This window comes from Cellulosimicrobium sp. EB106-03-01-XG111, assembly GCF_058792115.1.
In genome coordinates this window covers 111,600-162,052 of record NZ_JBYTEQ010000002.1, presented here as the reverse complement: position 1 = coordinate 162,052, position 50,453 = coordinate 111,600, and the positions used below count along the sequence as shown (strand labels likewise).

General features: G+C 72.8%; 55 protein-coding genes (1 of these 55 only partly in view). 14 read left to right on the top strand and 41 right to left on the bottom strand.

From position 1 onward, the window contains the following. Positions 1-120: 120 nt before the first annotated feature. Positions 121-279 (bottom strand): hypothetical protein, encoded by a 159-nt coding sequence (locus AC3WT4_RS02765; RefSeq protein ID WP_021483859.1) that lies wholly within the window; start codon positions 277-279, stop codon positions 121-123. A gap of 117 nt (positions 280-396) precedes the next feature. On the opposite strand from AC3WT4_RS02765, the gene dusB reads away from it, so the two are divergent. Then, positions 397-1,632, top strand: coding sequence for a tRNA dihydrouridine synthase DusB (gene dusB / locus AC3WT4_RS02760; RefSeq protein ID WP_492314651.1), 1,236 nt, complete (start codon positions 397-399; stop codon positions 1,630-1,632). Between the two features lie 138 nt (positions 1,633-1,770). Here the strand turns inward: dusB and AC3WT4_RS02755 are convergent, their stop codons facing one another. Further along, positions 1,771-3,624: a glycoside hydrolase family 13 protein gene (locus AC3WT4_RS02755; RefSeq protein WP_492314650.1), complete on the bottom strand. Its 1,854-nt coding sequence runs from the start codon at positions 3,622-3,624 to the stop codon at positions 1,771-1,773. 172 nt (positions 3,625-3,796) lie between these two features. Further along, on the bottom strand, positions 3,797-4,873 hold the full coding sequence (locus tag AC3WT4_RS02750) for a LacI family DNA-binding transcriptional regulator (protein ID WP_257418613.1): 1,077 nt from the start codon (positions 4,871-4,873) through the stop codon (positions 3,797-3,799). 264 nt (positions 4,874-5,137) lie between these two features. Here AC3WT4_RS02750 and AC3WT4_RS02745 point away from each other — a divergent pair, with 264 nt between their 5' ends. From AC3WT4_RS02745 to AC3WT4_RS02730, 4 genes are all read left to right on the top strand, one after another. Continuing rightward, positions 5,138-6,370 carry a sugar ABC transporter substrate-binding protein gene (locus AC3WT4_RS02745; RefSeq protein ID WP_074809726.1) on the top strand — a complete coding sequence of 411 codons (1,233 nt, stop codon included), beginning with the start codon at positions 5,138-5,140 and terminating at the stop codon, positions 6,368-6,370. A gap of 151 nt (positions 6,371-6,521) precedes the next feature. Next, positions 6,522-8,168 (top strand): ABC transporter permease subunit, encoded by a 1,647-nt coding sequence (locus AC3WT4_RS02740; protein WP_074809725.1) that lies wholly within the window; start codon positions 6,522-6,524, stop codon positions 8,166-8,168. 1 nt (position 8,169) lies between these two features. After that, positions 8,170-9,081: a sugar ABC transporter permease gene (locus AC3WT4_RS02735; RefSeq protein WP_074809724.1), complete on the top strand. Its 912-nt coding sequence runs from the start codon at positions 8,170-8,172 to the stop codon at positions 9,079-9,081. 4 nt (positions 9,082-9,085) lie between these two features. Continuing rightward, positions 9,086-10,927: a glycoside hydrolase family 13 protein gene (locus AC3WT4_RS02730; protein WP_492314649.1), complete on the top strand. Its 1,842-nt coding sequence runs from the start codon at positions 9,086-9,088 to the stop codon at positions 10,925-10,927. Here AC3WT4_RS02730 and AC3WT4_RS02725 read toward each other — a convergent pair. Further along, positions 10,924-11,355: a hypothetical protein gene (locus AC3WT4_RS02725; protein WP_074809723.1), complete on the bottom strand. Its 432-nt coding sequence runs from the start codon at positions 11,353-11,355 to the stop codon at positions 10,924-10,926. The genes AC3WT4_RS02730 and AC3WT4_RS02725 overlap by 4 nt on opposite strands. Before the next feature lie 113 nt (positions 11,356-11,468). On the opposite strand from AC3WT4_RS02725, the gene AC3WT4_RS02720 reads away from it, so the two are divergent. Then, the gene (locus AC3WT4_RS02720; RefSeq protein WP_074809906.1) at positions 11,469-12,758 is read left to right on the top strand and encodes a deoxyguanosinetriphosphate triphosphohydrolase; all 1,290 of its coding nucleotides are present in this window, start codon (positions 11,469-11,471) and stop codon (positions 12,756-12,758) included. Between the two features lie 21 nt (positions 12,759-12,779). Here the strand turns inward: AC3WT4_RS02720 and AC3WT4_RS02715 are convergent, their stop codons facing one another. Next, positions 12,780-13,232, bottom strand: a complete 453-nt coding sequence (locus AC3WT4_RS02715) for a VOC family protein (protein WP_492314648.1) — start codon at positions 13,230-13,232, stop codon at positions 12,780-12,782. Between the two features lie 96 nt (positions 13,233-13,328). Here AC3WT4_RS02715 and AC3WT4_RS02710 point away from each other — a divergent pair, with 96 nt between their 5' ends. The 8 genes from AC3WT4_RS02710 (at position 13,329) to AC3WT4_RS02675 (ending at position 21,118) form a co-directional block, all read left to right on the top strand. Further along, positions 13,329-14,291, top strand: coding sequence for an AraC family transcriptional regulator (locus AC3WT4_RS02710; RefSeq protein ID WP_492314647.1), 963 nt, complete (start codon positions 13,329-13,331; stop codon positions 14,289-14,291). A gap of 9 nt (positions 14,292-14,300) precedes the next feature. Further along, a complete protein-coding gene (gene dnaG, locus AC3WT4_RS02705) occupies positions 14,301-16,247 on the top strand; it encodes a DNA primase (RefSeq protein WP_492314646.1) in 1,947 nt (648 codons plus the stop codon). 335 nt (positions 16,248-16,582) lie between these two features. Next, a complete protein-coding gene (locus AC3WT4_RS02700) occupies positions 16,583-17,371 on the top strand; it encodes a tyrosine-type recombinase/integrase (RefSeq protein WP_257419180.1) in 789 nt (262 codons plus the stop codon). Between the two features lie 128 nt (positions 17,372-17,499). Further along, positions 17,500-18,093 carry a hypothetical protein gene (locus AC3WT4_RS02695; protein ID WP_492314645.1) on the top strand — a complete coding sequence of 198 codons (594 nt, stop codon included), beginning with the start codon at positions 17,500-17,502 and terminating at the stop codon, positions 18,091-18,093. Between the two features lie 23 nt (positions 18,094-18,116). Further along, positions 18,117-18,419, top strand: a complete 303-nt coding sequence (locus AC3WT4_RS02690) for a hypothetical protein (protein ID WP_492314644.1) — start codon at positions 18,117-18,119, stop codon at positions 18,417-18,419. Positions 18,420-18,450: 31 nt separating this feature from the next. Continuing rightward, positions 18,451-19,443, top strand: a complete 993-nt coding sequence (locus AC3WT4_RS02685; protein WP_492314643.1) for a DUF2637 domain-containing protein — start codon at positions 18,451-18,453, stop codon at positions 19,441-19,443. After that, positions 19,440-20,024: a hypothetical protein gene (locus AC3WT4_RS02680; protein WP_492314642.1), complete on the top strand. Its 585-nt coding sequence runs from the start codon at positions 19,440-19,442 to the stop codon at positions 20,022-20,024. The genes AC3WT4_RS02685 and AC3WT4_RS02680 overlap by 4 nt, the downstream gene beginning before the upstream one ends. A gap of 470 nt (positions 20,025-20,494) precedes the next feature. After that, positions 20,495-21,118 carry a hypothetical protein gene (locus AC3WT4_RS02675; protein ID WP_492314641.1) on the top strand — a complete coding sequence of 208 codons (624 nt, stop codon included), beginning with the start codon at positions 20,495-20,497 and terminating at the stop codon, positions 21,116-21,118. 53 nt (positions 21,119-21,171) lie between these two features. Here AC3WT4_RS02675 and AC3WT4_RS02670 read toward each other — a convergent pair whose 3' ends face one another. The 36 genes from AC3WT4_RS02670 to AC3WT4_RS02495 all read right to left on the bottom strand — a co-directional run. After that, positions 21,172-21,687 (bottom strand): hypothetical protein, encoded by a 516-nt coding sequence (locus tag AC3WT4_RS02670; RefSeq protein ID WP_492314640.1) that lies wholly within the window; start codon positions 21,685-21,687, stop codon positions 21,172-21,174. Further along, the gene (locus tag AC3WT4_RS02665) at positions 21,684-22,025 is read right to left on the bottom strand and encodes a type II toxin-antitoxin system HicB family antitoxin (protein WP_492314639.1); all 342 of its coding nucleotides are present in this window, start codon (positions 22,023-22,025) and stop codon (positions 21,684-21,686) included. Before AC3WT4_RS02665 ends, AC3WT4_RS02670 begins: the two co-directional genes overlap by 4 nt. A gap of 13 nt (positions 22,026-22,038) precedes the next feature. Then, a complete protein-coding gene (locus AC3WT4_RS02660) occupies positions 22,039-22,275 on the bottom strand; it encodes a type II toxin-antitoxin system HicA family toxin (RefSeq protein ID WP_492314638.1) in 237 nt (78 codons plus the stop codon). A gap of 60 nt (positions 22,276-22,335) precedes the next feature. Then, on the bottom strand, positions 22,336-24,303 hold the full coding sequence (locus AC3WT4_RS02655) for a metallophosphoesterase family protein (RefSeq protein WP_492314637.1): 1,968 nt from the start codon (positions 24,301-24,303) through the stop codon (positions 22,336-22,338). 1 nt (position 24,304) lies between these two features. After that, positions 24,305-25,462 carry a hypothetical protein gene (locus tag AC3WT4_RS02650; protein ID WP_492314636.1) on the bottom strand — a complete coding sequence of 386 codons (1,158 nt, stop codon included), beginning with the start codon at positions 25,460-25,462 and terminating at the stop codon, positions 24,305-24,307. Between the two features lie 53 nt (positions 25,463-25,515). After that, positions 25,516-26,007: a hypothetical protein gene (locus AC3WT4_RS02645; RefSeq protein ID WP_492314635.1), complete on the bottom strand. Its 492-nt coding sequence runs from the start codon at positions 26,005-26,007 to the stop codon at positions 25,516-25,518. After that, on the bottom strand, positions 26,004-26,177 hold the full coding sequence (locus tag AC3WT4_RS02640; protein WP_389303960.1) for a hypothetical protein: 174 nt from the start codon (positions 26,175-26,177) through the stop codon (positions 26,004-26,006). The genes AC3WT4_RS02645 and AC3WT4_RS02640 overlap by 4 nt, the downstream gene beginning before the upstream one ends. Beyond that, complete coding sequence (locus tag AC3WT4_RS02635; protein WP_492314634.1) at positions 26,174-27,052, bottom strand: peptidoglycan recognition protein family protein; 879 nt, start codon at positions 27,050-27,052, stop codon at positions 26,174-26,176. The genes AC3WT4_RS02640 and AC3WT4_RS02635 overlap by 4 nt, the downstream gene beginning before the upstream one ends. A gap of 68 nt (positions 27,053-27,120) precedes the next feature. Then, on the bottom strand, positions 27,121-27,360 hold the full coding sequence (locus AC3WT4_RS02630; RefSeq protein ID WP_389303964.1) for a hypothetical protein: 240 nt from the start codon (positions 27,358-27,360) through the stop codon (positions 27,121-27,123). Positions 27,361-27,370: 10 nt separating this feature from the next. Next, positions 27,371-27,823 (bottom strand): hypothetical protein, encoded by a 453-nt coding sequence (locus AC3WT4_RS02625; protein ID WP_492314633.1) that lies wholly within the window; start codon positions 27,821-27,823, stop codon positions 27,371-27,373. Positions 27,824-27,834: 11 nt separating this feature from the next. Further along, on the bottom strand, positions 27,835-28,884 hold the full coding sequence (locus AC3WT4_RS02620) for a hypothetical protein (RefSeq protein WP_492314632.1): 1,050 nt from the start codon (positions 28,882-28,884) through the stop codon (positions 27,835-27,837). Between the two features lies 1 nt (position 28,885). Next, on the bottom strand, positions 28,886-30,088 hold the full coding sequence (locus tag AC3WT4_RS02615; RefSeq protein WP_492314631.1) for a Gp37-like protein: 1,203 nt from the start codon (positions 30,086-30,088) through the stop codon (positions 28,886-28,888). After that, complete coding sequence (locus AC3WT4_RS02610; protein ID WP_492314630.1) at positions 30,085-31,047, bottom strand: phage tail family protein; 963 nt, start codon at positions 31,045-31,047, stop codon at positions 30,085-30,087. Before AC3WT4_RS02610 ends, AC3WT4_RS02615 begins: the two co-directional genes overlap by 4 nt. Positions 31,048-31,056: 9 nt before the next feature. Then, positions 31,057-34,965, bottom strand: a complete 3,909-nt coding sequence (locus tag AC3WT4_RS02605; protein ID WP_492314629.1) for a phage tail tape measure protein — start codon at positions 34,963-34,965, stop codon at positions 31,057-31,059. Between the two features lie 10 nt (positions 34,966-34,975). Further along, complete coding sequence (locus AC3WT4_RS02600) at positions 34,976-35,356, bottom strand: hypothetical protein (protein WP_492314628.1); 381 nt, start codon at positions 35,354-35,356, stop codon at positions 34,976-34,978. 44 nt (positions 35,357-35,400) lie between these two features. After that, positions 35,401-35,772 carry a hypothetical protein gene (locus AC3WT4_RS02595; RefSeq protein WP_492314627.1) on the bottom strand — a complete coding sequence of 124 codons (372 nt, stop codon included), beginning with the start codon at positions 35,770-35,772 and terminating at the stop codon, positions 35,401-35,403. An 88-nt stretch (positions 35,773-35,860) separates the two neighbouring features. Then, complete coding sequence (locus AC3WT4_RS02590; RefSeq protein ID WP_492314626.1) at positions 35,861-36,508, bottom strand: hypothetical protein; 648 nt, start codon at positions 36,506-36,508, stop codon at positions 35,861-35,863. Positions 36,509-36,567: 59 nt separating this feature from the next. Then, positions 36,568-37,020: a hypothetical protein gene (locus tag AC3WT4_RS02585; RefSeq protein WP_492314625.1), complete on the bottom strand. Its 453-nt coding sequence runs from the start codon at positions 37,018-37,020 to the stop codon at positions 36,568-36,570. Between the two features lie 11 nt (positions 37,021-37,031). Further along, entirely contained in the window at positions 37,032-37,343 is a 312-nt protein-coding gene (locus AC3WT4_RS02580; protein ID WP_257418847.1) for a hypothetical protein, read from the bottom strand. Continuing rightward, a complete protein-coding gene (locus AC3WT4_RS02575) occupies positions 37,343-37,714 on the bottom strand; it encodes a hypothetical protein (protein WP_492314624.1) in 372 nt (123 codons plus the stop codon). Before AC3WT4_RS02575 ends, AC3WT4_RS02580 begins: the two co-directional genes overlap by 1 nt. After that, positions 37,711-37,965, bottom strand: coding sequence for a hypothetical protein (locus tag AC3WT4_RS02570; RefSeq protein WP_492314623.1), 255 nt, complete (start codon positions 37,963-37,965; stop codon positions 37,711-37,713). Before AC3WT4_RS02570 ends, AC3WT4_RS02575 begins: the two co-directional genes overlap by 4 nt. Position 37,966: 1 nt before the next feature. Continuing rightward, positions 37,967-38,437, bottom strand: a complete 471-nt coding sequence (locus tag AC3WT4_RS02565; protein WP_492314622.1) for a hypothetical protein — start codon at positions 38,435-38,437, stop codon at positions 37,967-37,969. 16 nt (positions 38,438-38,453) lie between these two features. Next, positions 38,454-38,840 carry a hypothetical protein gene (locus AC3WT4_RS02560; RefSeq protein ID WP_492314621.1) on the bottom strand — a complete coding sequence of 129 codons (387 nt, stop codon included), beginning with the start codon at positions 38,838-38,840 and terminating at the stop codon, positions 38,454-38,456. 5 nt (positions 38,841-38,845) lie between these two features. Further along, a complete protein-coding gene (locus AC3WT4_RS02555) occupies positions 38,846-39,757 on the bottom strand; it encodes a phage major capsid protein (protein WP_459256430.1) in 912 nt (303 codons plus the stop codon). Positions 39,758-39,770: 13 nt separating this feature from the next. Further along, on the bottom strand, positions 39,771-40,130 hold the full coding sequence (locus tag AC3WT4_RS02550) for a capsid cement protein (RefSeq protein ID WP_492314620.1): 360 nt from the start codon (positions 40,128-40,130) through the stop codon (positions 39,771-39,773). Between the two features lie 3 nt (positions 40,131-40,133). Further along, on the bottom strand, positions 40,134-41,450 hold the full coding sequence (locus tag AC3WT4_RS02545; protein ID WP_492314619.1) for a head maturation protease, ClpP-related: 1,317 nt from the start codon (positions 41,448-41,450) through the stop codon (positions 40,134-40,136). Next, positions 41,447-42,892 carry a phage portal protein family protein gene (locus tag AC3WT4_RS02540; RefSeq protein WP_492314618.1) on the bottom strand — a complete coding sequence of 482 codons (1,446 nt, stop codon included), beginning with the start codon at positions 42,890-42,892 and terminating at the stop codon, positions 41,447-41,449. The genes AC3WT4_RS02545 and AC3WT4_RS02540 overlap by 4 nt, the downstream gene beginning before the upstream one ends. A gap of 17 nt (positions 42,893-42,909) precedes the next feature. Continuing rightward, a complete protein-coding gene (locus AC3WT4_RS02535) occupies positions 42,910-44,751 on the bottom strand; it encodes a terminase large subunit domain-containing protein (RefSeq protein ID WP_492314617.1) in 1,842 nt (613 codons plus the stop codon). Then, entirely contained in the window at positions 44,645-45,331 is a 687-nt protein-coding gene (locus tag AC3WT4_RS02530; protein ID WP_459256437.1) for a terminase small subunit, read from the bottom strand. Before AC3WT4_RS02530 ends, AC3WT4_RS02535 begins: the two co-directional genes overlap by 107 nt. Continuing rightward, positions 45,321-46,643 (bottom strand): DNA methyltransferase, encoded by a 1,323-nt coding sequence (locus AC3WT4_RS02525; RefSeq protein WP_492314616.1) that lies wholly within the window; start codon positions 46,641-46,643, stop codon positions 45,321-45,323. The genes AC3WT4_RS02530 and AC3WT4_RS02525 overlap by 11 nt, the downstream gene beginning before the upstream one ends. A 186-nt stretch (positions 46,644-46,829) precedes the next feature. After that, positions 46,830-47,204, bottom strand: coding sequence for a hypothetical protein (locus AC3WT4_RS02520; RefSeq protein WP_492314615.1), 375 nt, complete (start codon positions 47,202-47,204; stop codon positions 46,830-46,832). Between the two features lie 10 nt (positions 47,205-47,214). Further along, positions 47,215-47,556, bottom strand: coding sequence for an HNH endonuclease (locus AC3WT4_RS02515; protein ID WP_492314614.1), 342 nt, complete (start codon positions 47,554-47,556; stop codon positions 47,215-47,217). Then, on the bottom strand, positions 47,534-47,833 hold the full coding sequence (locus AC3WT4_RS02510; RefSeq protein WP_492314613.1) for a hypothetical protein: 300 nt from the start codon (positions 47,831-47,833) through the stop codon (positions 47,534-47,536). Before AC3WT4_RS02510 ends, AC3WT4_RS02515 begins: the two co-directional genes overlap by 23 nt. 310 nt (positions 47,834-48,143) lie before the next feature. Beyond that, a complete protein-coding gene (locus tag AC3WT4_RS02505; RefSeq protein WP_492314612.1) occupies positions 48,144-48,890 on the bottom strand; it encodes a DUF7341 domain-containing protein in 747 nt (248 codons plus the stop codon). Between the two features lie 11 nt (positions 48,891-48,901). Then, positions 48,902-50,104, bottom strand: a complete 1,203-nt coding sequence (locus AC3WT4_RS02500) for an HNH endonuclease (protein WP_492314611.1) — start codon at positions 50,102-50,104, stop codon at positions 48,902-48,904. A gap of 307 nt (positions 50,105-50,411) precedes the next feature. After that, positions 50,412-50,453, bottom strand: partial view of a hypothetical protein gene (locus AC3WT4_RS02495; RefSeq protein WP_492314610.1) — the 3' portion only. It continues 132 nt past the right edge of the window; only the last 42 of its 174 coding nucleotides appear in the window; its start codon lies beyond the right edge, outside the window — the gene reads right to left on this strand; it ends in the stop codon at positions 50,412-50,414.

The following is a 50,453-nucleotide window of genomic DNA, read 5'->3' as shown; positions in this document are numbered from 1 at the left end:
GCATCACGCCCCCCGACCGCCCCGACGCACCGGGGCGGGACACGAAGGGGGGGGGGGACCTCCTGGTCCCCCCCCTCCTGTCGCGTCTCGTCGGGACGCGTCGCCCCCTGCGGCCTCGCGCTAGCGGGCCGCCCCCTTAGCCCGGTTGAGCAGGCCGATCACCAGGCTCACGACGAGCACGATGATGCCGATCCAGATGAGGATCTTCGCGGCCTCGATGGCGACGCCGAGGATGAGGAGCACGGCGCCGACGATGACCAGGATGAGCCAGAGAGGCATGTCGTCCCTTTCGTCCGTGTCCGGCCTGTATTGCCGGACCTCCTCAACACTGCCACGACGGTCCGCTGCTCGCTCGTCGAAACGGGGCTCGCCGTGCAGCGCGAGCCGGGTGGGACAATGGAGCGCGTGACTGCACCCGCTCCTGCCCTCAGCACGACGACCGACCGCCCCGACCTGGGGACCGGTCCGCTCGTGGCGCCGCTGCGGATCGGCCCGATCGTCGTCCGGACCCCGGTGGTCCTCGCCCCGATGGCCGGCGTCACGAACCGCGCGTTCCGCACGCTGTGCCGCGAGGCCGGCGCGTCCGGCGGCGACGACCCCGGCCTCTACGTCGCCGAGATGGTCACGAGCCGCGCGCTCGTCGAGCGCAACCCCGAGGCGCTGCGCATCGTGACGTTCGGCGCCGACGAGACCCCTCGGTCCGCGCAGGTGTACGGCGTGGACCCGGCGACCGTCCGCGAGGCCGTGCGCATCATCGTCGCCGAGGACCGCGCCGACCACGTCGACCTGAACTTCGGCTGCCCGGTGCCCAAGGTCACGCGCAAGGGCGGGGGAGCGGCGCTGCCCTGGAAGCGCGACCTGTTCACCGCCATCGTGCAGGGCGCGGTCGAGGCCGCCCGCCCGTACGGGGTGCCCGTCACCGTGAAGATGCGCAAGGGCATCGACGACGACCACCTCACCTACCTCGAGGCGGGTCGCATCGCCGAGGGTCTGGGCGTCGCGGCGGTCGCGCTGCACGCCCGCACCGCCGCCGAGCACTACTCCGGCACGGCCGACTGGTCCGCGATCGCGCGTCTCAAGGAGGCCGTGACGAGCGTCCCGGTGCTCGGCAACGGCGACATCTGGTCGGCCGAGGACGCCGTCCGCATGGTCCGTGAGACCGGGTGCGACGGCGTCGTCGTCGGGCGCGGCTGCCAGGGCCGGCCCTGGCTGTTCGCCGACCTCGCCGCGGCGTTCGCGGGCCGCCCCGAGCGCGTGCGCCCGGGCCTGCGCGAGGTGGCGGGCACGATCTACCGCCACGGCGAGCTCATGATCGAGTACTTCGACGGCGACGAGGGCAAGGGCATGCGCGACCTGCGCAAGCACATGGCCTGGTACCTCAAGGGCTACGCCGTGGGCGGGGACGCGCGCCGCGCGCTCGCGATGGTCTCGACGCTCGCGGAGCTGCGCGCGCTGCTCGACGACCTCGACCAGGACGCCCCCTACCCCGGCGAGGCCGCCGAGGGCCAGCGCGGCCGGGCGGGTTCGCCCAAGACGCCGCACCTGCCCTACGGCTGGCTCGACTCGCGCGAGCTCGACGCCGAGCACGAGGAGCGGCTGCGTGAGGCCGAGCTGAGCGTCTCCGGCGGCTGACCGCAGCCTCCTCCGCCGGCTGAGCGCCGCCCCTCCGCCGACCACCCGAGCGCGGCCCTGCGCCGACGGGACGAGAAGCACGACGGCCGGGACCCCCGTGGGGGGTCCCGGCCGTCGTGGACGACGCGGCGGCGTCGGTCAGTGCGCGCGCAGCCAGACCGTCGTGTCCGACGGGACGCGGACCTGCGGGTCCGCGGAGCGGTCGGTCAGCACCGGGCCGGAGGCCACGAGGACCTCCGCGCCGTGCGGCAGCAGCACGGGCTCGGTGCCCAGGTTGGCCAGCACGACGACGTCGCGGTTGCGGAAGGCGACGACGTCCGCCGAGCCGGCGAACTCCTCGACCCACGCGAGCGTGCCCGCGCCGAGACGCTCCGCGCGACGCGTCGCGAGAGCCGTGCGGTACGTCTCGTACGTCGAGCCCTCGACGCCGCGCTGGACGTCCGCGGCGTAGCGGCCGTACGACTCCGGCTGGGGGAGCCACGTCTTCCCGGACGGCCCGAACCCGAAGCCCTCGGCGTCCGCGGTCCAGGGGAGCGGGATGCGGCAGCCGTCGCGACCCGCCTCGGCGCCCTGGGTGCGGAAGAAGGCCGGGTCCTCGCGGACGTCGTCGGGCAGGGCGGTGTGCTCGGGGAGGCCGAGCTCCTCGCCCTGATAGAGGTACGACGACCCCGGCAGGCCGAGCATGAGCAGCGACGCGGCACGGGCGCGGCCCAGGCCGAGCTCCTCGTCGGGCTGCGGGTCGTGGGCGAAGATGCCGTTGGGGCGCAGGCCCGGGTCGGCCAGGCCGAGGCGCGACGCGTGCCGCACGACGTCGTGGTTCGACAGGACCCACGTCGTGGGGGCGCCGACCTCGTCGTTCGCGTGCAGCGACGCCGCGATCACGGTGCGCAGCGGCGCGGCCGCCCACCCGGTGGTGAGGAACGAGAAGTTGAACGCCTGGTGCATCTCGTCTGGGCGGACGTAGCGCGCGAGGCGCGAGAGGGGCTCGACCCAGGCCTCGGCGACGAGGGCGCGGTCGCCGTCGTACTCGGCGAGCACGCGGTGCCACGCGCGGTAGATCTCGTGGACGCCGTCCTGGTCGAACATCGGGCCGGAGTTCCCGGCGCCCGTCGAGCCGTCCTCGGGGGCGCCCGGGTCGGTGCCCTCCTCGCCGGCCTCGGTGCCCTCGACCATCGAGACGGTGCCGTCCCAGTCGGGCAGCCCGTCGGCCTTGATCATGCCGTGCGCGACGTCGACGCGGAACCCGTCCACGCCCTTGTCGAGCCAGAAGCGCAGCACCTGCTCGAACTCCTCGCGCACCTCGGGGTTGTCCCACGCGAGGTCCGGCTGGGTCGAGTCGAAGAGGTGCAGGTACCACTGCCCGGGCGTCTCGCCCTCGGCGCCGGTCACGGGGCGCGCGTTCGCGCCGGCCGTCACGCGGGTCCACGCGGGGCCGCCGAAGATCGACTGCCAGTTGTTCGGGGGCAGCTCGCCGTGCTCGCCCTCGCCCTCGCGGAAGATGTAGCGCGCGCGCTCGGGGGAGCCCTCGGGCGACGCGAGCGCCGCCTGGAACCAGGCGTGCTGGTCCGACGTGTGGTTCGGGACGAGGTCGACGATGATGCGGATGCCGCGCGCGTGCGCCTGGGCGAGGAGCTCGTCGAAGTCGGCGAGCGTGCCGAACAGGGGGTCGACGTCGCGGTAGTCGGCGACGTCGTAGCCCGCGTCCTTCTGGGGCGAGCGGTAGAACGGGCTCAGCCAGACGGCGTCGACCCCGAGCTCGGCGAGGTGGTCGAGCTTCGAGGTGATGCCCGGCAGGTCGCCGACGCCGTCGCCGTCGCCGTCCGCGAAGGAGCGCGGGTAGACCTGGTAGATGACGGCGTCGCGCCACCACTCGGGGGCCTCGCCCGGCCCGGTGTGCACGAGCGCGCCCGTGCTGAAGGGTGCCGGGGCGGTGGCCGTGGCCAGTCCGGTGCTGGGCGCGGTGGCGGTCGGCGTCGAATCGATACGAGTCATCGAGCTGTCGGTCCTCACGTACGTGGTGCTGGGGTTTTCAGGGGATCTTCCGGTGATGATCACTCGGCTGGCGGAGCGGGGTGTCGCCGACCCTCCGTCGAGTGTAAGCGCTTGCGGTGCGGTGTCGACAAGGGCCGACGACCGCCCGCAGCGAGGTGGGTGGGTGCCGGTCTCAGGCGGTCGGCGAGCCCGCCGCGGCGACCGTGCTCGCGTCCGGGGCGGACGCCGCGCGGGCCGGTGCGGCCCCGGTCGAGTCGCGGACGATGAGCTCCGGCTGGAACAGGAGCTCCGTCCGCGGCGCCCGCTCGCCCGCGATCTCCGTGAGCAGCGCGCTCACGGCGGCGTGCGCCATGGCGCTCACGGGCTGGCGCACGGTGGTCAGCGGCGGGTCGGTGAAGGCGATGAGGGGCGAGTCGTCGTAGCCGAGCACCGAGACGTCCTGCGGCACGCGCAGGCCGCGCGAGCGCGCCGCGCGGATGGCGCCGAGCGCCATGAGGTCGGAGCCGCAGACGATCGCGGTGTGGCCCGAGTCGATGAGCTCGCCGCCCGCGGCCTGGCCGCCCTCGACCGTGTAGAGCGTCACGACGACGTGCTGCGCCGCCTCGGCCTCGTCGGCGACGAGCCCGTGCCGCACGAGCGACTCGGCGAAGCTCGCGAGCTTGCGCTGCGCCGGGACGAAGCGGTCCGGGCCGATCGCGAGGCCGACGCTGCGGTGCCCGAGGGAGACCAGGTGGCGCACGGACAGCTCGACGCTCGCGACGTCGTCGGGCGAGACGAACGGGGCGTCGATGCCCTCGGCGAAGCCGTTGACCAGGACGATCGGGATGCCCCGGCTGCGCAGGCGCTCGTAGCGCTCGTGGCTCGCCTGGGTGTCCGCGTGCAGGCCGGAGACGAAGACGATGCCGTCGACCGCGTGGTCCATGAGCATGTCGACGTAGTCGTCCTCCGTGGTCCCGCCCGGCGACTGCGTGCACAGCAGCGGCGTGTACCCGTGCTCGGACAGGAGCGACTCGATCGTCTGGGCGAACGCGGGGAAGACGGGGTTCGTCAGCTCCGGGACGACGAGGCCGACGAGGCCGGCGGAGCGGGTGCGCAGCGTCGACGGGCGCTCGTAGCCCAGCACGTCGAGCGCGGCGAGCACCGCCTGGCGGGTCTCGCTCGCGACGCCGGGCTTCCCGTTGAGGACGCGCGAGACCGTCGCCGTGGAGACGCCTGCCTGGGCGGCGAGATCACTGAGACGGGTGCGCACATGGGGCAGCGTAGGGGACACCGGACCTCCTCGTCCTGGTCGTCCGGTCGGCGAGCCGCGATCCTCCGGGCGGAGGCGCGCGGACCCGGCGACCGGAGGAGGCGGGTGGGCGCCGGTCGACGCCCTGTAAAGCGTTGCATGAAAGTTACCGCAACGACTTGCACCCGTGCCACCTCCCGCTCTACCGTCGTGCTCATCAGGGTCCGGCGCCGGTGCCAACGCCGGAGCGGGCCGCCCATCACGACACGCTTGGAGTGACCACTGATGCGACGGAGCATCCTTCTTGCCGCCGCGCTGACCACGACGCTGGCGCTGACCGCCTGCTCGTCCGGCGGCTCGGGCGACGAGACCACCGACGAGCCGAGCGCCGAGGGTTCGTCCGCCGGTGGCTCGCTGACCGTCTGGGTCGACGAGACCCGTCAGGACGCCGTGACCGCGGCGGCCGAGTCGTTCGAGACCGAGACGGGCACGACGGTCGACGTCGTGCTCAAGAACTTCGAGGACATCCGGGCGGACTTCCTCGCGCAGGTCCCGACGGGCGAGGGCCCCGACATCACCGTCGGCGCCCACGACTGGCTGGGCGAGCTCACGACGAACGGCGTCGTGGCGCCGCTCGAGCTCGGGGACAAGGCGGCCGAGTTCGAGGACGTCTCCATCGAGGCGTTCACGCAGGACGGCCAGGTCTACGGCCTGCCCTACGCGATCGAGAACATCGCCCTCATCCGCAACACCGCGCTCGCGCCGACCGCCCCCGCCACGTGGGACGAGGCCGTGGCCGCGGGCCAGGCCGCCGGGACGCAGTTCCCGATCCTGGTCCAGTCGGACGGCGACAAGGGTGACCCGTACACCCACTACCCGTTCCAGACGTCCTTCGGCGCTCCCGTCTTCGCGCAGAACGAGGACGGCAGCTACTCGTCCGAGCTCGCGATGGGCGGCCCCGAGGGCCAGGCGTTCGCGCAGTGGCTCGGCGCCCAGGGTGCGGCCGGCGTCCTCAGCCAGGACACCACCTACGACATCGCCGTCGAGGCGTTCAAGAACGGCCAGTCGCCGTTCATCGTGGGCGGTCCGTGGATGATCGACTCGTTCGAGGGCCTCGACCTGTCGATCGACCCGATCCCGACCGCGGGCGGCCAGCCCGCGCAGCCGTTCGTCGGCGTCCAGGGCTTCTACCTGAGCGCGGAGAGCGACAACGCGATCGTCGCGAACGACTTCCTCGTGAACTTCCTGTCCACCGAGGACGCGCAGCTCGCGCTGTACGAGGCGGGCAACCGTCCGCCGGCGCTGACCGCCGCCGCCGACACCGCGGCCGCCGACGACCCGATCGTCGCGGGCTTCCGCGCCGTGGGTGCCGAGGCCGTGCCGATGCCGTCGATCCCCGAGATGGCTTCCGTGTGGAGCTTCTGGGGCGTCACCGAGGCGGCGATCGTCGCCGGTGCCGACCCGGTCTCGAGCTGGGACAAGATGATCGCCGACATCCAGGGCGCGATCGACGCCTGATCCGGGTGCAGCCCGCCGCCGCGGTGCGCAGGGCTCCTGCGCACCGCGGCGGCGCGTCCCGCCCTCCGGCCCGGAACGGGCCGCGACGCAGCACGACGACACTCCAGAAGACGCAGCACCCCGCGCGTCCGACGACCTCGGAGGCCCCACGATGTCCGCCCCTCAGACCACGGCCGGCGACGAGCGCGTCGGCACCTCCGGAGCCGACGGCCCGCCGCCGCGGGACGCGCGCCGCCTGCGGGCCCGCGACGCGTCGCACGCGCGCGACTACGGGCCCGGGTTCTTCGTCAAGCTCGCCCTCATGGCGGTCGTGGACGCGCTCGGCGTGTACGTGGTCTGGTCCGCGTGGACGGCGGGCTCGTACGGCATCCTTGCCGCGACGCTCGCGATGCTCGTCGCGGCCAACTGGGTGTACTTCTCCAAGCGGTCCCTGCCGCTGAAGTACATCCTGCCCGGCCTGATCTTCCTGCTCGTCTACCAGATCTTCGTCGTCGGGTACACGGGCTACGTGGCGTTCACCAACTACGGCACGGGCCACAACTCGACGAAGGAGCAGGCGGTCTCCGCGCTGCTCATCCAGAACGAGCGCCGGGTCGAGGGCTCGGCGTCGTCCGCGCTGACCGTCGTCGAGGACGGCGACGCGCTCGGCTTCGCGGTCGTCACCGACGACGGCGAGGTCGAGGCCGGCACCGCCGAGCGGCCGCTGTCGGTCGTCGACGGCGCGACGGTCGAGGACGGCCGCGCGACCGAGGTCCCCGGCTACACGGTCCTGCCGCGCGACCAGGTGCTGCAGCGCCAGGCCGAGGTGACCGAGCTGCGCGTCCCCGTCTCGGACGACCCCGAGGACGGCTCGATCCGTACCACCGACGCGCGCACCGGCTACGTGTACACGTCCGCCCTCGAGTGGGACGCGGCGGCCGACACGATGACCGACACGACGACGGGCACGGTCTACACGCCGAACGACGAGGGCCAGTTCCAGGCGCCCGACGGCTCGACCCTCGCGGTCGGCTGGCGCGTCCCGGTCGGCCTCGACAACTTCGTCACCGCGTTCTCGGACGCCCGCTACGCCCAGCCGTTCGTCAAGATCCTGCTGTGGACGTTCGTGTTCGCGATCGGCTCGGTCGCCACGACGTTCCTGCTGGGCCTGTTCCTCGCGATCGTCTTCAACGACACGCGGATGCGCGGGCGCAAGGTCTACCGGACGCTGATGATCCTGCCGTACGCGATCCCCGGCTTCCTCGCGGCGCTGCTGTGGTCCGGGCTGCTCAACACGCGGTTCGGGTTCATCAACGAGGTGATCCTGGGCGGCGCGCACATCCCGTGGCTCACCGACCCCTGGCTGGCCAAGCTGTCCGTGCTCGGCGTGAACCTGTGGCTGGGCTTCCCGTACATGTTCCTCATCTGCACGGGCGCGCTGCAGTCGCTGCCGTCCGACGTCATGGAGGCCGCGAAGATCGACGGCGCCGGCCGCTGGACCACGTGGCGCGCGATCACGCTGCCGCTCCTGCTCATCTCGACGGCGCCGCTGCTCATCTCGTCGTTCGCCTTCAACTTCAACAACTTCACCCTGATCTACATGCTCACCGGGGGCGGGCCACGCTTCGCCGACGCGTCCGTACCGCTCGGCCACACGGACATCCTCATCTCGATGGTGTACTCGATCTCCGGCGTCGACGGCTCGGCGCAGAAGGACTTCGGGCTCGCGAGCGCCCTGTCGATCGTCATCTTCGTCATCGTGGGGACGATCTCGGCCATCGCCTTCCGCAGCACGCGCAAGTTCGAGGAGATCAGCTGACATGGCGACCACCCAGGCACCCCCCGTCGTCGGCGGCACGGCCGCCCCGGCGTCCCGGAACCGCATGCGCCCGGGGCGCTGGTTCTCCGAGCTGGGCTGGCGGCACGTCGTCGGCGTGATCGCCGTCGTCTACGCCGCGTTCCCGCTCGTGTACGTCCTGTCCGCGTCGCTGTCGGAGAACGGGACCCTCACCGGCTCCAACTCGCTCTTCTCCGACGTGAGCACCGCGAACTACGCCCAGCTCGGCACCACGATGTTCTGGACGTGGATGGGCAACACGCTCGTCATCGCGGTCGCGACGTCGGTCGGCACCGTGCTCATGGGCGCGGCGGCGGCGTACGCGTTCTCCCGGTTCCGCTTCAGCGGCCGGCGCGCCGGACTGACGTCCCTGCTGATCATCCAGATGTTCCCGCAGATGCTCGCGTTCGTCGCGATCTTCCTGCTGCTCATCTCGCTGGGGAACGTCGTGCCGGTCCTCGGCCTCAACAGCAAGATCGCGCTCGTCGCGGTGTACCTCGGCGGGGCCCTCGGCGTGAACACGTTCCTCATGTACGGGTTCTTCAACACCGTGCCGCGCGAGCTCGACGAGGCCGCGAAGATCGACGGTGCGACCCACACACAGATCTACTGGACGATCATCCTGCGCCTCGTCGCGCCGATCCTCGCCGTCGTCGCGCTGCTGTCGTTCATCAGCACGTTCGGCGAGTTCATCATCGCGCGCATCGTCCTGTCGTCCGAGAGCAACTGGACCCTCGCCGTCGGGCTGTACGGGTGGGTGTCGTCGCTCAAGGAGGCCAACTGGGGCCTCTTCACGGCCGGCGCCGTCATCTCGGCGCTGCCCGTGCTCGCCCTCTTCCTCTACCTGCAGAAGTACATCGTGGGCGGCCTCACGGCCGGCTCCGTGAAGGGCTGACCGCGTGCACGACGTCGTGACCCCCGTCCCGCACCACGACGGCTCGGCGCTGTACGTCCCCGAGGGCGTCCCCGCCCTCGGGGACACGGTCCCCGTCCGCGTGCGCGTGCCCCGGTCGGCCGGCGTGCGCGACGTGTGGCTGCGCACCGTGCGCGACGGCGAGCCGCGCCTCGCCCCGGCGCGCCTCGACCGCTCGGACGAGCACGAGCACTGGTACGTCGCCGAGGTGCTCGTGCACAACCCAGAGACCGGGTACCGGTTCTTCCTCGACGAGGGCGAGCGCGGCTACCGCTGGCTCAACGGCCGCGGGGTGTGGGACCGCGACGTGCCCGACGCCGCGGACTTCCGCCTCACCGTCCACGAGGGCGCGCCCGCGTGGATGCGCGACGGCGTCGTGTACCAGGTCTTCCCGGACCGGTTCGCGCGCTCGGCCGCGGCCGACGGGCGTCCGCTCCCCGAGTGGGCCGTCCCCGCGGCCTGGGACGAGGAGCCGCACGGCGCGGGGCCCGACGTCGGCACGCAGTACTACGGGGGCGACCTCGCCGGGGTCGAGGAGCGGCTCGACCACCTCGTGGCGCTCGGCGTCACGACCCTCTACACCACGCCTGTCTTCCCGGGGCGCTCCAACCACCGCTACGACGCGAGCACGTTCGACCACGTCGACCCGCTGCTCGGCGGCGACGCGGCGTACGCGTCGCTGATCCGCGCCGCGCACGCGCGCGGGCTGCGCGTCATGGGCGACCTCACGACGAACCACACGGGCGCCGGGCACGAGTGGTTCGCGCGGGCGCTCGCCGACCCGGGCGCGCCGGAGCGTGACTTCTACTACTGGACCGACGGCGAGCCCGGGTACGTGGGCTGGCTCGAGCACGCGTCGCTGCCGAAGCTGTCGTACGGGTCGGCCGAGCTCGGGGCGCGCATGATCGACGGGCCCGGGTCCGTCGTCGGGCGCTACCTGCGCGAGCCGTTCGGTCTCGACGGGTGGCGCATCGACGTCGCGAACATGACCGGCCGCTTCGGCGCCGAGGACCGCACGCTCGACGTCGCACGCCGCCTGCGCACGACGATGCGGAGCGTGAACCCGGAGGCCGCCCTCGTCGCCGAGCACTTCCACGACGCGTCCGGCGACCTCGCGGGCGACGGCTGGCACGCGAACATGAACTACTCGGCGTTCACGCGCCCGGCGTGGACCTGGCTGTCTCCCGCGCACTCGCCCGTGCCCTACCTCGGGCTGCCCGTGCGCACGCCGCGCCGGGCCGGACCGGCGGTCGTGGAGACGATGCGCGAGTTCGACGCCGTGCTGCCCTGGCGCGTGACCGCGTCGCAGTGGAACATGCTCGGCTCGCACGACACCCCGCGGCTGCGCTCGATCGTCGGCTCGCGCGAGATGGTCGAGGTCGCCGCGACGCTCCTGCTGACCTACCCCGGCACGCCCGTCGTCTTCGCGGGCGACGAGGTGGGGCTCACGGGCCTCAACGGGGAGCACGCGCGCGCGACGATGCCGTGGGACGACGCGGGCTCGGGCCACGGGCGCTGGGACGGCGCGACGTTCGACCTGTACCGGGCGCTGATCGCGGTGCGCCGCGGCTCCGACGCGCTGCGTCACGGCGGCCTGCGCTGGGTGCACGTCGCCGACGACGCCCTCGTCTACCTCCGGGAGACGCCCGAGGAGCGCGTCCTCGTCGCGCTCGCGCGCGCGCCGTGGGGCGGCGTCACGCTGCACCCCGCGCTCGTGGGGCGCGGGGAGCCCGAGCGGCTGCACGGCGCGCTGGACCTCGCCCCGCGCGACGGCGGCGCGCGGCTCTCGGGCGACGGCCCGGCCGTCGGGGTGTGGCGGCTGCCCTAGCCGAACAGGTGCGCGACCGCGCGCACCGCGTCGTCGTACTGCGCGCGGTCGAACGTGAACGGCCCGAGCGCGGAGTAGTCCCACTCGGGGCGGAACGGCTGCGTGAGGTCGCGCCACGTGACGGTGGTCGCGTCGGCGGACACGGCCACCTCGAACGGCCAGCAGCCCGCCTCGTGGCAGTCGCACGCGAGCACCCACGCCCGACCGCCCGCGGGCACGCGCCCGCGGCCGTACCACTGGTGCGCGGCGTCGCCGTAGCGGAAGAACGCGGGGACCAGCCCGCCGTACGCGCCCGCGGGGGAGTACCCGCGCGCCGACTCGAACCGTCCGACGACGTCCACGAGCGACCGGCCGTCCACGTACGGGACGACCTCGACCAGGCCGTCGACGGTGACGGCCCGCAGCTCGAGCGCACGCGCTGCACCCATACGCGGGAGGGTACGCCCGTGACGGCGCGCACGCCGTCCGCCACGTCGTGACCGGCGTCGTTACGCTGGGGCCCGTGCAGACGTTCGAGCAGCAGGCGTTCGACCCCGCGGTCGTGGGGACCGGCCCGCGCCCGGCGCGCGGCGAGGAGGGCACGGCGTCGTACTCCGACGCCGACACCGAGCGGTGGTTCGTCGAGTCCGCGAAGTCCCGGGCCCGCACACCGTTCGAGCGCGACCGCGCGCGCATCGTGCACTCGTCGGCGCTGCGCCGCCTCGGCGCCAAGACGCAGGTGCTCGGGCCGGGCAGCGACGACTTCGTCCGCACCCGGCTCACGCACACGCTCGAGGTCGCCCAGGTGGGCCGCGAGATCGGCAAGGCGCTCGGCTGCGACCCGGACATCGTCGACACAGCGTGCCTCGCGCACGACCTCGGGCACCCGCCGTTCGGGCACAACGGCGAGCGGGCGCTCGCGGACCTCGCGGTCGACGTCGGCGGGTTCGAGGGCAACGCGCAGACGCTGCGCCTCCTCACGCGGCTCGAGCCCAAGGTCGTGGAGGACGGCCGGTCGTACGGGCTCAACCTCACGCGCGCGAGCCTCGACGCGAGCGTCAAGTACCCGTGGGGCGCGGGGGAGGCGCCGCTGCGCGCGGACGGCCGGCCCACCCACAAGTTCGGCGTCTACGAGGACGACCGCCCGGTGTTCGACTGGCTGCGCGCCGGGGCGCCCGCCCAGGTGAAGTGCCTCGAGGCGCAGGTCATGGACCTCGCGGACGACGTGTCGTACTCCGTGCACGACGTCGAGGACGCCGTCGTCGGCGGGCGCATCGAGCTCGCCGTGCTCGACGACCCCGACGAGCGTGCGCGCGTCGTGCGCGCCGTCCACTCCTGGTACGGCACCGCGTACGACGAGGCGGCGCTCGACGCCGCGATCACGCGGCTCCAGGGCACCGGGCACCTGGTGACCGGGTTCGACGGGTCACGTCGCGCGCTCGCCGCGCTCAAGGACGCGACGAGCCAGCTCATCGGCCGGTTCACGGGCGCGGCCCAGGACGCGACGCGCGCGCTGTTCGGGGACGGCCCGCTCACGCGGTACGCGGCGCGGCTCGTCGTGCCGGACGAGACGGTCGCCGAGATCCTCGTGCTCAAGGGCGTCGCGGTCGCGTACGTCATGGCGCCGCGCGAGCAGGAGCCGCTCTACCAGCGCCAGCGCGAGGTGATCGCCGACCTGGTGCACGTCCTGGGCGAGCGCGCGCCCGTCGCGCTCGAGCCGTCGTTCGCGGCGGACTGGGAGGCGGCGCCCGACGACGCCGCCCGCCTGCGCGTGGTGATCGACCAGGTCGCGTCGCTCACCGACGTCTCCGCGATGCAGCTCCACGCGCGGCTCGTGCGCCCGCCCGCCTGACCGACGGGCGCACGGGCCGGGTCAGCCGCGCTCCGCGACCCACGCGTCGCTCGCGCGCTGCACGTCCTCGGCCGTGACGGAGTCCGCGACGGTCGCGAAGTACCAGCGGTGCCCGAACGGGTCGCGCACCGCCGCCTGGCGGAACCCCTCGAACCAGTCCGACGGCTCCGCGAGGCTCGACGCGCCGGCTGCGAGCGCCCGCGCGTACGCCGCGTCGGTGTCCTCGACCGGGACGGTGAACGACGCGTGCGTCGGTGCGCCGGGCTCCGGCGCGACCGAGTCCGGCGGGAACGCCTCCGCGACGGTGAACGTGCTGGTCCCCGCCGGGGAGACGAGCCGCAGGTCGGAGTGGATGACGGCGTCGCCCGCCGTGATCGTGTCGACCACCTCGGCGCCGAGCGCGGCCTCGTAGAACGCGATCGCCTCGCGCGCGCCGCTCACCGTGACGTTGGGGTGCAGTGCCGATATCTCCATGGTGTCCTCCTCCTCGTGGTTCCCCGCCCTCCGGGGACGGGCCGTCCCCCCATGCTGGTGTCGGCGGGCCGTGCCAGTCTTGGAGGAATGCGACAGGTGTTCGAACCCGCCGGTCCCGGTGCCCCCGTGGGGCCCCGGCGCCCGACGACGTCCGTCCGCGGTCTCGTCGACCCGGCAGCCGCGCGCCGCGGCTTCGAGCTCGTGCGCGTCGAGCCCGCCCCCGACCTCGCGGACCTGGTGGAGCGGCACTGGGTCGTGCGGTGGGACCTCCCGCCCGGCGCGGCGTTCACGCAGGTCCTCGTGCCCCACCCGGTCGCGAACGTCGTCGCCGAGGAGTCGGGGTACGTCGCGCACGGGATCCCACCCGGCCTGTTCGAGCGCACGCTGACCGGGTCGGGCGCCGTCGTCGGCACCAAGCTCCGGCCGGGCGCCTTCCGGGTGCTGCTCGGCCACCCGGACGCCGTGCGTCCCGGCGTGCAGGTCCCGGCCGCGGCGCTGCTCGGCCCGACGGCGGAGCGCACCGGCGCCGCGGGGCTCGCCCTCGCGGTCGCGGGCCGCGACGAGGAGGCCGCGCGGACGGTCGAGCCGCTGCTGCGCGCCCGGGCCGAGCGGGTCCGCACACCCCGTGCGACGCGCGACCTCGACCGGGTCGCGCAGGCGTTCGCCGCGCTCGTCGGCGGCGAGCTCGGGCCGGGGGCGGGCGTCGGGGACCTCGCGGACGTCGTCGTCACGTCCGCGCGCTCGCTCCAGCGTCTGTTCGCCGCGTCCGTCGGCGTGAGCCCCAAGTGGGTGCTCCAGCGGCACCGCGTGCACCTCGCCGCGGACCTCCTTGCGGCGGACCCGGGCCAGGACCTCGCGGCGCTCGCGACCGCCGTCGGCTACTACGACCAGGCCCACCTCGGGGCGGACTTCGCGCGTGCGACCGGTGTCACCCCGGGCGCGTACGCGCGCCGCTGCGCGGCGTCGCGCGCGGCCCTCGTGGGGGCGACGGCGGGGACCGGGACGGAGGTGACGGACGCCGCCGCCGGGGCACCCGCCGGGCCGGTCCGGGGCGCATAGACTCGCCTCGTGGCAGGCCTGATTCGACGCGAGGACGTGGAAGCCGTCCGCGACCGCGCGCGGATCGACGAGATCGTCTCCGCGCACGTCACGCTCAAGACCGCCGGCGTCGGCTCGCTCAAGGGTCTGTGCCCGTTCCACGACGAGCGCTCGCCGTCGTTCCACGTGCGCCCCGGTGTCGGGCGCTGGCACTGCTTCGGCTGCGGCGAGGGCGGCGACGTCATCTCGTTCGTGCAGAAGATCGACGGCCTGACCTTCGTCGAGGCCGTCGAGTACCTCGCGGACCGCATCGGCATCCAGCTGCGCTACGAGGACTCCGGCGGCCCGCAGCGCCCGCGCGAGGAGCCCGGCCGCCGCCAGAGGCTGCTGGAGGCGCACCGCGTCGCCGCCCAGTACTTCTCCGAGCAGCTCTTCGCCCCGGGCGCCCAGGCCGCGCGCGCGTTCCTCGCCGAGCGCAGCTTCGAGCGGGCCGACGCCGAGCACTTCGGCGTCGGGTACGCGCCCACCGGCTGGGACAACCTCCAGCGCCACCTCCAGGGCCGCGGCTTCACGCAGGCGGAGCTCGTCGCCTCCGGCCTCATGAGCCAGGGCCAGCGCGGCATCTACGACCGGTTCCGCGGCCGCCTCATGTGGCCCATCCGCGACGTGACGGGCGAGATCATCGGGTTCGGCGCCCGCCGCCTCTACGACGAGGACCAGGGCCCCAAGTACCTCAACACCCCCGAGACCACGCTCTACAAGAAGTCGCACGTGCTCTACGGCATCGACCTCGCCAAGCGCGAGATCGCGAAGCAGAAGCGCGTCGTCGTCGTCGAGGGGTACACGGACGTCATGGCCGCGCACCTGTCCGGCGTGACGACGGCCGTCGCGACGTGCGGCACGGCGTTCGGCTCGGACCACGCGCGCATCGTCCGGCGCCTCCTCGGCGACACGACCGCGGGCGGCGGCATGCAGCTCGCGTCGGGCGCGTCCGTCGGGGGAGAGGTCGTCTTCACGTTCGACGGCGACGCCGCGGGCCAGAAGGCGGCCGTGCGGGCGTTCGGCGAGGACCAGCGCTTCTACGCCCAGACGTTCGTCGCCGTCGAGCCGAGCGGCATGGACCCCTGCGAGCTGCGCATGGCGCGGGGGCCGGACGCGGTGCGCGCGCTCGTCGACGGCCGCCAGCCGCTCTTCGAGTTCGTCATCCGGACCACGCTCGCGTCGTTCGACCTCGACACGGCCGAGGGGCGCGTCGGCGCCCTGCGCGCCGCCGCGCCGGTCGTCGCCGGCATCCGCGACACCGCGCTGCGGCCCGAGTACGCGCGCATGCTCGCCGGCTGGATCGGCACCGACGCGGAGCGCGTCCGGCGCGAGGTCGCCGCGGCCGCCAAGCGCGGCAGCGCACCCGGGCCCGTCCGGACCACGCGGTCCGACGACGCCCGCCCCGGTGCGGAGTCCCGCGCACCCGAGCCCGAGGTCCCCGCGCTGCCCCTGCCCGACCCCCGCGACCCCGTCGCGCGCCGGGAACGTCTCGCGCTCGCCGCCGTCCTCCAGTACCCCCAGCACGTGCCGCCGATGTTCGACGACCTGGGCGAGGACGCGTTCGCCGTCCCGGCCTGGCGCGCGGTCCACGCTGCGATCCGCGCCGCGGGCGGCGTGCGCGAGGGCAGGTCGCTCGGCGCCGGGCACTGGGTCGAGGCCGTCGTCGAGCAGGCCGCCGAGCCCGTGCGCGGCCTCGTGACCGAGCTCGCCGTCGTACCCCTGCCCGAGGACCGGGAGAACGTCGTCGGCGGCTACGTCGCGGGGGTCGTGCGCGGCCTCGTCGACCTGGGCCTCACCCGCCGCGTCGCCGACGCCAAGAGCCGGCTCCAGCGCCTCGACCCGTCGGTCGACCTCGCCGCGTACCAGGAGGCGTTCGCCGCCCTCCTCGCCGTCGAGGCCGAGCGCCGCACGCTGCGCGAGGGCGAGATCGCCTGACCCGGCGGCCTCGGTCGGTCCGGGTCGGCCTCCGTGGACGGAGGCGTTCGGAGACGCCCGCCCCGCGCAAGCGGCGCGGACGCGGCGACGGGTGCTCGGAGAGGTCGGACGCTCCCGCGCCGGACGGAGTCCGTCCCGGAGACGCAAAAGGTTCGGCCCCGGACCGCTGTGCGATCCGGGGCCGAACCTGAGGGCTCCCGCGGTAGGACTTGAACCTACGACCGTCCGATTACACGTCTGCGCAGGTCATCACGGGTCCGTGGTGCTCGCACGAAGCGGCTGGTCAGGCGGCATGAGCGCGAGCGGTTGCCGCAGGCATCAGGTACATCCGTGCCATGAATGACACCTGGCGAGAGTTCACAACGGAGTACCTCACCTCGATGCGCGCGGCCGGCCGCCGTCCCAAGACCGTCCGCCTGCACCAGCACTACCTGCGCCGGTTGGCGACGTTCACGCCGTCGCCGCGCACCGTCACGCTGCAGGTGCTCGAGCGCGCCCTCGCTCGTCCGGACTGGGCTCCCGAGACCCGGAAGTCCGCCCGCTCCGTGTTCGTCGGCTTCTGCCGGTGGATGCACGGCATGGGCTACATCGAGCACGACCCGGCCCGCATGCTGCGCCCGGTCCGCGTGCCCGAGGGCGTGCCGAGGCCCATCCCCGAGGACGTGCTCGAGCGCGCGCTCGGCCGCGCCGACCGCCGCGAGCGCCTGATCCTCCTGCTCGGCGCGCACGGCGGTCTCCGCGCGGGCGAGATCGCGCTCGTGCACACCGAGGACCTGTCCGGCGACCTGCTCTACGTGACGGGCAAGGGCGGCAAGACGCGCATCGTCCCGCTGGTCGACGACGAGCTCGTCACGGCGATCCGAGCCGCGCGCGGCTGGCTGTTCCCGGGCCGCACCGACGGGCACCTCTCCTCCGGCCACGTCAGCGTGCTGATGTCCCGCCTTCTGCCCGACCACTGGACCACCCACACGCTCCGGCACCGGGCGGGCACGCGAGCCTACGGCGGCACGCGCGACATCCTCGCGGTCGGGAAGTTCCTCGGGCACTCCAAGCCCGAGACCACCATGCGCTACGTCCAGCTCCCGCCCGACGCCCTGCGTGCCGTCGCCCGAGCCGCCGCGTAGACCGAACCGCTCCACAACAGAATCGGCCCCGGCCGAGTGCTACCAACACTCGGCCGGGGCCTCACCACCGAGAGATTGGGCTCTCCATGGCTACCGGCCACGCTATCAGCGCACCCCCGACACCGGCGGTGCGGATCAACGCTCACGCGCCCCTGTGGCGCATCGTCGACGCCCTCGCCGCCTCCGGGTGGGGCGAGCTGCGCGACGCCCCCCAGTCCGTGAGGACGTACCTCCTCGCGCTCGCCCGCGTCGCCGACGCGCGCACCGGGATCGCGGAGACGACCGACGCCCAGACCGCCGAGCGCGCCGGCGTCTCCGTGCGCACCGTGGCCCGCGCACGCACGTGGCTGACCGAGCGCGGCATCGTCGTCCAGGTCCGCCGCGGCGCCCGCCAGGGCCTGCACGGCGTCGCGTCCCTCCTCGCGGTCACGAAGCGCGCCCTCGTCGACCTCCTGCCCCGCGCCCGCGCCGCGAAGGACGCGCGCACCCGGGCGCACGCCGCCCGCGAGGGAGGGGCCACTCGGCCCGCCCCCAACATGACACCACGACGCCCCTTCCCCTCCTTCAGGAGGAAGACGGGCGCACCCCGCTGGGGTGTGCGTCCCGCGCCGTCATCCGTGCAGCAGCAGCTGCGCGACGAGGCGGCGCACGCCGCCGCCTCCCCGCCGTCCTCGGCCTCGATCGCCGCCGTCCGGGCGGCCATCGCCCTCGCGCGCCGCTGAGCCACCCAGCGAAGGGAACCGTCATGACCACCCAGCCCCACCCCGACTTCGCCGCCCGCGCGGCCGAGCTCGACGACGAGCGCGAGGCCATCAACGCGGCCGTCGCCGCGAGCGCCCGCCAGATCGACTTCACGGACGGCGAGCAGATCGACGCGCTCATGCGGCGCATGGCCGAGCACGACGCCGCCGTCGAGGCGCTGCGCGACCGCTACTACCCCCGCGCGCACCGCCTCGTGATCGTCGATGGCAAGGCGATCACCGTCAGCCCCACCGGCCGCAGCCTGCGGACGGTCTGGACCCGCACCGCCGACACCGCCCGCGACTGACCCGTTCCTCATGAGCCACCAGGAGATTGTCATGACGACCACCACCCTCGCCGCGAGCGCCAAGCTCGCCGGTCCGACGGCGCCCGTGACGCGCGGCGCGCGCATCAACCCGGACACCGTCCCCGCGCTCGTGACCGCGATGCTCGCGACGACCGCGCTTGTCGGGTTCTCGTTCACGCTCTCGTTCGCCGGCCTGTCCGCGATCGCCCCGTGGGCCGCGGTCCCGGTCGCGCTCGCGCCGCTCGTGCCACTCTTCATCGACGGCGCGATCCTCGTCTACACCTACAGCGCGCTGGCGGCCCGGGCGCGGCACGAGAGCACCGTCCGGCCCTGGACCTGGGTCGCACTGTGGACGGCGGTGTCCGCGGCCGCGAACGGCGCGCACGCGTGGGCCTACGGCCCGGGCGGCTGGCAGGGCGTGGCCGGCGTCGTGCTCGCGGTGCTGTTCCCGATCGGGTCAGCGCTCGGCACGCACGAGATCGCCGACCGGATGATCGCCCGCCCGAACGCCGCGACGACGACGGACGCGGACACCACGACGGACGCCGCGAGCGCCGGACAGACGGGCACGGACGTCTCACTGGTCGTGCTCGCGGTCATGGACACCCCGGCCACGGACACCACCAGCCCGAGCGCGCTGCCCCCGGCCGTCGACGTCGAGACGCTCGCCGCGGTGCCCGGCGCCGTCACGGTCGTCCTCGCCACCGAGCGCACGTCCGAGCTGCACCACGCGGACACCGCGCCGACGGACGCCAGGACGGACAGCGGACGTCAGCACGCCGGGCGGACGACGCGGGCGGTGCCGCGTGGACGGGTCGCCGAGCGTCACGAGGAGATCGTCCGTCTCGCCCTGACGACGGACATGTCCGGACGGGAGATCGCCGCGACGACCGGGCTCGACAAGACGGGCGTCTGCCGGGTCGTCCGCGAGGTCCGCGCCGGACAGACGGACACCACGCGCCGGGTGAAGTCCGGACAGCCCGCCTTCGACCTGGTGCCGGACGCCGTAGGCTCCCCGGCATGAAGGTCGTGCGGGGGGCAGCAGTCGTGGTCGGGCTCGTGCTGGCGACGGCCGCGTGCGGCGGACAGAACGACCCGGGGTTCGCGACGGACACGACGCCGTCCGCGTCCACGACGGTGTCCGCCGAGCCGGAGCCGACCGAGGACACCGTCGAGCCGGAGCCCACGGACACCGCGGAAGGCGCGGCGGACCTCGACGATCTGACGATCGACGACCTCGTGTCGATCAACGGAGACGCGACGCTCGCGCTCGACGACGCCCTGGCGACGCATGGACCGGAGGCGGTCTACGTAGCGCGCACGAAGGTCGGGAACCCGGCACTGTTCCTCGGCGAGGAACAGCTCGCGGAGGTCACCAACGCGCAGGTGCTCGAGGCCGGGACGACCGTGTGCAGGGAGATCGGCGCGGGCCGGACGCTCGACGAGATCTTCATGGAGATGTACGAGGCCGCCGGCGCGAACGCCGAGCAGGACTCCATGAACGTGTTCGGCGACTTCGTGTGGTCGATGATCCTCAACGCGCCCGACACGCTGTGCCCTGAGCATGCGCAGGTCAAGGCCGACTGGGAGGCGAGCCTGCACTAGCGACGGCCCAGCGCCGGACCTGCGCCCGGGCGACCGGCGTCGTGTGGACGTGCCAGCTCGACACGTCGCGGCAACCCTCCGCCACGAGCGCTCCACACAGGGGGCACGTCCACAGCGTGTGCCAGAACGGCTCGACGCACCCGCAGCGGACGAAGCCCTCGCCAGGGCGGCCGCGGTGCAGATCCCACGCGGCCGCGCACGCAGGGCACTGGCGCGGTGGGACCCTGAGCCACCGGCCCCGCCGGACCTCTACCCACCCGGGCCAGCGCGTCTCGTCCACCCGACTATGCTCGCACCGAATCGAACACACGTTCGAGTGCGCGGCGAGGGTCTGCCGGTGCGCGACGTCGCGACGATCATGGGCATCAGCCCGCAGGGCGTCTCCGTGCTCGACCCGACCGCCGGACGCCGCGCGTCCTGACAGGTTTCACCCGAGACTCCGTCGCGTCCGCACGGCAGAATCAGTCCGCATGAGCGAGCTTCCCGAGGACGATCGCCAGACGATGATCCGGTGCTTCGTCGACACGGTCGAGGACCTGCGTTCGCGCGTGCGTCTCACCGCGTCGTACTACGACCTGATGCAGGCGAGCGGCCTGCTGCGTCGGCTACTGGTCGACGGCAAGGCACTCGGACCCCGCGCGAGCGCACACCTGCAGCAGCGGCCGGTGTTCACCTGGTACCCGATCGCCGGGTCGGATGGACGAAGGACGACGCTCACGCTCTACTCGGACCCGAAGGTCGCAGAGGCGTTGCTGATCGAGGGCGGGATCGCCCGGCCGGGCGCGAAGGCCACCCGCGGCACGATGGAAGAGTTCTTGTCGCTGCACGTAACCGGGGCAGTAGCTGATTCGGGCCCGGTGATCCACACCGTGAGAGACCTCATCTCGCAGCTCGCGAACGACGAGGGCGGCGTCCATGTGGGCATGGCTCGCGTGCGGCACCAGCTGATCAGCGAAGGGCTCGTCGATTCACCACGGCAGATCGAGCTGGCCGTCCTCGCCCTAGGGCGAATCGTCGTGGCGGGGTACGAGCCGCTCGTCCTCAAGGCGCTCGAGCTTGACCCCGACTACGGGCTTAGCTCACAGGGCGCATGACGAAGAGCGCCCCCGCCCGGCCGAAGCCGAGCGGGGGCGCTAACGAGGTTGCGCTACCCGACCACGGGCAGGGACGGCGGCCCGGGCACGAAGAACGGTGCGGTCACCGCGCTGTCGCCGTCGCCGTCGACCCGCAGCTGCCATGCGTAAGCCTGGCCCGCGGGGACGGGGATCCCGTTGCCGAAGTCGATCACGAGGCCGACTCGCCCCGGAATCGAGGCCGGGAAAGTAGGGAACCCCTGGACCGCTGGTTTCTCGATCTTGACGGCTTGGCCGATGCGGAGGCTCTGCGGCACGCCGCCGACGGAAGATTGAGGTTGTCCCGGGAGTGGCACCGGCGCGCCAGACTCGTCGGTGAGCGTGAGCTCAATCACGAAATCCTGAGGGCAGTACTGCGAATCGAGCTCGACCTGCGCGATCACGGAGAACCTGGTGGTCGTGCCCTGGGTGAACTCGTACCCGATCGCCTGGATGCCGCCACCGATCACGTTGAGCTTGCCACCGGCGTCGTTGTTGGCGAAGTCCGCGAGAATGAGCGTCAATGCCGCGTTCTCAGAGACGACGCTCATGCGTGCATCCCAGCGAGCGGCGCGACGTGCGCGGCAGCCACCGGGACAGGTGCCACCACGGGGCGTCGCGACGGGAGCGCCGAGACGGGGGACCGGAAATCTACAACTGCGCGTCGGTAAGCACCCCGTGCCCGTGCGAACGGCCGCGGAGTGAGCATTGCACCAGTGTCGAGGAGCTCTACTACGTCGTCGACCGGAACCGACTGCTCCCGAAGGCTCTCGCGAACGAGCTGCTGCGTGCTGGCGAGATCGTCGGCCACGGCAGAGAAGCCGGGCAGGTCGTCCGACTCAGCCCACCAAGTTCCCTCTTCGTGGTGGTATACAACCGTTGCCACCATTGTTCCGCTCCCTCTAGTAGATGAGTGCCAGCGCCTCGTCCTCGGTGAGGCCTACGTCCTTGCACAGGATCTTCCGCACCATGCCGGGTGGCACTGTCACACCGTCATGGTAAGCGAAGACGAGCGTCGGCCTACCCTCAGCAACAAGCACTCTGTGGGAGCCATTCCGACGCGCGACTGTGTACTCCAGCGGCTTCCTCCCGAGCAGGCGCTCCAGCGCGCCCGACTTCATCGATGGGAACTGGGCCACGGGCGAGACACTCCCATGGTTGTGCTGAGGGCGCAAGGGTGAAGTCGTGGACGTCCGCGGTCACACCTGGTTCACGCCCAACGCTGGAACCTCGCGCCCGTCGCGCACGACGGAGAGCTGGGCCGGGACTTCACGGCCGCCGGCGACGAACCCGAGTCCGGCGCCGGGCGGGACCGGGGCCTCGCCCCAGTCGATGGGGAACGCGCGCGACCAGGTCGCCATGACCGCGCCGTCGTCCTGCACGGCGTCCCACGTGAGCTCGACGTCGTCGGCCGTCCAGTCGAACGAGAGCCGGGAGTAGTAGCCGCGGGCGTCGTCGACGTCGAGGTTGGCGATGTTCCACGTGCCGGACGCGAGGCCGCCTGCCTGGGCGAATGGGGACGCGTTCAGGCTCGGGACGTGCCACATGGTGTTCGTGCCGTCGTCGGCGCACACGCTGTGCGAGTCGCCGCCGACCGCGACCAGGCGCGCGCGGATCTCGGGGTGCTCGTCGAGGAACGCGTCGATGATGGCGACCTCGTCGAGGTAGTTCCCCCAGCGCCCGTTGCCGATCCGGTTGGAGTACAGCGGGAAAGAGGGGAACCACACGATGAGCGGCTCGGTCGCGGCGAGCAGGGTCTGGAAGAACCAGGTGCGCTGCTCGATGCCCCACATGGACTTGCCCGGCGTGGCGTCCGTCGACGGCGTGGTCAGGGCCTGGTCGCGCATCGTCCACTGGTCGGTGTCGACGAACCGCACGCCGCGGTGGACCCACGTCTGGTAGGTCGCGCGCGGGTGGGGGAAGTCGGTGCCGAACAGCTCGCGGAACGCGGCCGGGGCGAAGGCGCCGATCGGGGACTCGCGCCACGTGAGCGACCCGCCCCAGTCGTGGTTGTCCCACCGCCACGTCAGGGGCGTGGACGCGATGAACGCGCGCATCCTGGGGGTCGACAGGGCGAGGTCGACGCCCGCGCGCCAGGTCGGCTCGTCCTGGGTGTCGCGGTAGTGCAGGTCGCCCTGGTGGACGAAGAACGCCGCGCCCTCGGCGCGCATCTGGTCGAACACCAGCGGGTCGGAGTTGTTCGCCTGGCACGAGCCGGTGAGCACGACGAACGGCGCGCGCTCCGGGGTCAGGGTCGTCCCGCGCGCGGTCGCGAGCACCTGCCCGGCCGAGATGAGCTCGACGTCGTAGACCTGCCCGGCCGTCAGCCCGTCGACCTTCACCGACACCCACCCCGACGGCGGGGGCACGACGGGGGACATCGTGACCGGTGTCCCGCTGCCGACGGGCCGCGCGACGGCGGTGATCGTCGCGGCGTCGGTCGTCTTGGCGCCCACCCGCAGAGAGTTGAAGGTCTGCTGGGTGATCGTGGCGTAGGACGCCGTCGGTGGCGGAGTCGCGCCGCCCGGCGCGGCCGGGACGACGAGCTGCACGCCCATGCCGTTGCTCGATGCGTTGAGGTAGGTCGCGTTCACCTCGGACGTCAGCCCGACGGCGGACGCGTCGGAGAAGTGGGCCGCGACGGTCTCCGACCCGGCGGTCTGCCGGGAGAAGAACCAGCGCGCGAGCCCGGACGAGGAGACGTCGGTCTCTTTCTCGTTCGCCGAGCTCGCCTCGAACAGCAGCCCGAGCACGAGCGCGCCCGCCTCGGGCACGCTCACGGCCTCGGCCTTGATCTGGTTCGAGGACCCTGCCCGCTTCCACACCGGTCCGACCGTGAGGGACGCGGGCGAGGACGTCGTGCGGATCGCCATCGTCGCGACGTGGACCGACGTCGGCGACGAGATCTCGAACACGAACGCCTGCGTCGCCGACGCGCACACCGCCGCGAACACGTAGGCGATGCGCGTCCCGAACGACTGCCGCCCGAGCACGGTGTGCACGCCCGCGGGCGGGGTGATCGTCGTCGCCGACGGGTCTGCGCCCGTCACGGCGAACACGAGCAGGTCGCCCGCGGCCGCCCCGGGCGGTGGTGTGACCGTCACGGAGGTCGCGGACAGGAGCGCGGTCGCGCCCCACGCGCGCCGCTGCGGAGCTACGAGCGCCATGTCACACCCCCAGGACTTCGAACAGATCGACCGAGTGCTGGGCGGTGCCCGGCTCGGAGCCCGTGGAGTAGAAGTACATGCCCGCGTACCCGCCGCCCGACTGCGGGCCGGTGGCCGTCGTCGTGGTCGCCGTCCACGCAGAGGGCTCCGGCGTCCCGTCGAGCCAGACCTTGACCTGCCGCGTCGTCGGCGCCGAGCCCGTCACCCGCGAGCGGATGTGGACCAGCGCGCCCGCGGCCACCCCGGTCAGGACCCCGGTCGTGTACGACGACTCGTCGAAGCTGACGTCGACCCGGCCCGGGGAGCTCGCGTGCGCGGACCCGTACTGGCGCACCGACACCTGCTGGAAGACCGTCGAGGACTGCCGGCGCTGCTGCACGCGCGCGATCCGTGCGCCCGCGGTGGGGGAGTCCAGTGCGACGACGACGTGCACCTCGGTGTCGTCCTGCGAGAAGCCCGGGAGCATGCCGCCCTGCGTCTCGGACGCGACGGTCTGCACGCGTGCGCGCCCGCCCGACACCGACGTCTTCGCGGTCGAGATCACGGTCCACGACCCGCCGATGTCGGCTGCGCCCCATCCCGCCGCGACGACCCGCTCGAACAGGTCGCGCGCGTAGACGACCGGCTCGGGCGCCGGGCCCGAGCCGACGCGGATCACGAGCGCCCCCTCCGGCTCGGTCACCTCCGGCGCGTCGAGGTCCACCACGATGATCCCCGCCCCGTACAGCGCCGCGAGCGCCTGGGCAGTCGCGGACGCGGGGTCGGCGACGAGCTGCCCGATCCCGCCGTCGTCGACGCCGCCGCCGTGCTCCCCGGACTCGAGCTCGTTGCGCAGCTGCTCGACGCCGGCGATCGCCGCGGCGGCGAGGTCGGCGTAGCCCTGCTCGGAGGTGATGGGGCCGCGAGCGCCGGTGCCCTCGTCGAGCCAGTCGATGAGGCCGTTCGCGGGGTCGTGGAAGAACGTCGGGACCGCGAACGTGGGCAGGACCGCGAGCCGCGCGTTCGCGATCGGGACGGTGCCGTCCTTGTCCTCGAAGATCTGCGCGGGCGTGGTCGTGTCGCGCAGGACGACGCGCACGGTCTGCCCGACCAGCTGCGTGCGCATCTCGCCGGTGAACATGTCGCGGACGGGGGACAGGTCGTAGCGGACCAGGGCCATGGCGTGGGGCTCCTACTCGGTCGGGCGTCTCGTGCGCGGCGGGCGTGCGGGGGTCAGCGCTCGTCGCGCGGGAGGGACGTGATGTCCGGGACGCCGTCGGGGCCGGTGGGTGCGGTGTGTCGGCCGACGGCCTGGACCTTGTCGGTGACACCGACCGGCTTCCACAGGCCGTAGTGGGTGGCGACGGAGACGACGAACGCTGGCAGCGCGGCGAGGAGCGCGACGCCGAGGTCGTAGGTGACGGCGTCGGTGAGGGCGCGTGCGAGCTCGACGAGCAGGGACGAGAGCAGCGAGAGGGCGGCGAGCAGCGTCGCCTTGGCGCCGCTCGAGGTGACGCGGGTGGTGACGAGCCCGACGAGCACGGGCAGGAGGACCGCGATGCAGAGCTGGACGACGGCGAGCGGGTCGAGCGTGAACGCGACGACGGGGACCGCGGTCCCGGTGCCGGCGAGCACGACGGCGGTCGCGGTCGTCGACGTGACGACCAGGAGCAGGCAGGCGGCGAGGAACGCCGCGGAGAGCATGGACAGGGCACGACGGATCACGGGATGGCTCCGATCAGGTGGGCGAGCACCCGCAGGGGCTCGACGAGGAAGAGGTGCAGGACAGCCAGCAGGCCGAGGACGCCGAGCGCGAGCGCGACGGCGCCCCCGGCCAGGGCCAGAGGGATGCGGCGCGCCGCCGCGAGGGCGGCGCGCCGGGTGCGGGGGCTCACCGGAAGAGGCGGCCGGCGTTGAGCTCGGCCTGGATGATCTTCACGCCGGTGCTCGGGCGGCCCCACTCGCCGTCGCCGACGTAGCCGCGGGCGCGGCCGGTGGGCGTGGTCTCGAGGTACTGCTGGAACGCGTAGTCCGTGCGCGTGCGGCTGATGACGGCGGACGGGACGTTCTGCCGGTGGCCGACGCCGTCGACATCGAGCGCGCGCCCGTCGTAGTCGCGGAAGCCGCGGGCGTTGAGGAAGCGCTGCAGCGCGCGCGTGAAGTTCGACGGCGCGGACAGCGTGCCGTCGGGGTTCGCCGAGCCGATCGCGCGCTGCATCGCGCCGAGCGTGCCGGAGCCCTCGAACCCGTCCTCGTCGAGCTTCCCGCTCGGCGGAGCCGGGACGGGACGCGCCGGGGCCGCCCCGTTGATGCGCGCGACCATGCCCGCCCAGCCGCCCTCGGCACCGGCCAGGAGCTGCGTGGGGCAGTTCTTCCCGGTGATGTCGTGGTGGTTCTTGAGCTGGGGCCCGACGCCGATCGAGCGCAGCCACTGCGCGAGCTCGATCGCGTTCTGCACCGTGCGGGCGTAGTCGCCGTCGGGGTTCACGCACATCTCGACCGAGACGTAGTGCAGCCCGCCGCGACCGGCCGACCAGGTCTTGATCCCGTTCGCGAACGACTGCACGGCCTCGGTGTCGTCGACGGTCCAGTTCCACGACGCGTTGCGCACGTTGCCGCGCTTCTGCAGCCGGGCGTGCGCCGCGGCGTTCGCGCCACGGCTCTTGTTCGCCGTCTCGTGGAACAGGATGCCGACGGCTCTCGAGCCCGGGCCGTCGGTCATCGAGCGGATGACCGACGCGGGCGCGAGGTCCTGGCGGGTGGTGACCATGGGTGGAACCTCCTGGGCATGACGAAGCCCCGGACGCCGTGCGGCAGCCGGGGCTGGTGGGTGGGTGGTCAGTACTTCGGCCAGGGGCCGAGCTCGTCGTCGGTCGCGCCACGGTCGGCCGCGATCCGGCGGGTGCGGTGCAGAGCGTCCTCGAGGATGCGGCGGGCCCGCGCTTCCTTGTCGCGCTCGGCCCACGCGTCGCGCTCCTCGGCCTGACGGCCCTTGAGCCAGGCGACGATGTTGTCGACGAGCTTGGTGATGATGCCGCCCGCGCCGATCGCGGTGAGCAGTAGCGCCCAGGTCTCCACGCGTGCCCCCTCAGACGTCTGCCGGGTGGGCGTCGACCGGGCGGTACGGTCGCTCGCTCACCCTCACCCACCTGACGAGCTGCATGCCGAGGACGAACGACACGAACCACGCCTGCAGCATCCGGTTCCCCGGCTGCTGCACCTGCAGCGTGGTGAGGATCGCGAGGTAGATGCCGGCGGCGAGCGCGATCGACAGCACCGCGGACCGCTCGAGCCAGTAGATCCCCGGCAGCGCCGCGACCGTGCCGAGCGCGCAGCCGAACGAGAGCAGCACGGTCAGCGCCGCCATGGCGGACGACCCGATCTGACCCTCGATCGACGCCGGCGGCGAGACCGTCGCGTACACGCCGGCCGCGACGCCGCTCGCGTACATCGCGAAGTACGCCACGGAGATGACGCGCGGCTCGCGGACCTTCTGCCACGCGCGGCGCAGCGCCCGGGCGACGGTGCTTCCGCTCCTCATGCTCGCCGCCCTCACGCTTCGTAGATCGCGACGCGGCCGCCGCGGTTCGCGCGCGCGACGGCGCCGTACCCCGTGCCGTAGATGCGGCGTGTGCGTAGGGAGAACGTCTGGGCCCCGGTGAACACCTGCGCCGACACTGCGGCGTGGTACTCCTTCCACTGGTTCGACTGGTTGAACGCGTTCGACCCGACCCAGGAGCTGATCTGCGTCGCGCCGACCAGGGCGTCGAAGTCCCACCGGGTGTTGTTGTTGTCCGCCTCGTTGCCGAAGAACCCCGCCACGACCGCCTCGACCCGGTACGGGACGCCGGGGTCGGGGATCGCGACGGAGCCGACGATCTGCGGGGACGCGCCCCACACCTGCCAGGTCTCCTGGCGGCCCGGGATGCCCGACGGCGGCAGGTTCGCGAACGCGAACTGGTACACCGCGATGAGGCGCCCGGCGCCGGTGCTGACCCAGGCCGGCTGGCCGGGGCTCCCGGCGAGCTCGCGGACGAACTCACCGCGGCCGCGGCGTGCGCGGGTGCCGAGGGGCACGTTCGTGGGGAGCTCGTCGTCCTTGGTCAGGAGCAGGCTCGGGCCCGTGCGGGTGCGCAGGTCGACGACGGCGGCCTGGTTGAGGGCCTGGCCCTGCTTGCGGGTGATCGCGTAGTGGACGAGGTCCTCGATCCCGGGCGGGCCACCGTCGTAGGCCGGGCGCGCGTTGGACCCCTCGACCCCGGCGATGCGGTGCAGCCTCACGGGGCCGGGCTCCTGCGCGCCCCAGGTGGGGTCGTACCGGCACACGATGAGGTCGGTGCGCCCGACGGAGCTGTCGGTCGACGGCGGCACGGTCAGCGGCTCGGTCTGCCCGGCGGGGATCTTGTGCGCGAAGCCGCCCACGCGCGCGATCGAGTCCTGGGACGGGGAGCCGATGAGGACCTGGTCGGTGCTCGTCGGGGTGGTGATCTGGTAGGCGGTGCCGTTGACGTCGCCGACGATCGCGGGCTCGTCTCCGAACAGGTCCCGCCACATGCCGTCGGTGAAGTTGACGCCGGTGATCGGCCCGGACTGCTGGGGCATGTCAGGTGCTCCTCTCGAGGGTGCGGATCGCCCGGAGCGCCCGGGTCATGGTGGCGGCGTCGGGGTCGTCGTGCGCGGTCGCGCCGGGCGAGCCGACGACGACCTTGACCGTCTCGGTCGCAGCGGAGCCGGCGGCCTGCACGGTCGTCGTGAGCTCGCGCACGGGGCGTGCGCGCAGCTGCGGCGGCAGGCCGTCGAGCAGGACGGACACGACGTCCCCGACGCCGTAGTGCTCGCGCACGCGAACGTCCACGCCGTCGGCGACGTCGAACTCGACCGCGGTCGGGGCGGCGCCCTCGGCGATCGCGTCGTCCATCGCTGCATCGATCTCGCCCTGGTCGCTGGTCTGGCGCTGGTCGACGGCACGCTCGCGGCCGCGGCCCCACAGGTCCTCGGCCGCGGTGTCGATCCTCTGGGCGTAGAACCGGTCGACGCCCTCGCCCCCGGCGGCCGCGATCGGGCGCGTGACCTTGGGGTCCTCGTAGTGGTACTTCCACGAGGTGATGAATCCCGACGCGGCGGTGTCCGGCGGGCCGAACCGCACCCGGTCGGACAGGTCGCGCACCTCGTCGACGACGACGAGCAGACGCGGCGTGCCGGCCTGCTCGTCGTGCACGATCCGAACCCGCAGCCCGGCGGCCTCGGCCAGGTCGTGCACGACGACGCCGAGGTCGTTCATCCGGGCGGTGAACCGCGCCGCCCCGCCGCGTCCGAGCGAGACCGGCAGCACGAGCTCGCCCATGCGGCGGTTGGGGACCGCGCCCGCGCCGAGGTTCGCGCGGATGTACGCGAGGATCAGGTCCTCGCGCGAGCCGGTGCGCACGTCGTGCTCGGCGGTGAACTTCGACAGGGTGCCGGTCAGGGTCTTCGACGGGACCTGCCACGCGAGCCGGTCGGAGAACGCGTCGTTGTCCTCGATGAACCCGAGCGTCATCGTCTCGGTGATCCGGCCCGTCGTCGAATCGACGCCGCCGCCGCGGTCGTAGGACCACAGCTGGCCAGAGACGATCTGCTCGTCGTCGCGGGTCAGGATGCAGCCCATGCCGGCCTCGAACACCGACAGCGCCCGGGCGGGCCCCGTCAGCACCCAGGTGCCGGGGGTGTTGTCCCGCTCGATGACCTCGAGCTTGGTCCACCCGTCGACCGGGTCCGGCCCACGGCGCAGGTCGCGCAGCCGCGGGGTCACCATCCAGTCGGCGCTCACCACATGCTCCTGTACCCGCCGCGCCAGCCCAGGCGCAGCGTCGCTCCTCCGGAGGCGTTGGGGACCTCGACGTCGAGCCGGTTCGTCCCGCGGGTGAACGGCCGGAACCGGGAGGCGAGGGAGATCATCTGCCAGGCGGGCACGCCGTCCAGCCGGGCCGAGCGCCCGCGCGGGTCGGTGACGACGCGCAGCGTCGAGCCGGCGGGGATCGCGCCGTCGATGACCAGGTGCAGGCCCGAGTCCGCGATGATCGTCGCGCCCTCCGGAGCCGGACCGTCGAGCTCGATCTCGGGCCAGACCTTCACCGCCGACGGCATGTCGACCGGCATGTCGTTGCTGATGAGGGTCGAGGGCGAGAGCTTGAGCGCGCCCCACGGGTGGTTCGTCCCGGCCGGGGCGAGGAACGGCCCGCCGCCGCTGAGCGGGAACGGCAGCGTGCGCCGCTCCCGGTCGCGCGCGTAGGGGTGCGGTGCGACGAGGTCGAGGACGATGCGCTCGGAGTACGCCTGGCCGTGCATGTCGCCCTCGAGCCCGCCGCGGTAGGCGACGACGAGCTCGCGCGGGCCGGTCGGCGTGGCCGAGCAGATCTTGAAGTTCCCCTCGCGCTGCATCCCGACCTCGGGGTCGGTCAGGTCCCGAAGCGCCTGGACGTGCTCCCACTTCTCGGCGTCGGTGTTCCCCCACACCTTCAGCGGCAGCGTGATGTCTCGAGCGAGGACCGTGACGTCCTCGATCGAGCCGCCGGGCACGCCCGGGGTGACGCCGATCGCGAGATCGACCGGCGGCACCCCGAGCCCCAGGAACCCTGACTGCAGCAGCACGTGACCCAGGGAGTCGGTGTGCGTGAGCGGGATGACCGTGCGCCCGTCCATCGACTCGAGCCACAGCGACCACGTGAAGTTCCGCGGCCGCTCCTCCGGTGGGAGGGTGCGGACCGAGACGAGGATGATCTGCGGCACGTCGGCCTCCTAACCGTTGCGGCGCGGGTTCTTCAGCTGGACCTGACGCGCCGCGTGCACGAGCGTCTGCGCCGTCACCGGCCGCTCGTGGTTGACGACGGTCAGGTCGTAGGTGTCGCCGCCTCCGTTGCCCTCGCCCATGCGGGCGAGCGCCGCGGAGATCTCCGCCGGCGACATGTTGAGCACCGTCTCGGGGCGCCCGAGTCTGTTCTCCACGAGCGTGAAGCCCGGCTGCAGCACGGCCCCGGCGTCCGCGAACGCGTACTGCATCGGCTCGGCGCCGGGCAGGATCCCGCCGTCGGCCATGGCCCAGTGCACGTGGTTGTAGTGCATGCCCTTGGTCGGCTCGGGGTACACGTAGGGCCGTCCCTTGTACAGCTGCTGGGCGCCCATCGGGGAGTAGATGAGCTCGTAGCTGTTCGGGTACGCCGCGCGCAGCGTGTTGAAGATCCGCGCCATGCCCGCGGTGTCCATCGACCCCGCTCCTGCGAGGTCGACCGCACGACCCTGCCCGTGCATCGACGGGTACCCCGTGGCCGTGATCGCGCCTGGCCGGAAGCCCGACGTGACCCGAGCCCACGGCATGAGGTCGCGCACGATCTGGGACATGCGCTGCCACCCGATCGCGCCAGACGCCGGCGGCGCGGACGCCGCCGACTCCGCGTTCTTCCGGGTGACCAGACCCTTGACCGTCTCGACGAGACCGCCCACGGCCTTGCGCGGCAGCTCCGACACGATCGTGCCGAGGTCGCCCGCACCGATGCCCGCGAGCACCGCGTTCATCGGCTTCGTGATGAGGTCCGCGAGCGCCCCGACCGGGTCCTGGAGGAACTTCGCGACGGACTCGGCGGCGTCCCCGGCCCAGTTCCACGCGGCCGACGCGCCGCGCGCGACGGAGTCCCATGCGTCCCCGGCCCAGCCGGTGATGTTGCCCCACACCCCGCCGTTGGCGAAGTGCACCCGGGGCGCGAGGTCGTATCCGAACCGCTCGGCGACGTTCGCGAGGATCGACGTCGAGCGGCCGCGCTTGGCCGGGGCGAGCGGGATGTACGCCTCGCCGCCGGTCTCGGGCTCGGCCCAGACGCGCCATGCCCCGGCGGGTGCGATCTGCGCGTCGTGGTGCTCGCCGCCGTCGGCGAACTTGATCGGGTTGACCACGGGCAGGCGCAGGTCGAGGCCGACCTTCTCGGCGATCGAGTCCCACGTCTTCTTGATCCCGTTGGTGTAGACGGTCTCGATGATGAAGTTGACCGGCTTGGCGGCCGCCTCCTTCACCTTCTCCCACGCGGTGGAGATGACGTCCTTGGTCTTCTCGAACACGACGCCGACGGCCTCGACCCCCGCCTTGATCGGGTCGAAGACGTAGGTGCTGATCCACGTCCACCCGGCCTGCAGCCCGGTCTGCACGGCGTTCCACGCGGGCAGGATGATGTTGTCCTTGACCCAGGCGAAGCCTTGGCCGAGGAGTTCCCACCCCAGGCGCATGGGGGTGAAGACCCACTGGTTCAGCCAGTTCCACGTGTTGACCCCGGCCTGCAGCAGGGTGTTCCAGACGGGGACGAACACGTTGTCCTTGACCCAGGCGAACCCGGCGCCGAGCATCTCCCAGCCGAGCTTCATCGGGGCGATGACCCACTGGTTGATCCAGTTCCACGCGTTGACGCCGGCCTGCACGAGCGCGTCCCACACGGGGACGAACACGTTGTCCTTGACCCACGCGAACCCGGCGCCGAGCAGCTCCCACCCGACGCGCATCGGGAGGAACACGTTCTCGTCGAGCCACGCCCACGCGAGCTGCGCGGTGACCTTCACGGCCTCCCAGACCGGGGCGAGGAGGTTGTCCCAGACCCAGGTCATGCCGTCCGCGAGGAGCTGCCACGCCGTCAGCCAGGTCACGAAGATGACCTGCAGCACGGTCCACACGCCTTCGGCGCCGGCCTTGATCCCGCCCCAGACGGCGTCGAAGACGGGCACGACGGAGTCCTGGAACCAGGTCACGACCGGCTCGACGGCGTCGAGGATGTCCTGCCACCGGTCGGAGAACCAGTCACCGACGGTCGCGAGCCCGTCCTTGATGCCGTCCCACAGGTCGGAGAACCAGGCGCCGATCGGCTCCCAGACGTCCTTGACCCAGGCGACGACGGCGTCCCAGTTCTCGACGATCGCCCACACGGCGGCGCCGACCGCGACGATCGCCGCGACGATCCACGTGACCGGCGAGGCGAGCATCGCGCTGTTCGCCGCCCACTGGGCCGCGGTGTACACGCCCCACCCGGTGGCGAGCGCGCCGAGCGCGACGCCGAACGCCTGCAGCGCGGCGGGGTTCTCCTCGACCCAGCCGAGGATCTTCTCGGCCGGTCCCAGGAGCGGCTCGACGCCGTCCATGAGCACGCCCATGAACCCGCGCTTGAGGGACTCGAGCCCGGTCGAGACGTTGCCGTTGAGGGTCTCGCCCATCTCCGTCGCGGTGCCCGAGAAGTCGGAGAACGCGTCCCCGGCCGGGTCGATCATCCCGAGGAACTCGGGGATCTTGTTCGTGCCCAGGTCCTCGAGCGGGGTGCCGAACAGGGCGAGCGCCGCGGCCGCCTGCGTGGCCGGGTCCTCGGTGGTCTGCAGGGCGTGCACGATCTGGCCCATGGCGTCGTTCGCCGCAGGGCCGCCAGCGAGGATCGCGTTCGTCATGTCCGTGGCGGACAGGCCGAGAGCCTCGTAGGCGTCGGTCGTCGACTTCGACATGTCGGTCGACCGGATGGTGAACTCCTTGAGAGCGTCACCCATCTTGTCGATGCCGTACTGCCCGTTCTCCGTCGCCGAGACGAGCACGCCCATGGCGGTCGCCCCGTCGAAGCCGAGCTGGGAGAAGTAGGCCGAGTACTCCTGGGTGGCGTCCATGACCTCGCCGCGCAGCGCCTCGGGCACCTGCTGCAGCGATCCGGTCATGAGGTCGAACGCCGACATCGCGTCCGGGGCGAGCCCGTTCTTGATGAGGATCCCGGCGTTGCGGGTCGCCTCCGAGACGTCCTGGTCGAACGCCTTCGCGAAGTTCAGCGCCGTCGCGGTGACCTGCTCGAGGTCGCCCTGCGAGGCGTCGCGCATGCCGTCGATCGACGACATGACCGACCCCACGGCCGTCGAGACGTCGCCGAGCGACTCGCCGTAGGCATCGGCGTACAGCGAGCCCGCGACCTCGCCGGCGGTCTGGGACTGGGTGACGGTGAGGTCGAGCGAGGCGGTGAGCTTGTCCACGCCGGCGTCGAGCTCGAGCGCGCCCGACCAGGCCGACGCGACGAGCGCCGCGGCGCCGGCGACGGCGGCGGCCTTGACGACGAGGTCGCCGAGTCCGCCGACGAGGTCCTTCGCGCCGTCCTTCGCGCGGCCGAGGGACTCGCGTACCGAGCCCCACCCGGTGGCCTGCTGGCTGGTCTCGTTCTCGAGGTCGGACGTCGCCTTCTCGAGCTGCTGGGTGACCTCGCGGTGCTCGCGCTTGGCGGCGACGAGCCGGTCCTCGACCGAGATCGTCTTGGTGGCCGCGGCCTCCTGACGGTCGCGCGCGGCGGTCAGGCGCAGTTCGGCGGCGGTCGCGCGCGCGGAGTCCTCGCCGTACTTCGAGCGGGCGTCCGCGAGCGCCTGCTCGGCGAGCACGACCTTGGCGGCCGCGTCGGACTGGGCGGCGCGGGCCTTGGCGATCGCCTGGGTCTCCTCGGCGACGATCTTCTCGGTGCGCTTCTTGGCGGTCTCGAGCTCGTCGACGACGGCCTTGGTGCCCGCGTTCCCGGCGGTGCTGGAGAACGCCCCCGACCAGGCCTTGCCGGACGCCCTGCCGGCCTCGCTGGCGGCCTTCGTGGAGCCCCCGAGCAGGTCCTTGGCGAACGCCCCCATGGCCGGCAGCACGTCGAGCCAGACAACGTCGCCGGCCATGGGGACCCCCTCACTCTTCGGTTGTGGTCCGCTCCTGCCGTTCACGGCGGGCGGGGTCGGTCAGCGTGAGCAGCAGGTCCTCCTGCTGCTCGCGGTAGACCTCGGCCTCGGCGTCGAGCTGCTCGAGCTGGCGCTCGGTCGGCTCGGGCAGCGGGAAGAGGTCGGGCTCACGCGGCTGGCGGGTGACGATCGCGGCGACGTCGGCGCGCAGGTAGCGCAGCTGGGTGTCGATGCTGTGCAGCAGCCGGTGCGTCTGGGACCACGGCCCGTTGCGCTCTCGCCCCCACGGGGTGTCCGGGCCGAGGTAGGCGATCATCAGGCGCAGGTCGGCGTGCGAGAGCGTGCCCGCGATGTACTCCCGGACCGGGTCGCGGGGGCTGTACGTCTGCATCAGCGACGCCCGGATCTCCTCCGGGGCGTCGCCGATGAGCTCGATCAGCCCCCGTAGCGGAAATCGCGGAGGCGGTCCTGCGCGGCGAGCAGCTCGGCCTGGTAGATCGCGGCGAGGTCCTTCGACGTGTAGCCGGCCGCCTGCCACGCAGCCCACTGCTCCTCGGCGTCGCGGTCGGGGTTCGCGCCCAGCACGACGAGCGGGATCGCGTTCTCCTCGTCGGACTGCGTCGCCTGCTGCAGCCGGTCCTGGTAGTCGTCGTCCTCGTCGAGCAGGAGCGGCAGCTTGATCTTGACGACGTCGCCGTCGCCGATCTCCACCGGCACGAGCGAGCCCTCGCCGATGACCTCCTCGGAAAACTGCCGCTTGAACTTGTCCATGCGCACCGGGGCCCGGCGCTGCTTGGTCTTGGCCATGGTTGAACCTCACTTCTCGGGGAACCTGGGGGAACCAGCAGGGAGGCGGGCGGGCGTGGTTCCCCACGACGCCCGCCCGCCTCCCAGCTCAGACCTGCTCGACGGTCCCGAAGCCCGGGCCGTTCTCGGCGCGGGTGAGGGTGCGGCCGACCGCGACGTCCTTGAACAGCCCGAACGTCATGCCCAGGCCCTCCGCGGTGGTGCGGTTCAGGGTGCGGTCGTTGACCGAGATGATCTTCGCCGAGTAGCCGTACTCGTAGCGGTAGAACGCCTGCGGCCCGACGCCGTCCTGCATGAGCACGTGGACGCGCAGGAACGGGTAGTCCGTGATCTCGCCGTCGTGGTAGATCCACGGGGCGTGCGCCTCGGCGGGGAACTGCGACGGCAGCTTGCCGTGGTACAGGGCGTTCACCCACGCCGAGGACGCCTGACCGAACGTCACGGCCAGCGTCTGCTCGATGCCCGTGATGTCGTCGCGGACGTTCTCGAGCGACTGCACCATCTGGGTGCCCTCGCGCGAGATCGACTTCGCCTGGGTCATGCCGTCGGTCGTGATGAACCCGAGGATGCGCGCACCCGCAGGCAGCGCGGTCGGGCGGTGGTCGGTGGTGTCGAACCACGCGGTGGGCACCGGAGCGCTGCCGTCCTCGACGGCGAGCAGCTGGGTGCCCCACTTGCGGACCTGGTCACGTCGCGTCGAGGACGCGACGAGGTCGGAGACGATGACGCCGGCCATGAGACCTCCAAGAGAGAAGGCCCCATGCGGGGCCTGGTGGGTGGTGGGTGGACGAACCGTCAGCGCAGCGGCCGGACGGTCAGGGTGTACGTCGCGATCGCGCGGCGCACGGACTGGTTGCGGTAGGGGTCGAGCGCGAACGCGAACGTCTCGGCGACGTCGTCGACGTACTGCTCCGAGCCGTTCGCCGCGAGCGCCCGCATCGCGACCTCGACGCGCTGGACGAGCGGCCACAGCGAGGCGCGGTCAGGTGCCCAGGCGCCGATCTCGAGGTCGACGTCGCGGTCGATGTCGCGCCCGATGCCGCCGACACGCTCGACCGAGAGGAACGGGACCAGCTGCTCCTCGTTCGGGCCGATCTCCCCGGCGCGCCAGGTCGAGACCTCGCGGGTCTGCCCTGCGACGTCGGTGGTGGGCACGTGGGTCTCGAGCCAGCGCACGCCGAGCTTCTCGGCGTCCGGCCACGAGCCCGACGCGTCCGGCTCGGGGAGTGCGAGCGTGAGCTCGGCCATGGGTCCTCCCTTCAGGCGCGTGCGGCACGGCGCAGGATCTGCGTCCGGGACAGCACGGCGCGTGCGTCGGCTGCCTTCATCTCGTCGGTGACCGTGGCCTCGACACGCGCGTAGGGCCGCTTCACGCCGCCCTGCGCCTTCGTGCCAGGGCGGGTGCCCCTGGTGGTACGCAGCGCCCTGCCGAACGCCACAGCGCCCGCCTGCGCGGCCACGCGCTGGGCTCTGGGCTGGACCCGCCGAGCCTTCGCGTCGAGCGCGCGAAGCACCGCGGGGGAGTGCATGGCGCGCTCGATCAGGTCGGGGGTGAGCGTGACCTTGGCCATCAGGCACCGCCCTTCGGTCCGCCGCCCCACCGCACGAGCACGAGCTCGGTGTGGTCGAGCGGGCCGCCGGAGTCGAAGTGCTGCGGCTCGCCCTCGATCTGCAGCTCGTCGCCGGTGCCGCCGTCGCGCACGACCTTGCCGCCCGCGTGCGCGATGCGCGTGACCGGGCCCGACGCGCGCCACCGGGCGGTGACCTGTTCGGCGGCGACGAGCTGCTCGGAGGTGCCGATCGGCTCCACGTGGAAGCCGTCGACCGGGTGCGGCACCTCGCTCGTCGGCGCGATGCCGTCGACCGGGCGGCCGCGGACGACCTCGACGAAGACCAGCGTCTCGCGATGCTGGTCCGCGCCGAGGTCCCACAGGGACGTCACAGCACCGGGCCGGGCGCGTCCTGAGGCGGGATGAGCCCGAGCTCGACGGCGTCGGCGATCGAGTACTCGACCGCGCCGTAGCGGACGAGGCCCCCCTCGACGCGCGCGACGCGCCGCTGGTTCTGGGTGGGCGGCTGCTCGGGCGCCGCCTCCTGGGCGGCGACGGCAGCGGGCTGAGCGGCGGCCGCACCCGGGGTGGGCGTCTGGCCGTCGGCGGGCTGGGGGTCGGGAGTCGGTGCGGTGCGGGCCATGTCAGGGGCCCTCCTTCCATCCGAAGAGGTGGTCGTAGTTCGCGGGCGGCGGGAACGACCCGCGCGGCTGGGCCCCGGTGATGGGGCCTTCGAAGAGCTCGACCATCCAGGACGCCCAGACGTTGGGGTCGTTCGGGGCGGCGGTGCCGAGCGTGACGGCCCGCGAACGGGACTCCGTCCCGGACCCAGCCTGCTCCTGCCACGAGCGGGCGTTCGGCACGGGCGGGCCGCCGAGGACCTCGACGACCAGCGCCACGACGACGTCGCGCACGTCGAGCTTCTTGAGCTTGTCGCCCGGGTCGGCGATCCGGGCGTCGACGTCGGGCCAGCGGTTGCGCACGCGCCGGGAGGCGACCTCGAGCCAGTACCCGGCTCGGGTCGCCTCCTGGGCGGTGAGGGGGCGCCACGCGTTCGTCACGTCGGTCGTGGACGCGAAGTCGGTGGACTCCTCGTCAGGCGTCGGCTCGGTCACGTGGAGCCCCCTTCCCTCACTGGCCGCCGGACTCGGACGCGGCCTTCTCGTGCGCCGTGACCAGCGCCTTGACCTGGTCCTTGTCCTTGGCCTCGACGACGTCGGCGGGCACCTCGATGCCGAGGTGCTGCGCCCACGCGTACTGCTTGTCGAACCCGGCGTTCGGGGCGGGCTTCGTGGGCGCGTCGTCGGCCGGGCCGGAGCCCGCGTCGCCGCCGGTCGCCTCCTCGCCGGGGACCTTCTCGATCAGGCCGCGGGCCTCGAGCTGGTCGAGACGCTCCTGGTCGATGCCGAGCGGCAGGACGTCGCCCCGGCGCAGGATCTGCGCGACCCGGGGCCCGGGCCCGCCGACGGAGACCTTCACGACGGCGGCCGCGGCGGTGTAGAGCTGCTGGTCGGTCATGGCGATCAGGCCCCCGTTCCGGTGACGATGTAGCCGGCGAGCGGGTTGGTGACCACCGGCACGTGCGGGTTGCGGGCCTGGATGCGGGTCTTGTCCGCGTTCGGCTCGCGGATGGAGGTGATCTGCACGCCCGTGTCGTTGCCGACGTCGCGGTACTCGGGCGAGGGGATGGACTCGCGCGCGATCCCGCCGAGGCGGCGCCGGTCGACGAACATCGGGTCGGCGAACTCGTCGTCGTCGGACGAGATCCACGTGATCCCGCCGATCGTGGGGAACGCGCCGGTGAGGGCGGTGTCGTCGCTGTCCGGAAGGATGTCGAGCAGCTCGGGGATGACCTCCGCGTACTGCTCGCCGTTCAGGACGGCCGTGTCGATGGAGTACCCGAGCTTGAGGCGGCGCGCGGCCGCCTTGATGCGCAGGGCGTCCTTGAGGATCTGCTTGCCGTTGGTCCAGCCAGCGCCGGCGGCGAGGGTCTGCGTGACCGAGGACTGGACGACGCCGAGCGCGAGCTCGTTCGCGTCGAACACGAGCTCGGTCTGCAGCAGCGTGAACGCGTCGTCGATCGGCTGGCGCAGGGACCGGCCGACCTCCTCGTCCGTGATCTCGGTCGCGATGCCCTGCTTGGACGCCGTGTAGAGCTCGTACTGCTCGGCGCTCAGCGGCGTCAGCTTGTACTCGGCGCCGGGCGCGACGGTCTCCGCGGCGCGGTCGGTGCGGATCTTCTCGTTCGCGGGGACGGCGATCGCGCCGCCCTGCAGGGTGTAGCGGCCCGACAGGAGGAACAGCCCGATGAACTGCTGCGCCTGGAGGATCTCGCCCATGCGGCGCGCGACGAGCGTCGGGGACTTGAGGAACGCGATCAGGTCGAGGGCGGAGGCCGCCGAGACCTGGCTCGGCGTGAAGGGGTACGTCAGCATGGTGCTCCCTTTCTCAGAGCTGGATGATCTCGACGGGAGCGCCGTCGGCCGCGGACGTGAGGGCGATACCGAAGGCGGAGCCCGCGGCGAGGGTGCGCACACGGCCGGTGGCTGCGGGCTCGACGCGCTGGCCGCGCGTCACCGCACCGGTCGCGACGAGCAGGTGCACCGGCTTGTTGACCTCGACGGTGACCTTGTCGCCGACCTTCGCGTCGTGGCCGGCGACGCCGACCACGCTCGTCGAGGCGGCCGCGGCCGGGGCGACGGACCGGTCGACGGAGCCGACCTGGACGAGCTGGCCGCCCGTCACGTCCGCCGTCACGTTGAACGTGACGGTCTGGCCCGGGCGGAACAGAGGCAGGTACTGGGCCATCGGTCAGCCCTCCTTCGTGGTCTCGGCCGTGGGGCCGAACGTCTTGACGTACAGGTCGCCGTCGTCGTCGGACGACTCGTCGACGCCGCCGGTGTAGCCCTTGGACTCGATCGGGATCGAGCCCTTCGGGAACGCCTCGAGCACGTCCTTCGCGCCCGGGTCGTGCTCGAGCTGGTTCTCCCAGTACTCGCGACGCGCCGGCGGGATGCGGCCCTCACGCACGGCGAGGTCGACCGTCGCGCGGCGGGCGTCGGCGAGCTGCTCCTCGCGGGCCTCGCGCCCGGCCTTCGCGTCGGCCTGCAGCGTGGCGTACTGCTCCTTGTCGACGAGCACGGTGCCCTCGGGCGCCGTCGTGGTCGCCTGGGTGGTCTCGGTGGCCTGCTCCTCGAGCACCTCGTCGAGCGCGGCCAGCAGGCCGTCCTCGTCGAGCTTGGCGTCGGCCTTGATGCCGAGCCGCTCACGGAGCCCCTGGATGAGGTCCGTCATGGCGGACGCTCCCTTCTGGTTGGGGTTGGTGATCTCCTCCGGCTCGGCCGGAAGCGTGGGGGCCGCCTGAGCGGCCAGGTGCAGCGCCGTGCGCAGCGGGGAGCCCTGCGCGAGCGAGAGGCGCTCACGCGAGCGCCGGTGCGCGTTCTGGGGCACGTGCGGGGCGGGTGCGTCGGCGCGTCCGGCGTGGGCGAACATCGCGCGGTAGCGCGCGGCCGCGGAGTTCGTCGCACCGGCGTCGTCGGCGTCGTCGTCCTCGTCGTCGGCCTTGCCCTCGACGCGGTCGGCGAGTCCGGCGTCGACGGCCTCCTGCGCCGAGTACCACGTCTCGGCGAGCATGGCCTCGCGCCACTCGTCGGCGGTGCCGCCGGCGCGCTCGGCGTAGATCCCGGCGACGGACTGCGACAGGCGGTCGAGGTGCTCGGCCTCCTTGCGCAGCACGCCCGCGTTGCCCCAGGCGATGTTCGACGCGTCGTGGATCATCAGCTCCGAGCCGCGGCCCATGACGAGCTCGTCGGCCGCCTGGACGATGACCGACGCGGCCGAGGCCGCGAGGCCGTCGACCGTCGCGACGACGCGCGCCTTGTGCCGGTGCAGGGCGTTCATGATCGCGATGCCGTCGTAGGCCGAGCCGCCCGGGGAGTTGACCCGCAGCTCGATCGTGTCGACGTCGAGGTCGGCGAGCTCGGCCACGAAGTCGACGGCCTGGACGCCGTACCAGCCGCCGATCGCGCCGTACAGAATGATCTCGGCGGTGCGCTCGGAGGTGTTCGCCTCCATCGAGTACCACTTGTGGTCGGGCTCGACGAGTGCCTGAGCGAGCGAGCTGGTCATGGTTCCTCCGTCTCGTCGGGTGCCGGCGTCGGCGCCGGTGGCGCCGTGGACGTGGGCGGGCTGAACAGCTCGACGCCCGCGCGTTCGGCGAGGCGTCGCAGCTCCTCCTGGGAGAGCACGGTGTCCTTGGCGAGGTAGGACTTCTGCAGCACCTCCGCGGCGTCGCGCGCGGCCTTGAGGTCCCGGGGGTCGACCCCGGTCGCGGCGAGCTTCGCGTCGGCGGGCGGCAGCCCGTACTTCTGGCGCATCTCCGCCTCGAGCCGGGGATCGGGCACGATCGCGCCGCAGTCGATCAGCGCCTTGATCGCCTCAGCGGTCGCCGCGGAGCGAGAACCGATCTCCTCGTGCGCGACCTTCGGGGCGGGCTCGGAGGGGCCGAAGTTGAGGTCGACGAGGTCCTCGACGACGTGCTGGGTGGCGACGTCGGCGATGTCGTCCGCGAGGCTCTGCAGCGAGAGCGTGAAGAAATCCGCGAACGTGGACCCGAGCGCCCAGGACCCGGTCTCGGTGCCAAGGTTCAGGAAGTGCGCGAGGACCGCGCGCGCGATCTGCTCGTCGTAGTAGCGGATCGGCTTGTCGGCGTCCGGCAGGGTTCCCTGCACGCCGAGCAGCTCGAGCTTCGCGCCGTGCGGGATCGCGGCGCCCGAGGTGTTGCCCGAGCGGAACGCGCGGGCGATCTCCTCGCCGCGCGCGAGCTCTTCCTTGCGCAGCCGCTCGTAGGCCTCGGGGTCCTTGTCGTAGATGGACGCCGGGATCTCCGAGGCGGTGTACACGGGCACGCCCATGCCGTTGCGGTCGACGGTCTGGGCCTGCACGCGCAGCAGCCGGTCCTTGAGGAGCCAGAACTTGTACGCCGGCCGTAGCAGCGACTGCCCGACCCAGTTGCCGCCCTCGCGGTCGTTGACGTACATCACGAGCCGGTCGACGGTCATGCGCGCGGTCTTGCTCGTGCCGTGCTGCTGGATCGCGACGAGCCCGCCGTCGGACGCGACCTCGATCGTCGCGATGGTGCGCGGCGGCCGCCACGCAAGCTTGCGCAGCCGCGCCATGCCGGCGTCGTCGATGCGGTAGACCTGCTCGAACGGCGAGTGCCCGAACACGAGCATGAGCAGCGCGAGCCGGAGGTGCTCGGACCAGGAGAACCGGTCCTTGCTGCGCGGCTCCGGCTTCGGGTCCTCGCCCTTGATCGGCAGGCCGAGGTTGTCCGCGACGAACGCGGCGACCTCGGGTCGAGCTCCGTTCGGGTCGATCCACCATGCCGTGCGGCGCACCGGCAGGGTCACGGCGCGCAGCACGGAGCCGACCTGCGCGTCGGTGCGACGCATCTTGTCGTACACCTCGATGTTCTTCGGCCAGCGCAGCTCGGGCGTGGGCTCCTCGTCCTCCCACCATCCGGCGGCCGTCGTCGTGCCGTAGCCCTGTTCCTCGGTCGGGGTCTCCATGGGCCCTCCTCTCGAGGTCAGAACCCGGCGGTCGCCAGGTCGGAAGTGAGGTCTCCGTCGTGCCCGCCCGTGAAGCCGTCGAAGCCGTGGACGTCGGCGCGGTCGGTCGTGATGACGATCGGGCTCGCCGGCGGGGGAGGCGTCGCCGGGACGTGCTGGTTCAGCAGCCACAGGGCCGCGATCCACGCGCTCAGGGGCGCGGCGTCAGCGGGGGACTCGCGTAGGTCGATCAGCCACGTGCCGCCCGCCAGGTGCTTCACGGCGGCGGTCTCGGCGGCGAGGTCCAGCACGGGCTGGGGGGTGTGCCAGACCGTGCCGTCCTTGACCGCGTCGAACGCCTCGTCGTGCGCAGTCGTGAGGTCCGGCCCGGCGAGGTCAACCACCTCGATCGGGAAGCGGTGGTCCTCCTTGAGGCGCTTCATGAGCGTCGAGATGGGCGCGCCGCGCGACTGCCCGGTGACGCGCAGCACGCGCCCCTCGAGCTTCGCGGAGACGAGCCAGTCACGGACCCACTCGATGCCGAACCGGCCCGCCCAGACCTCGACCTGCGGCGCGCCGTCGGGGCGGTAGCCGGCGGCCGCGGCGTAGGTCATGGACCGGTCCGCGGCCTGGGCGAGCCCGACGACGACCGGACCGACGATCCGGTCGTCCTCCGCGAGGACGAGCTCGCCGTCCTGCTCGACCGGCTCGACGCGGGTGTCGGCCCACGAGCCGGGCGGGAACGGGCCGGTCTCGGTGCCGTCCATCCACTGGCACAGGACCTCGGTGCGGAACACGTAGTCGGGCTCCTTGAGCGCCGCGGCGATGTTCCGTTCGGAGAGCTCGGTGTACCCCATGGACGGGTTCGCCTGCGCCCACGCGTCACGGTCGCGCTTGTCGCAGCCGGGCGGAGCGGACCACTCGAACAGGCCGAGCGTGTCCTCGTCCTGCTCAAGGTCCTCGACGTCGACGTCGCCGTACTCGAGGTCGAGCTCGTCCTCGTCGTCGTCGCCGACCTCCTCGAGCTGGAGCCCGTCGAGGTCGAACTCGGTGGGCCCGAACGCGGTCTGCTCCGCGGCGGCGCAGATCCCGTCCGGGTCGCCGAGCACGCGGTGCGCGGTGCGGCGCAGGTACCCGAGCACGACGGACGTGATGTCGCCGGCGTTCGACAGGGCGAGGATCATCGCCTCGGCGCGCGCGAGCGTGGTCTTCGTGATCGCGCCCCAGGCCTGCCAGTTCTGGTGCTCGCGCAGCTCGTCGAGGAGCACGAGGTTCCCGGACAGGCCGCGGCCCGCGCGCCGGTTCGCGGCCTTGACCTTGTACCGCTGGCCGGTCGTGAGCTCGAGCGCCTTCTTCCCGTTGACCTTGACGACCTTGTCGACCATGCCGGAGAGCTCGTCGTTCTCCTGGACCATGTCGACGACGTCGGACCAGATCTCCTCGGCGACGTCGAGGTCCTGCGCGGTGCCGAGGATCAGGGGCCAGCCCCACACGCACATGAGCCAGATCGTCAGGACCTGCGCGATGGTGGACTTGCCGTTCTGCCGGGCGACGAGCAGCACCACGGTGCGGAACCGGAGCGATCCGTCGGCGTTGAGCTCGAGCGCGTGGACCAGGAACCACGCCTGCCACGGGACGAGCGTGACCTCGAGGACCTGCTCGGCGAAGTCGATGACGTCGTAGCCGAGCGTGCGCGCCTCGGTCTCCTCTGTGCGGGGCTCGAGCGGGGCGAGCGGCGGGGTGTAGATCCGCGGCGTCGTCTTCCCGAGCCGCTTAGCCCGCGGCCGTCCCGCCGGCCTGCTGCCGCCGCCGCCGTTGCTCGGCCGCTTCCGAGAACTTCGAGACCTTGCCGGGGCCGCCGCCCTTCCCGTCTGCGCCACCCGACTTCGCCCCCTTCCCGCCGGAGACCGGCGTGAGGCCCGAGCGGACCGCCGGGGTGGCGAGCAGCTCGCGCAGGATGTTCACGAAGTGCGGGACGAGGTACAGGACGCGGGTCGCGTCGGAGCCCTCGCCGAGCGAGACGGACTCGTCGATGCGGTCGGCGATCTTCATGCCCGCCTCGATCAGCGCGGCGTCCACGTCCTTGTCGATCAGCTCGGACTTCTCGACGGTCCGCTCGAGGGCGGTGCGCATCGCGTGGTCGTTGCCCTCGGGGCGCGCCTCGAGGCGCATCCGGTGCTCGCTGATCTTGAGCACGCGGTCGATGACCGCGAGGTCGCCCCGGACCGCGCGGGCCCACAGCGCCGTCTGCAGACGGTCCAGACGGTCGAGCTCGAGCGCGCGGGTCTGCTCCGTGGTGGGGGAGACCCCGGCGTCCGCGAGCGCCGCCTCGTAGGCCTTGCGCGCCCCGCCGCGGTTGGCGTACCCGACGCGACGCGCGATCTCGTCGAACGTCATGCCAGCGCGGCGCAGCTCGAGGACCTTCTGCCGCTTCTCGTAGGTCTTCTCGTTACGCGACACCGTCGACCTCCTCCTGCGTGAAGTCGACGGCGCGGCCCGTCTCACGGTGGATCGGCAGCACGCCGGTGTGCTCCTGCCAGCGACGGCAGATCGCGTCGGCGTAGCGAGGGTCGAGCTCGACGAGCGCCGCGCGAGCGCGGTGGTGGTGCGCGGCGATGAGGGTCGAGCCGGAGCCACCGAACAGGTCGAGGACGAGCCCGCCGGGCGGGCAGGAGTTGCGCAGCATCGCGAGCACCAGGTCGACCGGCTTCATCGTGGGGTGCTCGGCGTTGCGCTTGGGCTTGGCGATCTCGAAGACGGTCGTCTGGCGGTTGTCGCCGTACCAGTGCGGACCGCCGCGCCCGAGCCGCCCGGCACCGCCGGGGGCGAACCCGTAGGCGAGGAGCTCGTGGGTGAGCGGCTCGTCGGCGTCCTCGCCGGGCGTCTGCCCCTCGAGGATCGGCTCGTGCCGGTAGTGGTAGTCGGCCCGGCTGAGGACGAGCGCGTTCTTCACCCACACGAGCTGCTGGCGCACGAGAACTCCGGCCTGGCGCAGCGCGGCCTCGAACGACATGCCCTCGATCGCGGCGTAGGCGACGTAGACGGGGGCGCCCGGGCGGCAGACCTTGACGGCGGTGGAGAACGCGCCGAGCAGCAGCGAGGGCAGGTCCTCGGGGTGGTCGTTGAGGATCGTCAGCGCGTCGGCGGTGCCGCCGACGTAGGCGACGCCGTAGGGCGGGTCGGTCCAGACGCAGTCGGGCACGCGGCCGTCGAGCATCGCCGCGACGGCCGGGGTGTCGGTCGCGTCGCCCACCAGCAGCAGCGACTCCCCGAGCTGCCACACGTCGCCCAGGACACTCCTGGGGAGACTGGGCACCGGGGCCGGCTCGTCGACGCCGGTGAGGGCGACGGGCTCGCTCCGGTCGGCGAGCAGCTCGGCGACCTCGGCGTCTGTCCAGCCGGTCCCGTCGAGGTCGGGCATCCCCTCGAGCAGCGCCGCGAGCGCGTCGTCGTCGTAGGTCGCGAGGTCGGACAGCCGGTTGTCGACGAGCACGATGCGCGCGGCCGCGACCTCGTCGACGTCGAGCCACTCGACGGCCAGGTGCGTCCAGCCGAGCGACTGCGCGGCCTGCAGGACGGCGTTGCCCGCGAGGACCTCGCGCGTCGCGCGGCGTGCGGTGACGGCGCGGTACTGGCCGTTGGCGGTGAGCGAGTCGGCGATCTTCGGCACGACACTGCGGCGGGGGTTGCCCTCGTACAGACGGAGGGATTCGACCGGCTCGGCGAGGTGCTGCAGCTCGGGCCGGATGCCCTCAGAACGGCGCGATTCCAAGGAAAATGTGTCCTTTCGCGCGGGGGATGGGGGGTGGGGTCAACGTCCGGGGGGAGAGGACGCTGTCGGCGGGAACAGTCCCGCTGGCGGGACCCCAGATTTTCTGAGACCACGACCGGAACCAGCCCGGACGGACCAGCCGGATGAGTCCCGGATCACCGGTCGTTCGACACCGGTCCGGGAGACTCAGCCGAGTGGAGCGACGACGAGCGAACCGCCGTGCCGCCACGTCGGTGCGAGCTCGCGCTCGAGGCGCTCGTCGGGCAGCGCGCCGCCGTCGACGAGCACGACGTCTGCCGAGGCACCGCGCGCACCACCGTGGCGGGCGCCGCCCGCGCTGACGATCCGCAGCGACCCGCCGTTGGCGAAGCGCACGCACTCACGCCCGCGGGTCCGCACGACGTGCGTGACGTCGTCGAGCTCGGTCGGGTCGAGCGCCTCGAACAGCGCGTCGCCCGCGTCCTGCGTGACGGGGACGACGAGGACGCGCCTGCCGGCCTTGGCTGCCGGAAGCGCGACGTCCCGCAGGTGCCCGGGCTCGAGCCCTCGGTGATCCGCCATGGGGTTCTCCTCACCAGTCGTTCGACACCAGACCGAGAGCCGCCGTCGCCGTGCGGCCGCGCGGCCCGTCGGCCTTGTTGCACTGCAGGTGCGCGGGTGCCCAGTTCGACGGGTCCCACGTGAGGTGCGGGTGCGTGCTCCTCGGCCTGAGGTGCTGCACCGAGCACGAGTCCGGGTGGCTCGTCGGCAGGTCGTAGTCGATGCCCTGCCCGCAGATCACGCACGGCAACGGCGCGGGGTCACCGTGCTCGTCGACGTGCGAGCGACCGAGCTGGTTGACGCGCCTGGTCGCCTCGACCTTCGCGCGACCTGCCCACGGCGGGACGTGCCTACCCTCGCTCGAGGTACGCATCGACCTGCGCCCCGACCCGCTCGAGCACGTCGCCGAGCGTCTCAGGCGTCGCCGCCACCGTGACGTTGACCGTGACCACGTGCGCCGCGGCGAGCTCCTCGGGCGCCGCCACGCTGTCGGCGAGGTCGACGACGACGAAGCCGCGGCGGGCGAGTTCCTCGATCACAGCGGAGGCCTCGCCCGGGCCGATCATCGTGCCGAGGTACCGACCGAACTCGTTCTCGATGGAGCCGCGAACTGCCTCGACGATCTCCGCATCGATGTCCTGAGCCGCCATGGTGGTCCTCCTCGTGACGTGGGTCGCTCGCGACCGCGGTACCCCGACGACGTCGGTCCGGCGGAAGCGAGCGAGGTAGATGGAGACCGGCGACGTCGGACCGCTCGACGTGCCCCGCGCCGCCCTGGCGCGCGCCGGCCTGGACCGCGGTCGTGCTCGGCGGCGGTCGTCCTCAGGGGGTGCGCTGTGTGCGCAGCAGAAAGCCCCCGGCCGGATGATCCGATCGGGGGCTTCTGGGCACAGCAGTGCCAACGGGTCAGAGACTACACGCCACCAGCGGCGACGGGCGACTCGGGCGCTCGTTCGCGTGTCACGAGACCAGCCCTCCCAGGACGGCGGGGGCATCGGGCATGGCGAGCGGCACGATGCGCTCGGTGACCGGGGTGTCGTCGTGCACGAGCTCGTCGATGGGCGGGGCGAGCATGAGCCGCACGTGCTCGCCCAGGGCTCCGATCGTCGACCGGTCCCAGGCGGCTCCGCATTCGAGGCAGACCGCCGAGGTCGGGGTCGTCGTGACGCGGATCGAGCCCCGCTTTCCGCACTCCGAGCACGGCACGTGCGGTCGTATCGGCGCGTCGCCCCACGTCGTCGTGACCCGGGCGTGGGACCACCAGCGCATCACGTCGAAGTCGAGCGTGAGCAGTCGCTCGTCGGTGAGGGTCGGGGCGCGGTCGACGAGGAACCACAGCCGCGCGACGAGTGCCGCCATGTCGGCTCGGCCGGCGCGACGCGGGTCGACTGCCTTCACCCAGACCCGGGTCTCGGCCTGCATGTCCTGCAGGGCCGACAGGGCGTGGACGTTCACGACGGGCTTGGACTCGTACCCGCCGGACGCGGAGTCGGTGTTGTTCCGGGAGGCGGCCACCTGGAGCTGGCCGACGAGCGAGGGGTGGTCGACCTTGCGGCGCACGGGCTCGAGCCGGGTGCCGTCGGCCGAGCGGACCCACTGCTCGAGCGTCTCGACGTGCGGCTCGGTGAGGTCGACGACGCGGTCCTCGATGCGGTCGCAGATCACCTGCTGGGTCGAGCGATCTCCGGTGCGGTGGTGGGCGGACATGGGGCTCCTCGTCAGTCGTTCGCGCAGCGGCGGCAGGGCTGGGGCAGGTGGTGCATGGGGCAGTGGTTCTCGTCGCCGAGCGGGTCGCGCGGACCGGAGTAGCCGTGCCAGGGCGAGCCGATGGTTCCGACGACGGGCACCCTGGGCGCGGGGCCTGCGTTCATCGGGTCGGGGCGATCGGCGGGCGCAGGCGCGGGCGGCTTGGTCTGGGGCTGGGTTCGGTTCCCGCGGCCACGCTTGCGGTTGCGACGGCGAGGCTTGGTCTGTCGGGTGCCGGTCGAGCGCGGGTCACCCTGTCCAGACCCACTACCTGACCCAACCCCTACCCCTGACCCTGACCCCGGCGTGTGCGCGCCCGCGCCCTCGCGCGTACCCGCGAGGGGACTTTCGGAGGGCTGGTCGACCACCTGCTGATCAGCCGGTCGACCAGGCTTGGTCTCCGGCGTGGTCGCGACGGCCCGGGCGGTCGTGCTCGTCGCGGCGGCCGCGGGGCCCGGCGAGACGGTCGTCTCAGCGGCGGGCGCCTGCGCGGGCGAGGCGGGCACGGTCGGAGCGTCGGCGGCCAGCGGCCGGGGCTCGGGGCGCAGCGACATTCCGGCGTCCTCCGGCGTGCGGCGGGCCTTCTTGCGGTTGCACCCACCGCAGGCCACGACGAGGTTCGTCGGGCCCGCGGCGATGAAGGGGTTCACGTGGTCGAGCTGGGGGCGGTCGTCGTAGTCGGACCGGTTGTCCTTGCGCTTGACGACCTTGCCGCAGTACCGGCACTCGGCGATGCCGGGCTTCGCGGGATCGATGCAGTCACGCGCCCACACCGCGGCGACGAGCTCGGTGTTCTGCTGCTCCTTCGCCTTCGCGCGGGTCTCGCGCACGACCTCGCCGCGCTGGTACTTCATCGCCCACCAGTCGTGGAACCGCCACGCGAGCGGGTCCATCACGGGCTCGCAGCGCGGGCAGTCGTGCCCGGCCGTGTGCCACAGCCCTGCGGCGACCAGGAGGTCGGCGAGCTGCCGTGCGAGGTTGACGTCGTAGACGAGCGCGATCAGGTCGTGGATCGTGACGAGCCCGTCCGAGAGCTCCGCCTGGGACGAGGCGCCCGCCAGCGACCACATGCCCAGCGCGGCGACCCCGTTGAGGTCGCCGGCGAGCGCCGGGGCGGTGAGCTGCTTCGTCTTGCGGTTGACCGGGAGCTGGTCATCGATCATGAAGTAGGGCACGAGGTGAGTCGTCCTTCGTGTCAGGCGTCGCGCGGGGCGGACTTCGGGGTCTGGGTCTTGCGGCGGTGCTCAGCCGCGCGCTTCTTCGCCAGGCGGCGGATCCGCGAGTGGGATCGAGCGGGCATCGGAGGTCACCTCCTCTCGTGGTCGTAGGGGACGAGCTCGCAGGGGCACGGGGTCACCGGGCTCGACGGGACGTGGCCAGTGGCCGGTCGCCTTCGCGTGGCCGGTCTTCGACCCGGGGCGGGTCGTGAACCAGCCGCCGCAGACCGCGCAGTCGATGACCTCGAACTCGCCCAGCACGGCGTCATCGCACCCGGTCCGCGAGCGCCGCGTGCTGGGCGCGGTG

What these genes read in the sequence shown, in the direction of transcription:
- AC3WT4_RS02655 (WP_492314637.1), bottom strand. Translation starts at nt 24,303, where the DNA reads ATGGCGCTCGTAGCTCCGCAGCGGCGCGCGTGGGGCGCGACCGCGCTC.
- AC3WT4_RS02560 (WP_492314621.1), bottom strand. Translation starts at nt 38,840, where the DNA reads ATGACCGACCAGCAGCTCTACACCGCCGCGGCCGCCGTCGTGAAGGTC.
- AC3WT4_RS02625 (WP_492314633.1), bottom strand. Translation starts at nt 27,823, where the DNA reads ATGAGGAGCGGAAGCACCGTCGCCCGGGCGCTGCGCCGCGCGTGGCAG.
- AC3WT4_RS02550 (WP_492314620.1), bottom strand. Translation starts at nt 40,130, where the DNA reads ATGGCCCAGTACCTGCCTCTGTTCCGCCCGGGCCAGACCGTCACGTTC.
- AC3WT4_RS02700 (WP_257419180.1), top strand. Translation starts at nt 16,583, where the DNA reads ATGAATGACACCTGGCGAGAGTTCACAACGGAGTACCTCACCTCGATG.
- AC3WT4_RS02600 (WP_492314628.1), bottom strand. Translation starts at nt 35,356, where the DNA reads ATGCAGACGTACAGCCCCCGCGACCCGGTCCGGGAGTACATCGCGGGC.
- AC3WT4_RS02545 (WP_492314619.1), bottom strand. Translation starts at nt 41,450, where the DNA reads ATGACCAGCTCGCTCGCTCAGGCACTCGTCGAGCCCGACCACAAGTGG.
- AC3WT4_RS02540 (WP_492314618.1), bottom strand. Translation starts at nt 42,892, where the DNA reads ATGGAGACCCCGACCGAGGAACAGGGCTACGGCACGACGACGGCCGCC.
- AC3WT4_RS02635 (WP_492314634.1), bottom strand. Translation starts at nt 27,052, where the DNA reads ATGGTCACCACCCGCCAGGACCTCGCGCCCGCGTCGGTCATCCGCTCG.
- AC3WT4_RS02585 (WP_492314625.1), bottom strand. Translation starts at nt 37,020, where the DNA reads ATGGCCGAGCTCACGCTCGCACTCCCCGAGCCGGACGCGTCGGGCTCG.
- AC3WT4_RS02715 (WP_492314648.1), bottom strand. Translation starts at nt 13,232, where the DNA reads ATGGAGATATCGGCACTGCACCCCAACGTCACGGTGAGCGGCGCGCGC.
- AC3WT4_RS02510 (WP_492314613.1), bottom strand. Translation starts at nt 47,833, where the DNA reads ATGGCGGCTCAGGACATCGATGCGGAGATCGTCGAGGCAGTTCGCGGC.
- AC3WT4_RS02570 (WP_492314623.1), bottom strand. Translation starts at nt 37,965, where the DNA reads ATGGCCCGCACCGCACCGACTCCCGACCCCCAGCCCGCCGACGGCCAG.
- AC3WT4_RS02620 (WP_492314632.1), bottom strand. Translation starts at nt 28,884, where the DNA reads ATGCCCCAGCAGTCCGGGCCGATCACCGGCGTCAACTTCACCGACGGC.
- AC3WT4_RS02520 (WP_492314615.1), bottom strand. Translation starts at nt 47,204, where the DNA reads ATGGCGGATCACCGAGGGCTCGAGCCCGGGCACCTGCGGGACGTCGCG.
- dusB (WP_492314651.1), top strand. Translation starts at nt 397, where the DNA reads ATGGAGCGCGTGACTGCACCCGCTCCTGCCCTCAGCACGACGACCGAC.
- AC3WT4_RS02680 (WP_492314642.1), top strand. Translation starts at nt 19,440, where the DNA reads ATGAAGGTCGTGCGGGGGGCAGCAGTCGTGGTCGGGCTCGTGCTGGCG.
- AC3WT4_RS02665 (WP_492314639.1), bottom strand. Translation starts at nt 22,025, where the DNA reads ATGGTGGCAACGGTTGTATACCACCACGAAGAGGGAACTTGGTGGGCT.
- AC3WT4_RS02670 (WP_492314640.1), bottom strand. Translation starts at nt 21,687, where the DNA reads ATGAGCGTCGTCTCTGAGAACGCGGCATTGACGCTCATTCTCGCGGAC.
- AC3WT4_RS02685 (WP_492314643.1), top strand. Translation starts at nt 18,451, where the DNA reads ATGACGACCACCACCCTCGCCGCGAGCGCCAAGCTCGCCGGTCCGACG.
- AC3WT4_RS02605 (WP_492314629.1), bottom strand. Translation starts at nt 34,965, where the DNA reads ATGGCCGGCGACGTTGTCTGGCTCGACGTGCTGCCGGCCATGGGGGCG.
- AC3WT4_RS02755 (WP_492314650.1), bottom strand. Translation starts at nt 3,624, where the DNA reads ATGACTCGTATCGATTCGACGCCGACCGCCACCGCGCCCAGCACCGGA.
- AC3WT4_RS02765 (WP_021483859.1), bottom strand. Translation starts at nt 279, where the DNA reads ATGCCTCTCTGGCTCATCCTGGTCATCGTCGGCGCCGTGCTCCTCATC.
- AC3WT4_RS02590 (WP_492314626.1), bottom strand. Translation starts at nt 36,508, where the DNA reads ATGGCCGGCGTCATCGTCTCCGACCTCGTCGCGTCCTCGACGCGACGT.
- AC3WT4_RS02740 (WP_074809725.1), top strand. Translation starts at nt 6,522, where the DNA reads ATGTCCGCCCCTCAGACCACGGCCGGCGACGAGCGCGTCGGCACCTCC.
- AC3WT4_RS02650 (WP_492314636.1), bottom strand. Translation starts at nt 25,462, where the DNA reads ATGGCCCTGGTCCGCTACGACCTGTCCCCCGTCCGCGACATGTTCACC.
- AC3WT4_RS02580 (WP_257418847.1), bottom strand. Translation starts at nt 37,343, where the DNA reads ATGGCCAAGGTCACGCTCACCCCCGACCTGATCGAGCGCGCCATGCAC.
- AC3WT4_RS02675 (WP_492314641.1), top strand. Translation starts at nt 20,495, where the DNA reads ATGAGCGAGCTTCCCGAGGACGATCGCCAGACGATGATCCGGTGCTTC.
- AC3WT4_RS02505 (WP_492314612.1), bottom strand. Translation starts at nt 48,890, where the DNA reads ATGTCCGCCCACCACCGCACCGGAGATCGCTCGACCCAGCAGGTGATC.
- AC3WT4_RS02595 (WP_492314627.1), bottom strand. Translation starts at nt 35,772, where the DNA reads ATGGCCAAGACCAAGCAGCGCCGGGCCCCGGTGCGCATGGACAAGTTC.
- AC3WT4_RS02725 (WP_074809723.1), bottom strand. Translation starts at nt 11,355, where the DNA reads ATGGGTGCAGCGCGTGCGCTCGAGCTGCGGGCCGTCACCGTCGACGGC.
- AC3WT4_RS02515 (WP_492314614.1), bottom strand. Translation starts at nt 47,556, where the DNA reads ATGCGTACCTCGAGCGAGGGTAGGCACGTCCCGCCGTGGGCAGGTCGC.
- AC3WT4_RS02735 (WP_074809724.1), top strand. Translation starts at nt 8,170, where the DNA reads ATGGCGACCACCCAGGCACCCCCCGTCGTCGGCGGCACGGCCGCCCCG.
- AC3WT4_RS02745 (WP_074809726.1), top strand. Translation starts at nt 5,138, where the DNA reads ATGCGACGGAGCATCCTTCTTGCCGCCGCGCTGACCACGACGCTGGCG.
- AC3WT4_RS02690 (WP_492314644.1), top strand. Translation starts at nt 18,117, where the DNA reads ATGACCACCCAGCCCCACCCCGACTTCGCCGCCCGCGCGGCCGAGCTC.
- AC3WT4_RS02555 (WP_459256430.1), bottom strand. Translation starts at nt 39,757, where the DNA reads ATGCTGACGTACCCCTTCACGCCGAGCCAGGTCTCGGCGGCCTCCGCC.